Annotated in this window: 50 protein-coding genes and 1 pseudogene (2 of these 51 cut by a window edge); 11 read left to right on the top strand and 40 right to left on the bottom strand. The window is 67.1% G+C overall.

The window, feature by feature from the left end:
* Positions 1-394, top strand: partial view of an NAD-dependent malic enzyme gene (locus tag AAF430_12785; protein MEM7411104.1) — the 3' portion only. It extends 1,262 nt beyond the left edge of the window; the window shows 394 of its 1,656 coding nt (coding positions 1,263-1,656); its start codon lies off the left edge, out of view; it ends in the stop codon at positions 392-394.
* Positions 395-450: 56 nt separating this feature from the next.
* On the opposite strand, the gene AAF430_12790 is transcribed toward AAF430_12785, so the two are convergent.
* The 3 genes from AAF430_12790 to AAF430_12800 all read right to left on the bottom strand — a co-directional run bounded on the left by AAF430_12790 (position 451) and on the right by AAF430_12800 (position 4,355).
* On the bottom strand, positions 451-2,136 hold the full coding sequence (locus AAF430_12790) for an EAL domain-containing protein (GenBank protein ID MEM7411105.1): 1,686 nt from the start codon (positions 2,134-2,136) through the stop codon (positions 451-453).
* Positions 2,137-2,250: 114 nt separating this feature from the next.
* Positions 2,251-3,831: an FMN-binding glutamate synthase family protein gene (locus tag AAF430_12795; protein ID MEM7411106.1), complete on the bottom strand. Its 1,581-nt coding sequence runs from the start codon at positions 3,829-3,831 to the stop codon at positions 2,251-2,253.
* A gap of 281 nt (positions 3,832-4,112) precedes the next feature.
* Positions 4,113-4,355 carry a hypothetical protein gene (locus tag AAF430_12800; protein ID MEM7411107.1) on the bottom strand — a complete coding sequence of 81 codons (243 nt, stop codon included), beginning with the start codon at positions 4,353-4,355 and terminating at the stop codon, positions 4,113-4,115.
* 127 nt (positions 4,356-4,482) lie between these two features.
* Here AAF430_12800 and AAF430_12805 point away from each other — a divergent pair, with 127 nt between their 5' ends.
* Positions 4,483-5,577, top strand: a complete 1,095-nt coding sequence (locus AAF430_12805; GenBank protein ID MEM7411108.1) for an ATP-binding protein — start codon at positions 4,483-4,485, stop codon at positions 5,575-5,577.
* Here the strand turns inward: AAF430_12805 and AAF430_12810 are convergent.
* From AAF430_12810 to AAF430_12840, 7 genes are all read right to left on the bottom strand, one after another.
* On the bottom strand, positions 5,574-6,254 hold the full coding sequence (locus AAF430_12810) for a hypothetical protein (protein MEM7411109.1): 681 nt from the start codon (positions 6,252-6,254) through the stop codon (positions 5,574-5,576). The two genes, AAF430_12805 and AAF430_12810, sit on opposite strands and share 4 nt — an antisense overlap.
* 176 nt (positions 6,255-6,430) lie before the next feature.
* A complete protein-coding gene (locus AAF430_12815) occupies positions 6,431-8,053 on the bottom strand; it encodes an ATP-binding protein (protein ID MEM7411110.1) in 1,623 nt (540 codons plus the stop codon).
* Positions 8,043-10,616 carry an ATP-binding protein gene (locus AAF430_12820; protein MEM7411111.1) on the bottom strand — a complete coding sequence of 858 codons (2,574 nt, stop codon included), beginning with the start codon at positions 10,614-10,616 and terminating at the stop codon, positions 8,043-8,045. The genes AAF430_12815 and AAF430_12820 overlap by 11 nt, the downstream gene beginning before the upstream one ends.
* A gap of 255 nt (positions 10,617-10,871) precedes the next feature.
* Positions 10,872-13,010 (bottom strand): hypothetical protein, encoded by a 2,139-nt coding sequence (locus AAF430_12825; GenBank protein ID MEM7411112.1) that lies wholly within the window; start codon positions 13,008-13,010, stop codon positions 10,872-10,874.
* A gap of 89 nt (positions 13,011-13,099) precedes the next feature.
* A complete protein-coding gene (locus AAF430_12830) occupies positions 13,100-13,750 on the bottom strand; it encodes a methyltransferase domain-containing protein (GenBank protein ID MEM7411113.1) in 651 nt (216 codons plus the stop codon).
* 1,732 nt (positions 13,751-15,482) lie between these two features.
* Positions 15,483-16,190: an outer membrane lipoprotein-sorting protein gene (locus AAF430_12835; protein MEM7411114.1), complete on the bottom strand. Its 708-nt coding sequence runs from the start codon at positions 16,188-16,190 to the stop codon at positions 15,483-15,485.
* Between the two features lie 83 nt (positions 16,191-16,273).
* On the bottom strand, positions 16,274-17,197 hold the full coding sequence (locus tag AAF430_12840) for a hypothetical protein (GenBank protein ID MEM7411115.1): 924 nt from the start codon (positions 17,195-17,197) through the stop codon (positions 16,274-16,276).
* A gap of 2,322 nt (positions 17,198-19,519) precedes the next feature.
* On the opposite strand from AAF430_12840, the gene AAF430_12845 reads away from it, so the two are divergent.
* From AAF430_12845 to AAF430_12855, 3 genes are read left to right on the top strand one after another with little or no spacing between them, the layout of a single operon-like run.
* Positions 19,520-20,527 carry a helix-turn-helix domain-containing protein gene (locus AAF430_12845; protein ID MEM7411116.1) on the top strand — a complete coding sequence of 336 codons (1,008 nt, stop codon included), beginning with the start codon at positions 19,520-19,522 and terminating at the stop codon, positions 20,525-20,527.
* 12 nt (positions 20,528-20,539) lie between these two features.
* Positions 20,540-21,121 (top strand): zinc ribbon domain-containing protein, encoded by a 582-nt coding sequence (locus AAF430_12850; protein ID MEM7411117.1) that lies wholly within the window; start codon positions 20,540-20,542, stop codon positions 21,119-21,121.
* 2 nt (positions 21,122-21,123) lie between these two features.
* Entirely contained in the window at positions 21,124-21,519 is a 396-nt protein-coding gene (locus AAF430_12855) for a hypothetical protein (protein ID MEM7411118.1), read from the top strand.
* Positions 21,520-21,571: 52 nt separating this feature from the next.
* Here AAF430_12855 and AAF430_12860 read toward each other — a convergent pair whose 3' ends face one another.
* Positions 21,572-24,754 (bottom strand): LamG-like jellyroll fold domain-containing protein, encoded by a 3,183-nt coding sequence (locus AAF430_12860; protein MEM7411119.1) that lies wholly within the window; start codon positions 24,752-24,754, stop codon positions 21,572-21,574.
* A gap of 213 nt (positions 24,755-24,967) precedes the next feature.
* Between AAF430_12860 and AAF430_12865 the strand changes: the two genes are divergently transcribed.
* Positions 24,968-25,918, top strand: coding sequence for a hypothetical protein (locus tag AAF430_12865; GenBank protein MEM7411120.1), 951 nt, complete (start codon positions 24,968-24,970; stop codon positions 25,916-25,918).
* Here AAF430_12865 and AAF430_12870 read toward each other — a convergent pair.
* From AAF430_12870 to AAF430_12880, 3 genes are all read right to left on the bottom strand, one after another.
* Complete coding sequence (locus tag AAF430_12870; protein ID MEM7411121.1) at positions 25,915-26,730, bottom strand: PEP-CTERM sorting domain-containing protein; 816 nt, start codon at positions 26,728-26,730, stop codon at positions 25,915-25,917. The two genes, AAF430_12865 and AAF430_12870, sit on opposite strands and share 4 nt — an antisense overlap.
* 172 nt (positions 26,731-26,902) lie before the next feature.
* Complete coding sequence (locus AAF430_12875) at positions 26,903-28,111, bottom strand: DUF3859 domain-containing protein (protein ID MEM7411122.1); 1,209 nt, start codon at positions 28,109-28,111, stop codon at positions 26,903-26,905.
* 8 nt (positions 28,112-28,119) lie between these two features.
* Positions 28,120-28,875 (bottom strand): SDR family oxidoreductase, encoded by a 756-nt coding sequence (locus AAF430_12880; GenBank protein MEM7411123.1) that lies wholly within the window; start codon positions 28,873-28,875, stop codon positions 28,120-28,122.
* 314 nt (positions 28,876-29,189) lie between these two features.
* Between AAF430_12880 and AAF430_12885 the strand changes: the two genes are divergently transcribed.
* Complete coding sequence (locus AAF430_12885; GenBank protein ID MEM7411124.1) at positions 29,190-29,606, top strand: thrombospondin type 3 repeat-containing protein; 417 nt, start codon at positions 29,190-29,192, stop codon at positions 29,604-29,606.
* Between the two features lie 98 nt (positions 29,607-29,704).
* Here the strand turns inward: AAF430_12885 and AAF430_12890 are convergent, their stop codons facing one another.
* The 3 genes from AAF430_12890 to AAF430_12900 form a co-directional block, all read right to left on the bottom strand.
* Positions 29,705-30,475, bottom strand: a complete 771-nt coding sequence (locus AAF430_12890) for a hypothetical protein (protein ID MEM7411125.1) — start codon at positions 30,473-30,475, stop codon at positions 29,705-29,707.
* Between the two features lie 220 nt (positions 30,476-30,695).
* On the bottom strand, positions 30,696-30,953 hold the full coding sequence (locus AAF430_12895) for a hypothetical protein (protein MEM7411126.1): 258 nt from the start codon (positions 30,951-30,953) through the stop codon (positions 30,696-30,698).
* A 41-nt stretch (positions 30,954-30,994) separates the two neighbouring features.
* A complete protein-coding gene (locus AAF430_12900) occupies positions 30,995-31,798 on the bottom strand; it encodes an SDR family oxidoreductase (GenBank protein MEM7411127.1) in 804 nt (267 codons plus the stop codon).
* Between the two features lie 155 nt (positions 31,799-31,953).
* On the opposite strand from AAF430_12900, the gene AAF430_12905 reads away from it, so the two are divergent.
* Together AAF430_12905 and AAF430_12910 are read left to right on the top strand one after the other, a co-directional pair.
* A complete protein-coding gene (locus AAF430_12905; protein MEM7411128.1) occupies positions 31,954-32,586 on the top strand; it encodes a PEP-CTERM sorting domain-containing protein in 633 nt (210 codons plus the stop codon).
* On the top strand, positions 32,583-33,209 hold the full coding sequence (locus AAF430_12910; GenBank protein MEM7411129.1) for a PEP-CTERM sorting domain-containing protein: 627 nt from the start codon (positions 32,583-32,585) through the stop codon (positions 33,207-33,209). Before AAF430_12905 ends, AAF430_12910 begins: the two co-directional genes overlap by 4 nt.
* A gap of 30 nt (positions 33,210-33,239) precedes the next feature.
* On the opposite strand, the gene AAF430_12915 is transcribed toward AAF430_12910, so the two are convergent.
* The 14 genes from AAF430_12915 to AAF430_12980 all read right to left on the bottom strand — a co-directional run bounded on the left by AAF430_12915 (position 33,240) and on the right by AAF430_12980 (position 45,711).
* Complete coding sequence (locus AAF430_12915) at positions 33,240-34,310, bottom strand: tetratricopeptide repeat protein (protein MEM7411130.1); 1,071 nt, start codon at positions 34,308-34,310, stop codon at positions 33,240-33,242.
* A gap of 3 nt (positions 34,311-34,313) precedes the next feature.
* On the bottom strand, positions 34,314-35,240 hold the full coding sequence (locus AAF430_12920; GenBank protein MEM7411131.1) for a type II secretion system F family protein: 927 nt from the start codon (positions 35,238-35,240) through the stop codon (positions 34,314-34,316).
* A gap of 4 nt (positions 35,241-35,244) precedes the next feature.
* Complete coding sequence (locus AAF430_12925; GenBank protein MEM7411132.1) at positions 35,245-36,216, bottom strand: type II secretion system F family protein; 972 nt, start codon at positions 36,214-36,216, stop codon at positions 35,245-35,247.
* A 10-nt stretch (positions 36,217-36,226) separates the two neighbouring features.
* On the bottom strand, positions 36,227-37,600 hold the full coding sequence (locus tag AAF430_12930) for a CpaF family protein (GenBank protein ID MEM7411133.1): 1,374 nt from the start codon (positions 37,598-37,600) through the stop codon (positions 36,227-36,229).
* Entirely contained in the window at positions 37,600-38,781 is a 1,182-nt protein-coding gene (locus AAF430_12935; protein ID MEM7411134.1) for a cellulose synthase operon protein YhjQ/BcsQ, read from the bottom strand. The genes AAF430_12930 and AAF430_12935 overlap by 1 nt, the downstream gene beginning before the upstream one ends.
* A 2-nt stretch (positions 38,782-38,783) precedes the next feature.
* Entirely contained in the window at positions 38,784-40,082 is a 1,299-nt protein-coding gene (locus AAF430_12940) for a TadG family pilus assembly protein (protein MEM7411135.1), read from the bottom strand.
* An 8-nt stretch (positions 40,083-40,090) separates the two neighbouring features.
* Positions 40,091-40,348, bottom strand: a complete 258-nt coding sequence (locus tag AAF430_12945) for a hypothetical protein (GenBank protein ID MEM7411136.1) — start codon at positions 40,346-40,348, stop codon at positions 40,091-40,093.
* A complete protein-coding gene (locus AAF430_12950) occupies positions 40,348-41,904 on the bottom strand; it encodes a type II and III secretion system protein family protein (GenBank protein ID MEM7411137.1) in 1,557 nt (518 codons plus the stop codon). The genes AAF430_12945 and AAF430_12950 overlap by 1 nt, the downstream gene beginning before the upstream one ends.
* A 57-nt stretch (positions 41,905-41,961) precedes the next feature.
* On the bottom strand, positions 41,962-42,795 hold the full coding sequence (gene cpaB / locus AAF430_12955; protein MEM7411138.1) for a Flp pilus assembly protein CpaB: 834 nt from the start codon (positions 42,793-42,795) through the stop codon (positions 41,962-41,964).
* A gap of 26 nt (positions 42,796-42,821) precedes the next feature.
* The gene (locus tag AAF430_12960; GenBank protein MEM7411139.1) at positions 42,822-43,235 is read right to left on the bottom strand and encodes a TadE family protein; all 414 of its coding nucleotides are present in this window, start codon (positions 43,233-43,235) and stop codon (positions 42,822-42,824) included.
* A 53-nt stretch (positions 43,236-43,288) separates the two neighbouring features.
* Positions 43,289-43,936: a prepilin peptidase gene (locus AAF430_12965; protein MEM7411140.1), complete on the bottom strand. Its 648-nt coding sequence runs from the start codon at positions 43,934-43,936 to the stop codon at positions 43,289-43,291.
* A 42-nt stretch (positions 43,937-43,978) separates the two neighbouring features.
* Positions 43,979-44,176, bottom strand: coding sequence for a hypothetical protein (locus tag AAF430_12970; protein MEM7411141.1), 198 nt, complete (start codon positions 44,174-44,176; stop codon positions 43,979-43,981).
* Between the two features lie 427 nt (positions 44,177-44,603).
* Entirely contained in the window at positions 44,604-44,987 is a 384-nt protein-coding gene (locus tag AAF430_12975) for a nuclear transport factor 2 family protein (protein MEM7411142.1), read from the bottom strand.
* On the bottom strand, positions 44,974-45,711 hold the full coding sequence (locus AAF430_12980; GenBank protein MEM7411143.1) for a lysophospholipid acyltransferase family protein: 738 nt from the start codon (positions 45,709-45,711) through the stop codon (positions 44,974-44,976). Before AAF430_12980 ends, AAF430_12975 begins: the two co-directional genes overlap by 14 nt.
* Positions 45,712-45,888: 177 nt before the next feature.
* Here AAF430_12980 and AAF430_12985 point away from each other — a divergent pair, with 177 nt between their 5' ends.
* Together AAF430_12985 and AAF430_12990 are read left to right on the top strand one after the other, a co-directional pair.
* A complete protein-coding gene (locus AAF430_12985; GenBank protein MEM7411144.1) occupies positions 45,889-47,532 on the top strand; it encodes a thiamine pyrophosphate-binding protein in 1,644 nt (547 codons plus the stop codon).
* Positions 47,533-47,669: 137 nt separating this feature from the next.
* Entirely contained in the window at positions 47,670-48,878 is a 1,209-nt protein-coding gene (locus AAF430_12990; GenBank protein MEM7411145.1) for a CoA transferase, read from the top strand.
* A 19-nt stretch (positions 48,879-48,897) separates the two neighbouring features.
* Here AAF430_12990 and AAF430_12995 read toward each other — a convergent pair whose 3' ends face one another.
* The 9 genes and pseudogenes from AAF430_12995 to AAF430_13035 all read right to left on the bottom strand — a co-directional run.
* On the bottom strand, positions 48,898-49,695 hold the full coding sequence (locus AAF430_12995; protein MEM7411146.1) for an SDR family NAD(P)-dependent oxidoreductase: 798 nt from the start codon (positions 49,693-49,695) through the stop codon (positions 48,898-48,900).
* Between the two features lie 504 nt (positions 49,696-50,199).
* Positions 50,200-51,201 (bottom strand): annotated as a pseudogene (gene hpnH / locus AAF430_13000) (adenosyl-hopene transferase HpnH).
* A gap of 9 nt (positions 51,202-51,210) precedes the next feature.
* Positions 51,211-51,840 (bottom strand): 1-hydroxy-2-methyl-2-butenyl 4-diphosphate reductase, encoded by a 630-nt coding sequence (locus tag AAF430_13005; protein ID MEM7411147.1) that lies wholly within the window; start codon positions 51,838-51,840, stop codon positions 51,211-51,213.
* Complete coding sequence (shc, locus tag AAF430_13010; protein ID MEM7411148.1) at positions 51,837-53,717, bottom strand: squalene--hopene cyclase; 1,881 nt, start codon at positions 53,715-53,717, stop codon at positions 51,837-51,839. The genes AAF430_13005 and shc overlap by 4 nt, the downstream gene beginning before the upstream one ends.
* A complete protein-coding gene (gene hpnE, locus AAF430_13015) occupies positions 53,714-55,057 on the bottom strand; it encodes a hydroxysqualene dehydroxylase HpnE (GenBank protein ID MEM7411149.1) in 1,344 nt (447 codons plus the stop codon). Before hpnE ends, shc begins: the two co-directional genes overlap by 4 nt.
* Positions 55,054-55,944 (bottom strand): squalene/phytoene synthase family protein, encoded by an 891-nt coding sequence (locus AAF430_13020; GenBank protein MEM7411150.1) that lies wholly within the window; start codon positions 55,942-55,944, stop codon positions 55,054-55,056. The genes hpnE and AAF430_13020 overlap by 4 nt, the downstream gene beginning before the upstream one ends.
* Entirely contained in the window at positions 55,937-56,596 is a 660-nt protein-coding gene (locus tag AAF430_13025; GenBank protein ID MEM7411151.1) for a TetR/AcrR family transcriptional regulator, read from the bottom strand. The genes AAF430_13020 and AAF430_13025 overlap by 8 nt, the downstream gene beginning before the upstream one ends.
* A 1-nt stretch (position 56,597) precedes the next feature.
* A complete protein-coding gene (gene fni, locus AAF430_13030; protein ID MEM7411152.1) occupies positions 56,598-57,656 on the bottom strand; it encodes a type 2 isopentenyl-diphosphate Delta-isomerase in 1,059 nt (352 codons plus the stop codon).
* A gap of 5 nt (positions 57,657-57,661) precedes the next feature.
* A protein-coding gene (locus AAF430_13035; GenBank protein MEM7411153.1) for a squalene/phytoene synthase family protein crosses the window boundary here: on the bottom strand, positions 57,662-57,671 show its 3' portion. The gene runs 935 nt beyond the window's last position; the window shows 10 of its 945 coding nt (coding positions 936-945); its start codon lies beyond the right edge, outside the window; the stop codon is at positions 57,662-57,664.

The following is a 57,671-nucleotide window of genomic DNA, read 5'->3' on the forward strand; positions in this document are numbered from 1 at the left end:
ACAGGCCTTCGCCTGGAGCGGCGGGCGAGCGGTGTTCGCGAGCGGCAGCCCGTTCCCGAGCCTGGCGCTCAAGGACGGCGCGGAGTGGCGCCCTTCCCAGGCCAACAACGCCTACATCTTCCCTGGCATCGGGCTCGGCGCCCTCGCCGCCGAGGCGCAGCGTCTCAGTGACCCGATGTTCCTCGCGGCCGCGGCGGCGCTCGCCGGCGAGGTCTCCCCCGAGGAGATCTCCAACGGGTCGCTCTACCCCGACCTCCCGCGGATCCGTGAGGTTTCCGTCTCGATTGCGCGGGCCGTCGCGGAACAGGCCCACCGGGACGAGCTCGCTTCGGCTCCCGCCGAGCGCTGGAGCCCCGATGCGCTTCGCCAGCGCATGTACGACCCGACCTACTGACCCGCGCACGGACCTCGCACCTCGATGCGCCACAGGCCAGTCGAGGGACGCCGGCCTCAGCCGCTGAAGAGCGCGTCTTCCGACAGGGGCTTCGAGAAGAAGAAGCCCTGCATCCAGTGGCAGCCGTTCCGCAACAAGAACGCGCGCTGCGCCTGGGTCTCGACGCCCTCGGCCACCACTTCGAGACCGAGCCCGTGGCCGAGCCCGATGATGGAGCGTGCCGTCATCGCGCCCTTGTCGTCGCGGGTCGCCGCGACCACGAAGCTGCGATCCACCTTCAGCTCATCCAGAGGGAGCTGCGGGAGCAGACTCAGGTTGCAGAAGCCGGTCCCGAAGTCATCGACGGCCACTCGCACCCCCCGGTCGCGGAGGCGACCCAGGATGCGGCGGCTCGTCTCGATCTCGCGCACCAGCGAGCTCTCGGTGATCTCCACCAACAGCTCCGACCCGGGCAGGCCGGCCTCCTCGAGGGCGTCGACCACCAGACGGTCGAAGTCTCCGTGGCAGAGCTGGCGCGGCGCGACGTTGATCGACACCGGGCCGAACGACTTCCCGCTCTCGATCCAGCGCGCCTGGGCCAACAGGGCGTGCCGAAGCACCCAAGCACCCATCTCGTCGATCAACCCACTCTGCTCGGCGACCGGAATGAAGTCTCCGGGTGGAACCAGGCCGCGCCGGGGGTGGTGCCAACGCAGCAACGCCTCGACGCCGATCTTGGATCCGGTCCGGCCATCGACGCGAGGCTGGTAGTGGAGCACGAACTCGTCGCGCTCGAGGGCACGGCGCAGGCCGGCCTCCAGGTCGGCGCGATGCCGCGTCTCTTCCTGCAGCTCGCGCGTGTAGTAGCAGCAGGCTTCGCCGGTGGACTTCGCGCGGTACATCGCGGCGTCGGCATTGGCGAGGAGCATCTCGGCGTCGGTCCCGTTGTCGGGGAACAGAGCGATCCCGATCGAGGCACCCACTGCGATGTCGCGCTCGGTGTCCGCAAAGCGCATCGGCTCCGAGAGTCGGTTGGCCAGCTTCGATGCGACCAGGAACGCGTCGCGCGGATGCCGAATGTTCGACAACAGCACCACGAACTCGTCGCCACCAATGCGGGCGGAGGTGTCCGACTCCCGCAACTCGGCCTTCAGGCGCTTCGCGACCTCGACGAGCACGGCGTCACCGATGCGATGCCCCGCCGAGTCGTTGATCAGCTTGAAGCCATCGAGGTCGATGAACAGCACCGCTATCGGCGCACCGCGACGCGCTGCGCCCTTCAACGCATGCTCCAGCCGATCCATCAGCAGATACCGGTTCGGGAGCTCGGTGAGTCCGCAGTGGGTCGCGAGGAAGTGGACGCGCTCGTTCGCCAGCAAGAGGTTCTGTGCGAGGGCGTGGCGCTCCACCGCGTGGCGCAGGGCCTTCGCGAGAACCCGCGGCTCGTACATCCCCTTCGCGAGGTACTCCTGCGCACCGGCCTGAACGGCAGCGAGCGCCATCTCCTCGTCGTCGTGCCCCGTCAGCACCACGACCGGAGGCGGGCTGCCCGCTTCCCCCAGGAACGTCTCGAGCGTCTCCAAGCCCGTGCTATCGGAGAGATTCAGGTCCATGACGACGACGTCGGGCTCGCTCGTCTCGAGGACGGCGAGGCCTTCGCGCAGGGATCGGGCCTCGTGGACGGACGCATCCACGCCGCTCGCAAGCCGTTTGCGAAACAGCAGCGCATCGGCCTCGTCGTCTTCGATCAGTAGGACGTCCACCTCATCTCCATCGAGCCGCGCATCCGCTTCCTTGAAGAGATTCGCGTGTCAATTAAACCCAGGAGATGGGCTCCGTACTTCCTCGAGCGCGCCAGGCGCCGATGCTGGGCGGGATCAGTCCGCCTGGACGGCCGCATCCGACACCGTCGGGAACAGATCTTCCGCGGAGCGCGGTAGCTGCCCTTCTGCCCGCCAGACCGCGTGATGACGGCGGAACTCGGTGGGCGACTTCAAACCAGCCGCCGCCGCAAGCGCAGCGATCGAGGCCCGAAGGGTCGTCACGTAGTTCAGTACGCGGAACTGCTTCTCGTCCACGACCAGAGCCTCGATGAGCTTCTCGTCCGTGGTGGCCACGCCCACGGGGCACGTGTTCGAATGGCAACGCTGGGTTTGGATACAGCCCACCGAGATCATCATGCCGCGCGCGACATTGACGGCATCCGCGCCGAAGCAGAGCGCCAGCGCGATCCGATCGGCCGAGAAGAGCTTCCCGGAGGCGATGATCTTCACGCGATCGCGCACGCCCGCCCGCCGGAGCGCGTCATCGGCCTCGATGATCGCCGCGCGCGAGGGCATCCCCACGCTATCGGCCATCTCGCGATAGGTCGCTCCGGAGCCGCCTTCTCCGCCGTCTACGGTGATCCAATCCGGACCATCGCCCCGCTGGGCCATCGCCAGGGCCAGCTCGTCGACCGAGCCCGGCCCGCCCACGACGATCTTGATGCCGACGGGCTTCCCGCCCTCCTGACGCAGCCGCGCGATCCACTCGAAGAGATCGTCGACGTCCGAGATCATCGGGAAGCGGTTGGGCGAGTTGATCGTCTGCCAGGCAGGAACGCCGCGGATCTCGGCGATCTCCGGGGTGACCTTCTCGCCCTCCAGGTGTCCGCCGCGAATCTTGGCACCCTGGTGGAGCTTGAGCTCGAACCCGACCACAGCGTCGAGAGCGGCCTTCTTGCGGAACTCGGACCAGTCGAAACCGCCGTCTGCATCGCGCACCCCGTGCAGCCCCGGCCCGATCTGCACGACGATCGGCGCGCCACCCTTCAGGTGATGCGGCGACAGCCCGCCCTCGCCGGTGTTCATCCAGGACGAGCCGGCCATCGCCAGGCCAGAGCTCAGCGCCTCGATCGCGGTCCGACCGAGCGCGCCATAGGACATTCCGCCCATTCCGATCATTCCGCGCAGGACCCACGGATGCGGCAGGTCTTCTCCCATGCGAAGCGCGAAGTCTTCCGTGAGCGTCCAGGATGCGACGTCCACCTTTTCGACGTGCTCTCGGCGATGGAAGATGCCGTCGTGGTCCATCACGTAGCGCTGCGTCTCGATCGACGGCTTGTCGTCGATGCCCATCTCCTCCCGCAAGCTCGGGAGCAACGCGTTGCGGAGGTACCAGCCGGGCTCTTCGTAGTCGCGCTTGGAGCCGAACGACACCAGCGTATTGAGGTACTTCGACGCCATGACCATCGAGAGATAGTCCTCGCGCGAGAAGGGCTTCCCGGTACGATCGCCGTCGAACAAGTACTGCCGGAGCTCGGGTCCGAGGTGCTCGAGCACGTAGCGCATGCGTCCGAGGAGCGGGAAGTTCCGCAGCAGCGCGTGCTGCGACTGATTCCGCGCGCGCACGGAGAAGTAGAAGCCAGCGAAGAGAACGGCGAGGACGACGAAGATCCCCCCCGCCATCAGCCAATCCAAGATCTCACTCCAGCCCATCACGGCCGCACCGCCCCCCTCACAAGGCATTCCGCCCCATTCCCACTGCTCTTCGTCCGTTCATGGAACAGTCACGAGAGCTTCGGCCGGGGCGCGGGCGCACGGCGGACACCGATCGGGTGCAAGCCGATCGGTCGACGGCTTCTACGGAATCGCGGTTGGGCGTTTCACGGGTGTGCCGGCGAGAACGCGGCGGGCGCCCCGCCAAGGCCGGGCACTTCGATCCGCGTCAGGCGTTCCGATCCGGAACGCAGGGCTTGGAGTCAGTCGGACGGACGGCGGCTACGACGCTCGCGATCGACTTCGCGCGCCGCGTCGACCATGCGGCGGCGGGCCGCCACGCTGGGCGGAAAGGTCTCGCCGGCCAGTTCACGACCGGCGACCTCCATGAACGCGGCGAGGGATACCCCCGCGCGCGCACAGAAATCGCGCCAGCCGGCCGCGGCTTCCGGAGAGACCCGCGCGGAGAGCACTTCGCGGGCCCCCTTCTCGTCGCTAGCGCTCATCCTATCTCCTGCTATCATCAGCTTGCATCAGTGAGCTTGACCGACATTTCTAGCACACCTTCGATCCCGCGGGGCTGAATCCCTCCTTTCCCGCCTGCGCTCGGATCCGCTCAAGGAGGAGCGGCACATGAGCGAGTCGCACTTACGGCTTCCGCGTGCCTTCCACCTGGGAGACGCGTTGGCAGCCGTGATGGACTCCATTCCGGCCCTCGTCTTTCTCAAAGACGCCAACAACCAGATCCTCTACGCCAACCACGCTGTCGCCGAGGCCATGGCCACCACGCCCGAGGCCATGGTCGGCACCGCGTCGGAACGCTGGTATCCCGCCGAGCACGCGGAGCGCTATTTCGCGGACGACCTCGAGGTCATGCGCTCGGGCCGCCCGCAGCTCGGCATCGAGGAACCGAAGCGCACGCATTCCGGCGAGATCCGGCTGCAGACCGACAAGTTCCCGGTCTTCGATGACGCCGACAATCCGGTGGGCATCCTGGTGATCGCGCGCGACACCACCCACGAGAGCCAAGACCCGGGCCAATCGGCGCGCTTGGCGACGGTGGGTCGCCTGGCGGCGGGTGTGGCGCACAACGTCAACAACGCGCTCACCCTCCTGCTCGGCCAGATCGACGTCGCCGAGCAGGCGCTCCAAAGCGACGACGACCCGACCGCCGCGCTCGAGCTGGCCCGCAATGCCATCCGCAAGACCACCGCCTCTACTCGGAAGCTGATGTCGATTGCGCAGCCACACCCGGTCGCGCCGACCTGGCAAGCGCCCAACGAGATCCTCCGCGAAGTCGCCGCGCTGCTCGGCGGCGCGCTCTCCAACGTGGAGCTCCGCGTCTCGCTCGACAACGACGTGCCCCCGCTGTGCGTCGACGCCGACGGCTTGCTCGAGGTGTTCGTGAACCTCGCGCTCAACGCGCGCGACGCCATGCCCGAGGGAGGCACGCTTCAGTTCTTGTCTCGCCTGCTCCCCGCCACAGCGAGCGAACCGGCGCGGGTGCGCCTGTCGGTGGCCGACACGGGAACCGGGATCCCCGAAGCGCTACGCCCGACCCTCTTCGAACCCTTCGTGAAGGGTTCGGGCTCTCACGGCCACGGTCTCGGATTGGCGAGCGCTCGTGCCCTGGTCGAGGATCAGGGCGGCGAACTCAGCTTCGAGACGCAGACGGGCCGGGGCACCACCTTCCACGTCACGCTCCCGGTGCCAACCGAGGACGGCTAGGACTCGGGCACCTCGGTGTCGACCTGCGCCGCGTTCGTGGTGGCGCCGTTCTGGTAGACCGCTTTCTCGAGCGCTTCCAGTCGGTCGACGAGGTCTCGCAGCAGAGCCGCATCGGCGCGCACGCCGGCCGCGGCCGGGTCGGGCGCAGGCGCGCCGGCCCGCATGGGCGGCGCCTGGGCCTGCACATAGAGCGCGACGCGATCCACGATCTCGTCGAGCTTGGGAATGATGTCGCCCACCGTGCCGCTCTGAATGAAGATGCGACGAGCGGCCGCGGCTTCGGCCTCGCTCGCCAGCACCGGCACGCAATGGATGTCGAGGCTGGCCCCGTCCCCGAACTGGGTGAAGGAGCCGAAGATCACGTAGTCGGCGCCCCGGGTTCGGCCCTGATCGAGGGCCTTAGAGAGCTCGGTGGTGCCCGCACTGGCGTCGTGCAGGCGGAGCGTCTGGGCGGTGCCGTCCTGCTCGAGACGCGAAGAGATCATGTCGGAGATGCCGCGGCTCACGTAGCTGGCATCGGGTGCGGCGCTGTGGACGACGATCGGCAGGATCACCAACCGGACGGAGCCGCCGGCCAGTGCCGGCCCCGCCAACAGGAGGGCGGCGAGCCCGGCCAGGAACGCCCCCAGCAGGCGGCGATGCGCGCCCACAGGCGAATGGGAGTCTTGGGGCTGCACGGTCGCGTCTCTCCTTGCTTCGAAAACCCAGGCGACGATGTCCGCGCCTCGTGCCGCAGTGCCCCCGAAGGGCTGATGCGGCGGGTGGCCTGCCCCCACAAACCCGCACGGGCCCGTGGGCTGCTGGCCGTCCCCTCCCCGGACGAGCGGGAGGAGCTTAGCTCAGCCGAGCCGGCTCAGGCGCCAGCGGTGTCCCCTACCGGCAGCCGCACCACGAATCGGGACCCTCGGCCCTCCCCGTCTTGCACCTCCAGCGTGCCACCGTGCTCGGTGACGATCCGCTGGCAGACCAGCAGACCGAGCCCGGCGTTCGCGTCGGCATCTTCTCCCGCCAGGAACGGGTCGAAGATCTGCTCGAGCTGTTCCGCCGCCAGGCCAGGGCCCGTATCGGTCACGGACAACTCGACGCCGCTCTCGTCGTAGGCGGCACGCGTGCGCACCGAGATTTCGCCGCCTTCCGGCGTGACAGCCAGTGCGTTCAGCACGAGGTTGAGCACCACCTGGTGGAGCTGGTCGCGTACGGCCACCAGCTTCGGCATGTCGGGTTCGCCCGTCCATCGCAGCATGATGCGGCCGAGATGGGCCTCCCGCTGCAACATGGAGACGACTTCGCCCACGACGTCGCCGAGGCTCACGGCTTCGCGGCTGGTGCCCGCCGCGCCGCGCCCCACGCGCTGCATGGTGTCGACCAAGCGCTCGATCTTCGAAAGATCAGCCTGTGCCTGGGTCTTCTCTTCGCCCGACTTGCTCGTCTGCTCGACGAAGGTACGCAGCGACGTCAGCGGCTCTTCGATCTCTTGCGCGAGCCCGGAGGCCAACGTGCCGAGCCGGTCGGCCCGGCGCATCTGCTCACGGGAGCGACGCAGGTCTTCGACGAGACGGGCGTTCTCGACCGCAACCGAAGCCTGGCTGGCCAGCCCCTCGATCATGGTGACGTCGTCGGCGCTGAAGCGCGCCCCGCCACTGCGGTTGTCGACGGTGATGGCGCCGAGCAGGCCTTCCTTGCCGTAGAGCGGGGTGACGAGGATCTCGTCGGCCGCCACCTCGGTTACCCAGGTGCGCACCGCGCCGCGATACTCGAGGCCGCGGTCGCCCTTCAGTGTGAGCGACATGCCATCTTCGAGCTTGGTCAGGAAGTCGCCGGCGTTCTCGTGCGTGAAGGACAGGCCCTCGAGGCGCACATCGATCTCGTCGCGGGCGGTCGACGGCCGCGCCCAACTGAGGCTGCCGTTGCGGCGGTCGCGCAGCAGCACGCTCGCGCCGTCGAAGCTCATGTCTTCGCGCAAGGTGCGGATCAACAGGTCGAGCAGGCGCTCGATTTCGAGCTCGCGGTTCATCGCCGCCGAGACGCGGCTCAGGATCTGCAGCTCGTTGAGGAGCTGGGCACGCTCGCGGTCGAGGGCATAGGCCTCGATGCCGCGCATGAGCGTGGCTCGCACGTCAGCCGGCTCCCAGGGCTTGGGAATGAAGCGGTAGATGGCGCCGCGGTTGATGGCTTCTTGCAGCGTGGCCACGTCGCCGTAGGCGGTGACCATGATCCGCACCGTGGCCGGGTCGAGCTCGGCAGCGCGCACCAGGAACTCGGTGCCGGTCATGCCGGGCATGCGGTGATCCGAGAGCACGAGCGCCACGGGCTTCGTGGCGAGGATCTCGAGACCTTCATCGCCGCTCGTGGCGGTGTAGATGGCGAACTCGCGGCGGAACGTGAGCTCGAAGATCCGTAGGTTGTCGGGCTCGTCGTCGACGTAGAGGATCGGGTATTCGCGGAAGTCGACGAGCGAATCGGGCTTAGGCTGCATGGCGGCCCGCCCCGACCACCGGCAGACGCAAGCGCGCGGTGGTGCCCTCGCCTTCCGTAGAAACGAGTTCGAGCGAGCCGCCGTGCTCTTCCGCGATGCGACGGCAGATGGACAGCCCGAGACCCGAACCCGCAGCGCCCTTCGAAGTGTGGAAAGGCTCGAACACGCGCTCCAGCATTGCCGGCGCGATGCCGGGACCGTTGTCGCGGACCTCCACCACCACCTCGCTCTCCTCTGTACCGGCTTCGACCCAGATCGAGCCACTCCGGCCTTCGAACGCTTCGGCGGCATTCTTCAGGAGGTTGAGGAAAACCTGATTGAGGGCGCGGGCATCGCCCGCCACTTGCGGAAGCCCCTCGGGGAGATCCGAGGTCACCTCGACCCCCTGGCTGACGAAGGTGTGGCCCACCAGCCGCAGCGTCATCCGGACCCCGCGCACGACGTCCACAGAGCCCCGCTCACGGGCCCCAGGGGCCGCAAAGTCGCGGAGATCGCCCACCAGGCCGGCCGTGCGCTCGAGGCCGTCGGTCACGATGCCGGCGAGCTCACCCAGGGTGTCGGCCGTCTCGTCGAAGTGGATGCGCTCCCGAAGCACCTCGAGCTGCTGCACCTGATCGGCCAGGTGCTCGGGCCCGGCCTTCCCCAGGGCGGCCATCTGCTCGGCCACCTCGCGCACCTCGTCGAGCGTGAGCTGCAGGGTGCGGGCCGCGTTCATGGCGAAGTTGACCGGGTTGTTGATCTCGTGGGCCACGCCGGCGGCGAGCTCGCCCACGGCCGAGAGCCGCTCGGCGTGCACCAGCTGAGCGCCCGCCTGCTTCAGCTCTTCCATGGTCTGCTCGAGCTCGAAATTGGTCGTGGTGAGCAGATCGTTCTGGGCGGCCAGGGCTTCCTGGGCCAGCCGCAGCTCGACTAGCGACCGCACCCGGGCCAACAGCTCACGGGGGTGGAAGGGCTTGGTGACGTAGTCGTCGGCGCCCAGCTCGAGGCCTTCGATCTTCATCTCGCGCTCGGCCTTCGAGGTGACCAGCACCACGGGCACATCGCGCAGCTCGGGCTCGCCCTTGATGGCGGCGCAGAGCTCAGTGCCCGACATCTCGGGCATCATCACGTCGGTGAGCACCACGTGGGGCAGCCGATCGCGCACGGCCTCGAGCCCCTCACGACCATTGCTGGCCGTGCGCACCCGGAACTCCTGGCCCAGCAGATGGGCCAACAGCCGGCGCATGTCGGTGTTGTCCTCGACCACGAGCACTTCGGGCGTGTCCGGGCGGTGGGGCGCGGCCTGGGCCGGCGCCGTGCTTCCCGTGCCCTCGACCCGCTCGACGTGGCGCTGCATCTCGGCCAGGCGCAGGCCTTCGCCGAACTCTTCGCCGTCGTCGTCGTGGGTGCTCAGGTCGGCACCCAGGCCTCCGAGCGCCCGCTGCAGCGATTCGCCCTGCCCCGCTTCCTCGGCCAGGGCTTCCGCAACCGCGTCGCGGGTTTCTTCGTCGCTCTCACCCACGGGCAGCACCACGTGCATCTGCGCGCCGTGGCCCAGGCCCTCACTCTCGGCCCAGATTCGCCCGCCGTGCAGCTTCACCAGCTCTTGCACGAGTGAAAGCCCAATGCCGGTGCCTTCGTGCTTGCGGGTATTCGAGCCATCGACCTGGGCGAAGCGGTCGAAGATGCGGCCGAGCTGGTCGGCCTCCAACCCCTCGCCCGTGTCGGTGACCACCAGGTGCACGCCGGGGGCGTCGCCCTGGGCCTCTTCCCACCCTTTGACCCAGATCTCGCCTTCCGCGTCGGTGAACTTCAACGCGTTGCCCAGGAGGTTGACGAGGATCTTCTCGAAGGCCTCCGAGTCCGCGTGAACGACGGGGAGAGCCGAGAAGCCCTCGTGGTCGAGCAGGACTCCCTTGCGCTCGGCCAGCGGGCGCGCGCCAGAAACGATGTTGTCGACGAGATCGTGCAGCTGCACGGGGCGCCGACTGATGGTGAGCTGCTCGCCCTCGATCTTGGCGAGGTCGAGGAGGTTGTTGATGAGCTTGAGGAGCCGGAGCCCGTTGCTCTGAATGGTCTTCAGGTAGCCGCGCTGGAGCTCGGAAATCTCGCCGAAGTCGCCCGCAAGCATCGCTTCTACAGGAGCCAGGGTGAGCGTGAGCGGCGTACGGAGCTCGTGGTGGACGTTCGCGGTGAAACGGGTCTTGGCCGAGTCGAGTTTGCGGAGTTCGTCGCGCGTCTCGCGAATCTCTTCGCGCCGCAGGAAGTCAGAGAACCGCATCCGATCGAGCAGCGCCGTCGCAACAATCGACTCGATGCCAGCGGCCACTGGAAACGCCAAACCCAGCCAGTAAGAACGGCCTCCGAACTCCCCGGCCGAGAATGCTGGTAGCGCGGCAAGCCCAAGCGATAGAACCACCACCACTAGCGCTGCCTGGCGCGCCGTCATCGGCAGAAGCACGGGCATCCCGAGGAAGAGCAGCATCAGCCCGGGCGCGTACTCACTACCCACGCCGCCAGCCACCCGGATGACATCCAGCAGCATCACCCCCGCACAAAGCGCGCCTGCGACGCAAGTCGCCACGGGTCGCGCGCTCCCTACACCGCACGCGATTAGCACCATCGCCGCAACGCACGCAAGCCTGACCGCGAGAAGCCGCTCGAAGCTCTCCGGGAAGACGACCCAGTCCAGCCCTAGGAAAGACGCCGTCAGCGCGGCAACGATCAGAGCGCCTATCCTATTCGACCGAGGAAGGCGTTCCTGCTCTAGTTCCGATCGATACAGCGAGTACGATTCCAGCGCCACGCCGACCGCCTTCGACCGAACGACTTTGCGCCTTTAGTTCGACCGCGCCCGACGGTCAACACCGACCGCCAAACGGAACAGGCGGGGCATCGCGATCCAATCCGCGAGGAAACAGAGCAGCGAACCTAGCGCCAAGAGCCAACCGAAGTTCCGCGTTAGCGCGAAATCTGAGGTAGCTATCGCACCGAAGCCCGCGACCAGAACGCAGGTCGTGAGCGCCAGGATCGGCAGAACGGAAATGCGCCCACGCGGGGAGCTGTGTAGGCCTCGAAGCTCATCTGCGATATGGACCGTGTCATCAACCGCAATCCCAAGAGCTACGGCCCCAATCATTACGGTGGCAGCATCCAACGGAATCCCGAGAAACGCCATAGCGCCATATACCGCCGCCACCGGAACAACATTGGGTAGCAAAGCCATCCCTCCCAAACGCAGTGAACCAAGACGCAGCGCCAGCAGCCCCCCAACAATGAAGATCGCGAGCCCCAAGCCACCAACCTGACCGTCTCGAATGGCCTCCTGCGTCCGCGCGAACTCATACATCGTTCCCGTCACTGCAATCGACGACTGAGACATCGCGTTCGCATTCCACCAACGAGCGCCTGCGCTACCTAGATCAACTATCTCCTTGGACTCATTCACGTTCATCAAAACGCGAACCACAGTCCTCTCACGGCTAGGAGTCACGAGGTCGCGCACGGAGCCCGATGACCCGACGAGCGCGAGAAGCTGCTCACCCATAGCCACCGAGCTCGGAACCCTATCCTGATCACCGAGGACGCGGTTGGCGTCTCTGAGCACCTCGGCGATCGAATCGACCCGACCTACTCGCGGATCCCTCAAGAGCTCCTCACGGAAGCTCTCCAAGTCACTAAGGGCTACAGGATCCAGCGCCCCTCCGGCTCCGTCAAACGCAACAGAGAATGCCACCGGCGTTATCCCAAAGAACCGCTCTCGGATCGAGTCGTAGTCTCTCCTCTCTACGGAGTCGTCAGAGAACCAACGAATGATGTTGGTGTCTGTTTCCACCCACCAACCCGACACACCTCCAAGAACGATGGCCGCGAGAACTGTTGCTCCACCCCAGCTAGCAACACGAGTATTGGCTACTGCATCGAGAACGCCGTGAACTCTCACCTCGTACTGGAGTAGCGCCTCGGCCACACGATTGCGGCACACGAGGGAGGTCAGCGCAGGCACGACCGTCAGCGCCGAAAACCCTGCCAGAAGAGCCGAGAGCATTCCAACGAGAGCGAACTCACGAACCGCCGGGACAGGAACGACCGCCATCGACCCGAAGCCTACGGCTGTCGTCAATATGGAAAGCCCGAGAGCCGAGCGCCGGGGGCGCTTTCCCACCTCGCCTTCTAGCGGGCGCCGGAACGTCCGAAAAAGACTGTGCGTGCCATAGATCGCACCGAGCGCTAGCGCGATAGTTGGGAGCGTCACCGTGGTTAGGGACAGCGAAACGCTCAACCATCCCATCAATCCGATGGTCGCGGCACTGACGAGCACCGCTGGAACTACAACAAAGGCGACTCCCGCGATGGTCCGAAGCGCGTAAAGCAGAACCACAACCACAAGTGCCGCTGACAATGGAAGCAGGCGTTGTAGCTCCCCGAAGGTTCTCGCGTTGACGGCCGCCCTAAAGATCGGAACACCAGTCACACTCGCACCATATGACCTCGCAATCTCTGCGACGGAGGCCGCTATGGGACCCGCATCCGCGCCTAGTTCCCGATCGAGCACCACGCGAACAGCGCTGGATCGACCATCGCTCGACAACAAGAAGCCCTGCGCCACGCGCGAATCGCGCACCGCGGCTGGCTCAAACGCACTGACTTCTCCGTCCTCGAAACCGACTATGGCTCCGAGCCGAACTTCTCCGTATCCCCCTGTCCGGGGCACAGGAAACGTTGAGAGAGAATCCACACGTCTAACGCCAGCCAGGCCCGCAATCTCCTCTGAGAGCCTCGCCAGTTCCCCGAGGCGCACGCCCAACCGCGCCAGATCAGCGGGCAGGTCGACCACAAGAACGAGCGCCTCGTCGCCACCGAATTCGCTCACAAAGTCGGAGTAGCGAGACCACGAATCCCCGTCCCGCTGGAGGAAACCGTCGGCGTACCCATCGACCTCGAGCCATCTCACCCCTCCAACCACAGCGAGATTCAAGGAAAGCCAGAGGCACAGCACTGCTAGTGCTCGAAGCTTCCTGGAAAACGATCTCTCAGCCGACTCCCTAGCGGGCGAAGGCAATGCAACTAGCTCCGAACTGCAAGAGCAATGACAGCCTGTGAGGGGTCGCCAAATGCGTCCTCTGTATGAACCAGCGAAAACCCACCGTGATCGAGAAGGTCCCCGAGCTCATCTCGCTCCCAGAACCGAAAGACTCCCTTGTCTCCCAACGAGAGCAGCCGCGCTCCATCATTAAGAAAGCTCTGGCCAGACTCGAGCAACCGGCCCGACTCCAGATCATCACGCCGGGAAACCGCTGCCTCCATGACTCCGTCACGCCACATAGAGGACACGTCTGCGTCCGGACGCATAGTCGAGATCACGAGCCGCGCTCCGCCTCGCAGCACTCGAGCCATCTCCTGGATGAGAAGCTCGGGTTCCTCCACGTAGCTCAGGAGAAGTGAAGCCATCGCGCCATCGAGCGATGCGTCGGCAATAGGAAGCGCGGCACCAGCCGTCAGGCTCAGCTGCGCCTGACAGGCCAACCGTTCATGCCCCCCTGGTCGCGAACGCCACTGACAAAGAGCATCTCGCACGAGATCGAGACCGATGACCCTTGAACCCGCAATGCGCGGGCGTCCACCCGACAGCGCTGTAATGAACCCGCCGTTGCCACAGCCGATATCTGCAATCCGGCCACCGGCATCCGGCTGCAAGAGCTCAACCTGACGCTGCATAAACTGCTTATAGGCTGCCCCAGACTGAAGATGCGAGAATCCACCCGCCCCGTCTCTTCCTAGGAGGTAGTCGCGCCAGAACCCCGCTCCCCGAGCAACCTCCGGCCGTACCCTGCGCGACTCGAACCGCGCCTGTCGCCCTGAGACCGTCCCAGGCAACGCGGACCGACACCGGGCCCCTGCAGCCAACCGAACGACCTCTCTCCCAATCTCGTGGAACACCTGGACGGCCGCGCCACTTGCTCGCAAGCTGTGCCCGGCATCAACTTCGGCGACGCGAACCTCACGCTGCAGAGAGTACGAGAGCAGGTCCGCGACATCGCGCGTGCTGACCCAAGCATCGTCTCGTCCGCAAAACCACAAGGTTGGACACTGCACACGCTGAACATCCCTACGAGCGTTCTCGTCACCGCTCATCTCTGAACGAATGGCCTCACTACCAACCCTACCGATGTCGGTCTTCACGCCGACGAGCTCCACATCGCCGACCGGCATCCCCCGACTGATCGACGCGTGGTAGTCAACGCCCCCAGATATGCTCTTCACGGCACGACGCAGCTCCGGCATCCCAACGAGCGATACCCATCCGCAGATACCGTCCACAACGCTCGCACCGAGCAGCCAACGCGCTTCTACAGCGGAGAGGCTTGGCGACACCACGATCGTCCTCGGGGCACCCGTACCTTCTTGCGCGAAACGGATCGCGGCACGAAGATCATTCGCCGCCGCGCGGAAGCTAAAGCCAAGGCTCTCCTGTCCCTCAACTCGGTGTGCCGGTGCCACATACGACTCGCCCTCGCGGGCGGTCCCGTCATAGCGAAGAACCCTTACGGGCACTGCATTGCGCGCGCAGGAAGCCCTAATCTGAGTTGCTAGGGGGAGGAGCACTTCTTTCGTTTTCCCCCAAGCTGGTGCGACCACAACTGACACCGCGCCCCGCTGCGGCCCATATGTGTCCAGCAGCCCCGAGATCCGCCCCCCTCCTGCGCCACGAAAGTGAACAACCGACTCTTCGGGACGACCCCTGGGTGCCACGATCCTGGAGAGCCTCGTCGCAATCCAAGCGCCAACGCCGCCATTCACGCGCCGCTCCGCGAACCGCTCCATCGGAACACCCGCGTGGCTTGGATAGCGACTGACACTCAAGCCAATACGATGACGAAACGCGTCCTGCTGCGTTCGATTCCTTACTGTCGCGTAGCCCAGACCGCTCGCAGCGTTCGTTGCGAGACTGACCTGCGCTCCGACTTCAAGCCGCGCCTCCCGATCGACGAGCAGGCCCACCCCTCCGGAAGACTGATCAAACTGGCTTGCACGCACTGTTCGAGTACCACGATGAAGGGTGACATCATTCGCAGAAGGCAACCGAGGCTCAGCACGCCTTTCCACACTGGAGATGAGGTCAGGCATGGACAACTCGGCAACTGGCGAGTCCGCGGAGAGGACCTGTGCATGAGCCAGGAACTGCAACCCAGCCCTTGATCCCGACAACACAAGATGCTCGCCTTCGCTGAGATGCCTTTCCGCGCTAACGACGATCGATGCGGACTTGAGGCCCGCAATCGAGATAGTCCCCTTGCCACCGATACCCTCAGCCAGATCCACTGGACCATCCGCAATCAGCTCCGTGAGAAACTCCCGCACGGCCGCTCCGGCCGCTATCACTCTTACGCCGGCGCCCTCAAGAGCGGATCCCGAACGCCGATCTAGCACCTGGCCAAACGAAGGCGAGCTAGCGCTCATTAGGCGACCCCACGTCTCGAACGAGCTTCCTATCCCGCCGAGCACTTCCTCGATCCAGGTTGCTCACACCGAACAGAGCGACGCCAGGCGCTTTGATCGACCGGCTCTCAAGCAGCTCCAGCTCACTCACAACCCGCCCCTGGTCCGCCACGACGCGGACGCTGGAAACGGAACGCCGATTCTCCTCGTCGTAGCTCACAACCAAACGCTTCTTGCCAGCACCAGCAACGACATCAATCCACTGAATTCGCGAAACCGAATGATCAACGCAAACGTCAAACTTGCTGTACGAGAGCTGACTAGACTGACTTGGCAACAGAATGAAGACCTCGCAATCGCCTGCCTCGCCCCTGTCAATCAAGGTGAAGTCCGAAGCGCGCTTCGGGAGGAGATCTTGATACGAGAAATCGCTGCCGAAAAACGCATCTCGCATCTGCCCAACCGAAACGCGCCTCGATCGTCGTAACGCCGGCAAGTAAACATACAGAGTGGAGTGCTCGAGGAGGAGAACACCTGTGCCCTTCAGCGCCGATGGGGAAGTAAAGCGGATCAACATATCGCCCCGACGCCCGCCTTCCCCAAAGACCACCTGCATCTCCCGCCTCAAGGATCCGCCAGAACCATCGAACGTCGTCAGCGCCACTTGCTGCAACACGCTGGTCGGATACAAGGCGGCGAACCCGTCCGACAAGCTCATGTGATGCGTTGCAGCCTCGCGAGCGCCCACCACCAGCGGGGACGCGACCAGCAGCCCCGCCAAACAAACCAGTGCCCCGAACCTCAAAGCCTTTCCCTTAGCTCATCGATGGAAGCCAGAAGCGGCACCATGCCACAGGCTGCGGCAAGCTCCTCGGCCGTGTCGAGGTCTCGGAGGGGCTCCCCCTGTCGCCGCGCACACAAGGTTGAGGCAAGCCCGAAATGGCTGTAGGCGAGGGCCGGGAGAGCACCGACGCGAGTATTGATCGCGATCGCGGCTCGATAGTGGCGCGCCGCGACGTCGGGCTCTCCAGCGGCGAACGCCGCAGTCGCGATGAACCTATCGCTGCTGCCCCAGCAGTAGCTTCCGAAACCCACAACGCACAGCTGCCCTGAGAACCGGACGAACCGCCCAAAGATCGCCCGTGCATCTACTACGGATCCGTACGCCCCAACCGTCAGGGACATTGCGCAGGCAGTGCCGAACCACGCGTTGCGTCTCGGTCGATCCAAGAGAGCGGCGTCGTTGCACGACTTCCACAGGAGTGTGGCTTCCGCTTTTCTCCCGATCTCGTGAAGGAGGTAGCAGAACCCTGCCCTCCACCCATCAACCCGGGGGAACGAGTCTGACATGATCCTGACCGAACCGGTTGACTTCTGGAGGTCGCCCGTATCCAGCGATGCCATCGCGCTCTGCAAAGCGAAGCTATGCGATGCGTTCACATCACCGACAGAGGTGCCCAAATCGAGGAGCGCCTGCCTCATCTCGGACGCGAAACCGAAGTCTCCGCGAAGGAGCGAGACGCAACCGCGAAACATGGGGACGTACCATGCAGCTGAGTCCGCACCTGCGCCGGCGACAGTCTTCTCGAAAGCATCGATTGCGTACTCGGCGCTTGAAACTTCGCCCGTTTGCAGGAGGCCCGTGATCTCCAACACCCGATCCGAAAGGCATATACCGGTGCTGGCGATTCGCGTCTGCGGCGAACCGAGGTCGAAGGAAGCCATCCGCGAAGCAGAACGCACGTAGCAGCGAGCTTCTTTTCCGGCTTTCGCCGCCTCGCGTCGCGCTTGACTAAGGAGACCCGGAATCTCCCGAAATCGATCTTCAGACCAATGGAGCGCGACTGCCAAGCGCGCATAGAGCCGTGCGCGATGATCGTGATGCGCCCGAAGAGGCACAAGGCTAGATACCGCCTCTTCGAGCAAAGCCACGAGAGATGGGTCAAAGACACCGGTCTCTATCGCGAGAAGGTCAGCACTCGATTCGAGTGCTGCCTCCGCCAAGAGATCTGGACGGGAGCATCGCCTAGCGAACACGATCGCGGCATCGAGAAACGCCTCCGACTCCTTCCGGCGCCCCATCGTCCGACTGAGCCTTCCTAAGCGGATCAGGATTTCAGAACGAATCTCATCGCAACCCAGGAACGACCCATCGAGCACCGCCTGAGCTCGTCGCAAGCAGTCGAGAGCTGCGGGAAGATCCCGACAAGATACAGCCCACTCTGACGCTCGAACGAAATGATCAATCGAGGTCTCAAGATCCCGCTCACCGCCTGCGTCTCGATGGTGCTCTGCGATGCGCTCGCTAAAGGGTCCAGGGATCGCCCCACAACGGGCCTGCATCTCTATCGCGAGCCCACGGTGCAGTGCCTGTCGAGTTGCGAGGGGAGCGGACCGGTAGACCGCCTTGCGCAACGTCGAGTTCGCGAACCTGAACCGTGGCGACAGATCTGCCATAACCACACCCGCTTCTTGAGCGTGCCAGATCGCTCCGTCCACGTCGGCGGTGGACTCAACCATCGACCGCAGCAATGCCAAGTCGAAGGTCTCCCCGATCACGCTGGCCGCTACCAGAACATCTCGAACATGCTTCGGACAACCATCCAACCGGCGGCGATAGTGTCCCTCGAGAGTCGCGGCAATTGGAGCCTGCCGCACGAGCTTCTCTACATCGTTGCCTGACGAACTACGCAGGTGATCCTTGATCGCTTCGTAGAGAAAAAGCGGGCTCCCGGCCGTTCGTTGCGCGAGATGGGCAGCCGAATCCGTCGAAATTCGGAGCCCGAACCTCGCCCTAAGGAAACGCTGTGTTTCTCGCCCACCGAATCGAGGCAGCCGCACAAGGGAGGCGCTGGAGTCTCCCGCGGCGGCGAGCAAGTCCTTGGAGCGTGCAGACAGCGTTCCGGCAGATACGGAGCACGCGGTAGCACATACAACGATTGGAACATCAGATATGCGCTCAAGCAAGTGGACCAAGTACTGAAACCGATGCCCCGGTAGAGCCTCGATATCATCGAGCAACAGAGCGTGGGGCTTGTCCCGGCAGCGTTGACGAACCCGCTGCACCCAGGCTTCGGAACTCACGGTAGCGTGCGGCCCGACACCAGACCGGCTTCTTGGCACCCCCCAGTCTCCCACGTCCCGGTCACGGGGCGCCGGGCCGACCTCGGAAGCGCCCCCGACAATGCTTAGAGCCTCCTCATCGCAGCGTTCAGCGGACACAACGAATGCGGCCGCCGTAGCGCGATCAGCGAACTGAGACAGCGTCGTGCTTCGGCCACTGCCGGGCTCTCCTGCCAAGAGAAGGAGCCTTCCCTCCCCATAGCTCGCCGTCGACAACGCGAGACTGAACGCGCGCAGGACCCCCTCTCGCGAGATGAACTCTCCCAAAGAGGATTCGACATCGCCCACGAACTGATAGCCGGCCCGTGGAATCGTGCGGATCCACTCACGGTCATCTCCTGCCGCTCTAAGTGAGCGGCGAAGGGAGTGCACCGCGAATCGCACAGCCTCGGGACTGACATGCTCTGCGCACCACACATCCCGCACCAGCTCCTCGCGGGAGACGACTCGAGATCGGTTCTCTACCAGGAACATCAACAGCTCGAACGGTTTCGGCGAGAGATCCAGGCTTCGTCCTTTGTAGCTGACGATCCGCGCCCCAACGGATACGCGAAAATCACCGAACGCGAAGTCAGAGTCGAAGTCGATCGGTCCCACAGAATCATTATCACCCCGCGGGCCAAACGATCCGCCCCCGCGGGGAGCCTCATTCGAGAATCCAACGCGAACCAAACAACAAAGCTCGCGCCCACCACATAGCCTTGCGACGACGCCTGATCCCTTGGAGACGCCGTGAGTCAACCTTGTGCGCTAATTGCCCACCCGAACACCCGGAGAGCCCGGTTCGCAGCCACCCTCGCCGAACGAGCCGGGTACTCACCCCGAATCGTCGAGGCCCCCGCGGCCCCTCTGCTTCGGTCCCTGCCCGAAGTGGCTGTCGTGTTCGCTAGGCATTCGCCGCCTTCGATCGACGCCGTTTCTCTGATGAGAGAATCCCGGCGTCGTTCGGCCTCCTACTTCATCGTCGAAGTCGCTAGTCGCGACATCGATGGGGCGGTACTCGCGACGAGGGTTGGCGCTGACCGAGTTGTGACGCCGCAAGAGCGATCGATCCCCTTTCCTTCTCCTTCGGAAACCGAGGAGCAGCGAGCGAGCTCTCTCCAGCTGCATGGGACGAGCGCATCCTCTGGACTTCTCCGAGCGCGATTGTCGGCGCTTGCGACCCACACTACGCCCGTGATCTTCGCGGGCGAAACTGGCAGCGGTCGCTTCCACGCCGCTAGGTGGCTCAGCGAGGAAGCTCGCTTTGCGACATCGGGCACAACCGTTATCCGACCGGGGGCCACCAGGCCAACGCGGAGCCTCTCCAAGCGTGTGGTTATTCTCCGCGATCTCGATCAGTACTCGAGGACGGATAAGGCGTACTGGGCGAGCGTGATCGCGGCGTCTGCCCTGCATTCGGAGCATGCACCGGCTCGCGCCATCGCAACGATCGGGTCCGACAAGAAATGGGGCCTGACCGAGCTTGCACCAGAACTCGCGCAGTTTGCAGTTCACGTAGCTCCCCTGCGAGAGCGCACTGAAGACGTCAAACCCTTGGCCGATTTCTTCGCAAGTACTTTCTCTCAAGCAATCGAACGCAGACGACCAGTGATAGACGAATCAGCTTACGCCTGCCTCCAGAAACAAGACTGGCCGAGGAATCTTGCCCAACTCAAATCAGTCATAGAGAGGACTGTTGCCCTTACCTACGGAGATGTGATTTGTTCAATTGATGTCGAGAATGCCCTCGTCGATTCACCCTTCAGCGTGGGCATACTCCGAGACATGAGAAGGGATGATCAGAAACGCGAACTGACGGAGCTGCTTGAGTCAACCGGTGGAAACATCGCCGAAGCCGCTCGCCGACTCGGCCTGAGCCGAGGTGCGGTGATCTACCGCGCCCAGAAGTTCGGTCTGATGCCGAGTCGAGCGCGATCGCGAAGCCTATAGGCATCAGGAAAGTTGAGCTTCCCTACCCCGTTCAAGGTCTGCCCCAGCTGCCGCGAAGAGTTCCAACGCACGGTCGAGTTTTGTTCGGACTGCGACGTCCCGCTCGTATTCCCGGGCGAAGAACCCGCGGAGGAAGCCGCTTCGCAGGAGCCCCTCGAGCTACTGACCAAGGGCGGGCCTTGGCAGCTCGAGGCGCTCGCCGAGCACCTCGCGCAGCGCGGCATCCCCTGTCACATCGACACCGACCCGCCTCAGGCGGCCATTCAGGGCCCGCAGTCCTACCGGCGCACGGGTTTCCAGGGACGGGCTACGGAGTTGGCCCTGTACGTCGCCACCTCGGACCTGGGCGATGCACGAGGCCTGGCGGAAGAACACCTGCGAAGCCGGCTGCCCGATGGGGGCGAAGAGATCGCCGAGGGCGAGATCCTCGACGCATGTCCCGCCTGTGAAACGCCCCTGACCCCAGGCGCCGACGCCTGCGGCGAATGCGGGCTCCCATTCGCGGTACAGACGATCCAGTGCCTGAGCTGCGGCCAGGAGGCGAACTCGGACGAAGCCGCGTGCCCGCACTGCGGCGCGCGCTGGGACGCCTAGCCTTGCAGCTCGAGCTGGGCGACGGCCGCACCTGCGACGACCCCACGCCGGACCAGGTCAGCACGGCCCTGCGCCATCTCGGCGACCTCGACGACGCGTTCGCCATCCTGTCGCGCAGCGAGCTGCACTACGTACAAACCGCAGGAGACCCCGACTCGGGCTACCTGCTCGAGTACCAGCTCGGCTCGACCGACCGACACTTCCGCTCGGTGAACCACGAAGTCACGCTCGACACCACGGAAGGTGTCTTTCTCGCCTACCTGGCGGGCGACGAAGGCTGGGCGGACCCTATCGAATGGGAGCCGGAGACCCTCGCGGGCTCGGGCAGCTCGCTGGGCGCCGCCTTCGTAATCGCCGTCACGCTCGTGTTGGGCTTGCTGTGGTGGGCCTCACGCTAAGAGCGACGAACACCCGCTCGGGGGCGTCAGCTTCCCCGACGCCCATCGACAACTATGGCTTCGCGAGTTCATTGATCTCTTCCGGTAGAAGCACCCGGTCGTAGATCCGAAAGTCTGCGATGGCCCCATTGAAACTGGGCCCGCCGGCCGTGTCGTTGCCGATGACGGTCTTGTCGTTCAGTCCGTAGAGAGCGTCCAACGATGCCTGGGCCATGATGTCGTCCACGCCCTTGAGCACGCCGTCAGCGTAGAACTGGAAGCGCCGGAACGTGGTGTTCTGGTTGTCGGGATCCGCCGTCACCACGATGTGCTGCCACACGCCAGCCTCGAGCAGTCCATCCAACTCACCCATGACAGGTCCCCCAGCCTCGAGGGTCACTATCAGTTTCTGGTCCACCTGCTCGATTCTGCTACCGGGATCACCGGTGAGACCCGCAGCCAGCGGAGTCGCCGTTCCACTAGACACGGAGTTGGGGCGCACCCACATGGCCACCGTCATTCCCCTCGAGAACCCGGCCCCGTTGTTCCCTGCCTCCACTCCCGCATTGTTCACCCCGTTGAACGCCAGCGCGTGCCCGCCCTTCGACGCAGGGATCCACGCGGACGCGCGAGGAGGCGATGTCGCCAACCCGGTCAGGGTCGCCGGGCGACACACGTCCCCGTTGCAAGCTACGTCTTCGGCCTTAAGCCCCCGGGCCTCTTCCAACGGCCATGCGCCGGTCGAGTTCGGAATCGCCCCCGAGACGAAGACGTCATCCACCCAGACCTCGCCTCCGCTTCCGTTGGCGCCAACCACCGAGAAGTTGTTGAGGTTGCGAAGCTTCGAGAACACGAAGCACTTGCGCGCGATCCGCTGAAGGTTTGCCCTATACGCGTGCCATTGCCCATCGTGTGGGCTCGGGGTCGCCGCTGGATCCAGCACGACCAACGCAGATGCGAGCGGCTCGATCATGGCGCTCTGACCATTCAGGCATTGGGTCGACGCCGCAGTACCTTCGAAACGAATGGTGACCGGAACCACGGTTCCATTTTGGCCACCGGCTTCGATATCTACGTTCCACCGAAACTGGTGGGGCTGACCCGAGCGGCCCTTCCAGCGAACGATCGTCCCAAACTGATCGTGGTAGGGCACGTCGTTCTGGCTGGTCCCGCTGAGTTCGCAGTCGGGGCCCGTGATCTTGATCGATTCTCGACCTGTCTTGGCATCGTTCGCCTCGAGGGCTGCGCAACCGTTGTTCCCGCTCCCATCGAACCAGTGGTCGACGTTTCCTTCGCCGTCGGAGATCTCCATCTCCGCCGTGTTCTCCAGTGCGCCGCGCTCGCGGCCATCCGCCACCATCCGAGGCACTCCATAGAGGTCGTACTCGGCCGGGCCCAGGAAGATCGGCACCTCGACACCGTCGTTGATTCCCGGCAGAGACGTTTCCGGCAGAACCGGAGCGCGGAGGCGGTATAGCAGCGACGGATCGCCCGCAGGCTCTCCGAAGAACGCGTCAGAGCGCGTCTCGCCAGACCCTTCGCCGTACATGGTGACTAGCGGTGGGACGTGCCCCGGATAGGAAACGGACGCGAAATCACCCGCGAAGTCGGCCTGGTCCACACAGGTGTGCACCCCGCTGAACGCTCCCTCTGCGCTGAAGCAACTCTCGCGGTCTGTCGTGATCGGAACCCCTTCGACTTGGACCGTCTGCGTGTACTCGACCAGGTTGTGGCCGATGATCAGCCCGTAGTTGTTGTCGCAGGGCTGCAGCTGATTCTGCGGCAGTTTGCACTGGCCGACTTGCCGTTCGTAGTAGTTGCGGGGTGCGATGTTGTCCCGGAACACGTTGTTCGAGACGCGGTTGTCTTCGCTCTGGATCTCCCGGTTGGGATCGTTCCCTCGTCCTTTGTCGAAACCGACGAGCGCGTCGAACCTCGGCGAGTAAGGCTCATCGAGGATTTCGGAGTTCACCACGACGTTGTTGATGACGGATGAGTGATGGGCTCCTGCGAAGGTGAAGATCACCGCTCCTCGAACGTTGTCCACGATGTTGTTGCGCACAGTCACCAGCCCAGCGATCGGTGTATCGAACGCGTGAGCGAACCGACTGTTCCCCCCAATACTGATCGCGCCGAATCGGTGCTCGAGATCGAACAAGCGGTTGCCCTCGACCACAACCAGCAAGGACTTGTTCTTGACCAGAATCCCGGTCCCGGCGAACCCGTTCGGGGTATTGGGCTCGTCGCGCACTGGGAAATTGTCATGGATGGCACAGTTCCGAACCGCCCAGAAATCGCCTCCGGTGATGTCGATGCCGTCTTCCCCGTGGTTGTAGATGTTGCAGTTCTCGAGGAGTCCCACCTCGCTGTCGAAAGCCGGTTGTGAGGGCTTCGCCAGGTCAGCGCTAACCTTGAAGGCATCCTCGAACGAACCGCGAAGCGTCAAACCTCGCCCTTCGAAGTAGTCGCCCTCAACGAAGATGGGGTAGTTGGCGTTCTCTAGAGTGATGTCCTCGACCACGACGTAGTTCACGTCTGGGTTGACCTTAAAGAGGTCACTCACCACGGAGAGTTCGACAACCCCAGCTTCAGTCGGCGGGTCGTACCGCTCACCGCCCGGCCGGACGAAGATTTCGGGCGCACCGGGGTTCCCAGGAGCGATCTGGCACCCGCCGCCCGCGTCGCGCCGTCGCGTCCATTGGCGCGCGTCAGTGAGATGATTCGGGTCTCCGTTGTAGAAATCGTCATTCCCCGGGCTCGGATTGCTGTCCTCCAGCGCGATGTGCGACTCGGCCAATGTCAACGACTCGGAATCGATGTAGACATTGTTTACACAGTGGCTGTTCGGGCCCGTGTATTCCCAGACGTATCCCTCGAGCGCCGGGTCGAATCCCGGCTGGTTGGCGGGCGTGACCATCCGCCAATAGCTGGAATCATTCGCCTCGTATGCACCGGAGATCACTACCGGCTCCCCGTTCGGGCCGGGCACGCCCCGGACCGTGATCTTGCCGCCGCTTACGCTACCCGAGGGGAAGGTGACTTCGGTGAGTTGGCGATAGGGATCAGCGTGCCCCTTGATCACGAGTGTGTCACCAGGCGCAAGCGCCGGCTGACCATTCGCGCCCTCGACCGCTGCACCGATGACATTGGGGCCGCTTGACCACTCCAGTTCTATCTCTGCGGCCTGCAACGCCCAAGGAAACAAGAAGAGAACCAGAAGCGGAACGATACGGATCCGACGAACGACAGAATGCACGGGAGCCCCTCCGTAAGAACCGGCGCGTCACCACCGGCTTGGTCCGAGCGCAGCTTCCCACGGCCCACGAGAGGCCGTCCAGCAGATCTGTTGGACTTCACGGACTTATCACAGGATCCGTGTGGAACAAGACACGCAAGACTGATTGTCACGAGCTCAAGCAACCCCGGCGAGCGGACGATTCCTCCTCGGTTGAATCGGGGAGACACCGAAATGCGGAACCAGAGAACCCACCGGCGCGAATCGGGCTACGCCATCGTGTGGGTCTTGATCATGGCAGCGCTGGCCGCGATGGGCTTTCTCGCCCTCGCCGCCTCGAACCCGCAAACCGACGTGCCCGCCGCCGGCTTCGCGGGCGCCTTCCTGGTGGTGGCCATCGGGATCGCCATCGAATACCGCTACGACGCGTTCGACTGCCTGAAGAACACGAGCTTCCTGGCGTCGATCGTCGCCGTGATCTTCGGGTCGTGCGCCCTCTTCCTACCCGAGCCGAGCCTGACCACCCAGGCCACCGCGGTGGTCAGCACCCTGCTGGCCGTGGTCTCGGGCGTCAGCGCCTACCGGCTCGCCCAGGTCGAAGAGATCCTGCCGAACCCGCTGCTCGCCGACTTCGAGAAGACCACCCTGCGCGAGCTCAACGGCGTCCAGTTCGCCGTCACCCACAGCGACCTCGCCGTGCAGGCCGGGGGCGAGGTGCTGGTGCACGTGAGCGCACAGAACGGCATGAGCGAGCCCCGGAGCTTCGAGCTGCGGCTTCGGCCCCGCGCCCTGGGCAAGGCCAGCCAGCTCGGGTTCGACAAGAATGCGGTCCTCCAGCTGCCGCCGGGCGCTGCAGGCACCCTCTCGGTACCCGTCACCATCCACCCCAAGGCCCGCGGCACGTTTCCGATCGGCGTGGAGCCCAAGGTGCACGGCAGTGGCGGCGTGCGCTGGCGCGTTCATCGGGCCCGCGCCTTCAGCCAGCGCGTGAGCGGCGCGTTCCAGATTCTGGCGCTCTTCGGTGGCGTCTTCGTCTGGGGCGGGGGCATCACCCTGAACCTGAAGGTGCGCAAGCTGAAGAACTGGAAAGAGCTGCCCGTCGAGGAACCGGCTCCCAGCCAGAGCCAGCTCACCTACGAGCCCGACGACGCTCTGAAGGCCGAGCTGGGCTTCAGGGCGGGCTAGCGGGCGCGTCGCCGTCCGCGCGAGGCGCACAGAGCCGCGAGCCCCAGTGAAACCAGGGGGAGTGACGCGGGTTCCGGAACGAACTCAAGCACGCCGATCGGGTCGGCCCCGGCCTCCAGCGTGCCTACGAACTGAGTGCCCCCAGTCGTGGGGTCGACGGTCAAGAGCTCGTTCGTGAACGGGTTGACCCCGAAGAGCGTTCCGTCCTGAGGGTCGAACGTCAGACCACGCAGTTCCGATTGCCCGTGAATCCCAATGACCGTGTCCACACCCGTGGTCGGATCGATCGCGACCAGCGCCTGATTTAACCAATCCGTCCCGATCAGCAGGCCTGTACTCTCGTCGAACACGAGGCTCCGAATCTGACGAGAAGGGATAGTGGCAATCGCGGTCCCGGCTCCGGTAGCGGGGTCGACCTGGATCAGCTGGCTTGTGGTGCTTGAGAACACATCCGTCGAAAGGTCGATGGAGTAGAGCACCTCGCCGACGGGGTCGAAGGCGAGGCCCACCGGAACGAACGACGAGAACTGCCCCACGAGAGTGACGTCACCTGTTTGCGGATCGATTTCCGTGAGGCCGCCGAGAGCCAGGTTCATCCCGAACAGACGATCGCTTCCGACGTCATACGCCAACCCGGCCAAGCCGAACGTCGTGGCCGGCCCCCGAGGAATGGGGACGGTGTCACCCGTCGTCGGATCGACCTCGAAGAGGTTGCCTTGCCAGCCCGCTCCTAGCAGCCTCGCTGCGCTAGCGGAAACAGGCTGGAGCACGAGGACGGCGAGCAGGCTCGCTAGCAGGGTCCGAAATGACACGTGGGACTTCTCCGCGTGGTCAGCCGCTTCGAGGTCGAGCCCACCACGGATCTGGCGCTCAGCTGCCAGCGGACTCGCCGCCGACGGCCGAGCGGACCGGTCCAGTATGCCAGAAGCGAGATCTGGAGTTTGCGAGAACCAGGCGAGTGCACCGCGGTGTGATCCGCGAGCGCTAGGGCAGCGGGCACCCACTGCGCTGGGCGAGCTTCGCCAACGAGAAGACGCCCGACTGGCGGCTGCCGTCGGGGAACTGCCAGGTCGGGTAGGCCGTGACGCCGCGGCACGCGCGGTTCTTGATGCGCGTGATCCACTGCTCGCACTCGACGTAGGGCAGCGCGTCGACATCGGCACCGAACAGCGCCTTCTGCTTCTTGCAGGCCGAGCACCAGTGGGCGCCGTAGAAGACGGCGCCCGAGTCCGTGAGGCACTGGGCCAGCGAGCCGCCCACCAGCGCCGGCGTCTTCGGCCCGCTCGCCTTCGATCCGCGCACCACCGACACCCCCGCCCCCGAACCCCGGTTCGCCCGCGGCGGAATCGGCCGCACCACGCGGAAGGTGGTGCTCGAGAGCACGTTCCCCTGGTGGCGGATCTCGACGGTCCAATCACCGGCCACCAGCGTCCAGGGCGCGTGGAAGCGGTACCCCACCACCGCCTCCTGGTCGCGCGGCACGCGCACGAGCGTGCTCGGGATGGTCTGGGGCTCACCGTCCGGGTCGATCAGCTCGGGCGTGGTCCACGCGATCTCGAGCTCCACGCTCCGGGGCGCCGCGATCGGGCGGTACACCACCCCGAACTGCATACCCACCTCGGCGGGAATGCTCGTGGTGCGGTAGTCGACTCCACAGGCCTCGCCCGAGTGGAACGCTCCGCTCGGGGCCGCCGTGCCCGGCGCGCCACAGGCCGACAACACGCCCACCCCGATCACTTCCACCGCCCGCTCGGCCAGCACCCGCTCGATCACTTCGAAGCGGTGCTCCAGCGCACGCGTCTCGAAGGTGTCGAGGCGCGCAAAGCGCGCGGCCGCCCCTTCCTGGTTGGCGCAGTCCAGGAGATCCGCGCTCTCCACGGCGCAGACGAGCGCGAGGTCGCCGAAGGCGCCGCCGTTCTGGCAGTCGCCGAGCCCCAGCTCCACGGTCAACTCCGAGGCGGTCTGGCGCACGGTGCCGGCCGTCAGGCAGGTGGTGGCGACGTTCCGCGTGCGTCGCTTCGTGAAATGCGCGAGCGCACGCACCTCGTCTCCCGCGATGCACAGCGAGAACCAGTTGGGCGACTGGTGGCTGAAGCAGCCCGCCACGGGCTCCACTTCCACGGGCTCCGGCTTCGCACACGCCACCCCGACCGCTGCCACCAGCAGCAGCCCCAACAAGCGAAGGAAAGACAAGGGGCGCCCTACCCCATGTGGGCCTGACCGCCGTCGATGGCGATCGATTGGCCGTTCACGTAGCGCGCGCCATCCGAGCAGAGCAGCGCGACGAAGGCACCGATGTCCTCTTCGCACTCGCCCACCCGCTTCATGGGGATGCTGGCGATGAACTCGGCGGCTTCTTCCGGGTTGTTGTCGATCCACCAGGCCAGGCCCGGCGACTTCGCGTGGGGCAGGATCACGTTCGTGCGGATCCCCTCCTCGGCCCATTCGCAGGCGGCCGCCCGGGTGAGCGAGCGAATCGCCTCTTTGGTGGCGGCATAGGCGCCGTAGTTCGCCATGTCCCAGCGCTTCGCGGCCGTGGACGCGAGGTTGACGATGCTGCCACCGCCCTTCAGGTGGGGCCGACACAGCTTCATGAGCCGGAACGTCGCGAGCGGCCCCGATTCGAGCCCGGCTACGAAGCGCTCATCGGTCACGTGGTCGAGCGATCCCAACGGCACTTCCTGGGCGTTGTTCACGAGGATGTCGATGGTGCCGAAGCGGGCCACCACTTCGTCCACCAGTGTCGCCAGACCATCGGCCGACTTCACATCGCACGGAAAGGGGTGCGCTTCGGTTCCGGACTCCGCGAGCAGTTTGCACGTCGCGTCGAGTTTCGAAGCCGTCCGACCCGACACCGCGATCTTCGCGCCTTCCTTCGCCAGCGCGAGTGCGATCCCCTGCCCCACACCCTGACCCGCGCCCGTAATCAGCGCCACCTTGCCGTCCACCAGGCCCATGCGTCTTTCCTCCGTGCGCCGCCCCCCGGCGGCCGCGCCCCAACGGTCCCTCAACCGAGCGCCTGTGGCCACTTCCTCCCGCAACGGGCGCTCGAGCGGTCGCCCCAGCGCATTTCACGCGGCCCCCACGGCCTGGAACGAGACGTGCCGTTTCGGTTCGTGAATCGCCCGCTGCCGTCATGCGCGGCTGATCTTTTCTTGCGCTCTCCCCACCAAACGTGCCTACACTGAGGTCGGTACGGTGCGGAAGGGTGGACCTGACACGCAGCGGCTCCCAAGCGGGCCCGCCGCGCAACACCCAGGAGCACTGATCCATGAAGCTTCGTGCATCCGCGACGATCTGCTTCGCCCTCTGGTTCGCCCTTCCGTTCGCGTCGACGGCCGGGCTGGCTCCCGACGCCGATAGCGACGGTGTCCCCGACGTTCTCGACAACTGTTCCACCACGCCCAACGCCGCACCCTTCGACTGCGACACGGACAAGGACGGCTACGGCAACGCCTGCGATGGCGACTTCGACCAGGACTTCGACGTCGACGGCGTGGACTTCAATCCCGGCTTCCTGAGCGTCTTCACGGGCAGCGGTCTGCCCTCACCGACCGGCACCGACATGGACTGCGACGGCGATGTCGACGGCAGCGATTTCAACCCGGTCTTCCTCAACCAGTTCACCGGCTCTGGAGCGCCCGGGCCCTCGGGCCTCAACTGCGCCGGCCAGCCCGGCTGCTGCTGACACCCACCCACCGTCCGCCCTCGCGTGCGGGGGACGGTGCGTGAAAGAACGCGCTGCTGCAGGGAGTCCCGGGCGCCTGCCCGGGGCTCCTTTGCGCTCTAGGAGCGGCGGCGGAGCGCGACGAGTAGCAGGGCCAGGCCCCCCGCCAGCGGCGCCAGGCCGAGCGGCTCGGGCATGAAGCGCACGGTCATCGTCGCAAACACCGGCGTCTCGCTGATCGGGCTGCTCGCCACGAGCGTCTGGATACTCCCAGGCGTCACCAGCTGAATCGTGCCGCCCGAGAACGCCGTGCCGTTGGCGAAGGGCGCCATCACCGAACCCGAGCGCGTGCTCATGGCGCCCATGAAGGTCGAGACCACCGCGCTTCCGGCGGTCCAGTCGTTGCCGGCGAGGCGCAACTCCTGGCCCGAGAAGGCGCCGTCGACCGTGATCGGCGGCCCGCCAATGCCGAGGCCCTGGGAGGTCCCGGTGAAGGGGACGAGCCAATCGAAGGGGGTGCCCAACGTCGAGCGGTGGTAGGACGCCAGGCCCAGCACGGGCATGACGCCGCCGAGGGCGCCGCCCCCGGTCGTGAAGTTGGCGCTGCCGTTGGCGGCGACGATGGTCAGCCGTGACGTGGTTCCCGTCGCGAAGGTGCGGATCACCGTGGTGTCCACCAGGCTCGACGCGAGCGTGAGGGCGGTGACCGGCCCGCCGCCCTGGCCTCCCGTGACCGAGACCATCACCGGCGGTGACGTGAAGTTCACGGGTCCGCCGCGGAAGCCTTCGAGGCTGAAGTCGATCTCGGCCGGGACGAGCGCAGCGCTGGCTGCGACGGGAGCCAGAACGAGCGCGAGGATCAGCGCGGCCGTGCGGGAGAGATGCAGCATGTCAGGTGGTTTCCGCCTCCGGGCCGCAGTGTGCGGCGGGTGGGGGGCCCCGTCCGCCCCCGGACGGCTTCGGAGCCGTCCATCCAGCATCGTAGGTTGCCGTTGGGCTGCCGCACGTGACGCGCGTGTCCCCACGGGGCGTCGCTCGGCCTAGACGGCCACGTCCGCCGAGCCGCCGTCGATCCGCAGATTCGCCGGAGCCGTTCGAGGGCGTCCCGAATCATCGCCCACGATCGGCCTCGAGCTGCTCGGCGAGCGCGCGGCACCTTTCCCTGGCCCACTCCGCGTACCGATCGTCCTTGCTCAGGACGTCCGCGTCGGCGCGAAAGTGAGACAGCTCGTGCCAAACGGCTGCGAGCGCGTTGTCGCACTCGTCCACCTCCCGGGGCCAGGATTCCATCGCGCGCTTCGTATCGATCTCGCCCCGACCAATCTGCTTCAGAAGCCCGACGACCACCTCGACATCTCGTGTGTTCATGGCTTCGTTCCTCGCTCCGGCAGCGATTCCATCCGCCTCGCCTAGACGGCCACGTCCGCCGAGCCCCCGTCGATCCGCAGGTTCGCGCCGTTGATGTAGCCGGCCTGGCTGCCCGCCAGGAAGGCCACCAGCGCCCCGACCTCCTCGACGCGGCCCGCCCGGGCGCTCGGGTTGGGGAGGAACTCGGCCACGGCCCGCGCCTCGATGGCGTCCCAGTCGTCGCCCCAGCCGCGCTTCTCGGCCTGGCGGAGGAAGTGGGCCTTCACCTCGGCGGTGGCCAGGATCCCGGGGCTCACCGTGTTGACCGTGATGCCCGTGCCCGTGAGCTCCTTCGCGAGGCCGACGCTCAGGTTGGGAAGGGTCGCCTTCGCCGCGTAGTAGTGCGGCGTGCGGTTGCCCGGCCGCACCGAGCCCACCGTCCCCACGAAGATCACCCGGCCGAAGCCCCGCTCGCGCATGCCCGGCACCAGGTGCTGCACCAGGCGAACCCCGGACAGCACGTTGCGCTGGTAGCTCTCGATCCAGTCTTCGCTGTTTCCCTCGAACCAGCCCGGACCGGCTGCGACACCGTAGTTGTTCACGAGGATGTCGACGCCCGCGCCGTTCGCGGTGACTGCACGCGCAACGTCGTCCGTGCCCGACTCGCTGACGATGTCGCCGACCACCGGGTGGACGTCCAGGCCGGCGTCGCGCAGCACCCCGGCCTCGCGCTCGGTGACATCGGCCTCGAAGCCGTGGAGCCAGACCCTCGCGCCTTCTTTGGCGAGCACTTCGGCGATGGCCCGCCCGGTGCCCCGGTAGGACCCCGTGACCAGCGCCACCCGTTCCTGCAGTCCCAGATCCATCCCGAGGCTCCTTCTCTCCCCCGTCGGACGCGCCAACGGCCCCGCGCACGCTAGCAAGGAAGCCTGCACGCTCTCCTGCTCCGCGTGGACTTGTCAGAGAATCCGTCGCTGTGTCACCATGCGCCCCGGGAAGGGAAAGGATCTCGAGGTGCGCCATGCGTGCTCGATCCGTCCTGCTGTTCGCTTTCGCTGTCTGCCTGCCGTTTTCCGCCGGAGCCGCCTCGATCGGCATCAGCTCGGACAAGCTGTTCGTGATGCCGGGCGAAACCTTCACGATATCCGTCGTCGGAGACACTGCGGGCGAGACGACGTTGAACGTCGTGGCGTTCTTCGAGTTCCAGGGCACCGTCTTCGCGCCCACCGGGATCGTGGGCCCGTCGGTACGGGAACCGGATGAAGTGGGAGCCGGCAATCCGAGCGCAGAGCGGCTCACTTCGCTCGACGGCGCGCTCGGCTGGAACCGGGCCGGACTGGAAGGGCAATGCAACGGAGACGCCGGCAATCCCTTCGTGTGCCGCGCCTTCGACCAGTTCCCGTCCTTGCCACCCGTTCCCGCCGCAGACGACATCACCGTAACGGCCACGTTCGAGTTCGAAGCGATCGGCCTCCCGGGCCAGAGCGGCGTCTTCGCGTTCACGGTCGCGAACTGGTTCGACCAGGCAGGCATCCCCCAGCCCGGAGTCACCGTGACAATCGTCCCCGAGCCGGGCACGGCGGCATTGCTCGGCTTGGGGCTCGCGGGTCTCGCGCGACGCCGGCGCTCCTCCGACTCTGGAACGGACTCGTGAAGGGCTCTCACGTGGCCCACGGGCTCGTCGCGATCGCAGCTCTCATTCTGGTTCCACTCGCCTCGCACGGCTCCTCACTCGGCATCACCACCGACAAGCTCACGGTGGTGCCCGGCGAACGGTTCACGATCTCGGTGAGGCTCGTCTCGGATGGAGAGGCGCCAAATCCTCAGATCAATGCCAGCGCCGCGGTCATTCGATTCCGCTACGACGCGCTGCTCGCCGACCCCACCGGCGTCATCGGGCCGTCGACGCGCGACCCGGACGAGGTCAATGCGGGCGCGCCCAGCGCCGATCGCCTCACGTCGTTCAACGGTCAGTTCGGCTGGCTTCGCGCGTCCCTCGAGGGCACCTGCGATGGCGCCACCTGCAGCGCCTTCGACCAGATCACGGCCACTGTCGTGCCCGCCGATGTGTTCACGGCACTTGCCACGATCGAGTTCGAAGCCATTGGGGTCCCGGGTGACGTCGCAAGCTTCGACTTCTCCCTCAGGTCCTTCAACGGCCTGCGGCTCGAGAGCATCCCCGGCGAGTTCCGCGCCGACGTGACGATCGTCCCCGAGCCGGGTACGGCGGCGCTGGTCGCACTGGGCCTGACGGCGCTCGCGCGGAGACGGCGCTAGGGGAAGAGGCGAAAGCCGCCCGGGGCGCGCTCAGCGCGCGTCGCGGGGCTCGGGCAGGTTTTCGAGGGCGCTGCCCACCACCGGGAGGGTCACTGCGCCGGCCAGCGGCGTCTCCGACACGGGCGAAGCGTCGCCGCGAGCCACGCGCATGGCACGTGCCGCCTCGAGGTTCTTCAGGACCTGAAGGTCGGCGTCCCCACCCGCCATCAGCGCCGCTTCGTAGTGGGTGACGGCGGCGTCGTAGTTGCCCTGCAGCTGGTACAGGTAGGCCAGGTTGTTCTGGGCGCCCTGCTCGTTCCCCGACACGCGGAATGCCTCGAGTGCGTCTTCGAAGCGGCCCTGCATCCCGAGCGCCATGCCCAGGTTGTTCGAGCGCAGCACTTCGTCGGCGCGGTCGAGCCGCAGCGCCTCGCGCAGCACGCGCTCGGACTTCACGGGCTTGCCGACGCGCAGGTAGGCGACACCCAGGTTGTTCAGGACCCGTCCGTCGCGGGGATCGAGCTGACGCGCCTTCTCGAGATGCACGATCGCGGCCTCGTGATCGCCGCGCTGATCGAGGGCGACCCCCAGCGCCGCCTGGGCGTCGACGGATTCGGCGTCGAGGGCGACCGCACGTTCGAGTTCCGCGATACCCGCCTCGAGTTCGCCGGCGGAGAGCATGGCCAGCCCGAGGCCGACGCGCGCGCTGGCCAGCTCGGCGTCGAGCGCGATCGCGCTCTCGAAGAACGGTCGCGCTCGCTCGGGGTCGTGCCGCAAGTGGATGAAGCCCAGGCGCACCTGGGGTCGCGGGTCGTCGGGGGCGCGGCGATACGCGGACGCGTAGTCCCAGAGCGCGCCGGCCAGGTTGCCCGTGGCCAGGGCCTGGTCGCCCCGCTCGAGCTTCTCGTCGATCGTGAGCGGGTTCTCGGCACGCTCGGCCACGGCCGCGGCTTCGGCCTCGGCCAGCCGGCGTTCTTCGGCTTCGCGGCGTTCTTCGGGCGTGGGGCCGGCGAACCAACTCGACGCGGTCGCACAGCCGAGCCCGGGGCTCACGGCAAGGGCCAGCACCCAGACACCGCCCATGCGGCGTCCGTGAGCGAGAGCGGCGCGCAAGACTCTCACGAACTACCTCCCAGCGCCGGCAAAGTACTGCGCCAGCTGCAAGAAACCAGGCCCGACGACGATGATGATCATCGCCACGAAGATGAAGGCCGTGGGGAAGACCATCTTGAGCGGCGCCTTGTTGGCCTGCTCTTCGGCCGACTGGATCCGGCGCGTGCGCATTGCGTCCGCGTGCACCCGCAGCGTGTCGGCGAGACCGGTACCGAAGCGCTCGGTCTGGATCAGCATGGAGACCAGCGAGTTCATCTCGCCCACGCCGGTGCGCTCGGCCAGGCCGCGCAGGGCGTCGGTGGTGCTCTTCCCCGCGCGCGTCTCGAAGACGGCCAGGTCGAACTCAGAGGCCAGGATCGGGTAGCTCGGCCGGAAGTCGCGCGCGACGCGCGCCAGGCTGGCGCTCACGCCGAGGCCCGCTTCGACACACACGACCATCAGGTCGAGCGCATCGGGCAGCGCCAGGATGATCGCCTTCTGTCGCGCCTCGACCTGGCGGTCGAGCCAGATGCGCGGCGCCAACACGCCGATGCACGCCGCCAGACACAGGACGCCCACGAGCTGGAACTGGGAGAGCCCCCAGGCACCCGGGATCAGCAGGATCAGCAGCGGCAAGGCCAGCGCCAAAGCGACCCGGCCGCCCATGTAGTTGGCGAGCGCGGAGTCCTGGCGGAACCCGGCGTGCACGAGCGAGCGACGGAGCGGGTCGGTGACCCCCGCACGACGCCGCGTCAGGTCGCCAGCGAAGGGAGCGAGGAGCCGTGCGAGCAGGCTCTTGTCCTGGCTCGTGAGGACGCCCTCTTCGTCTTCGATGTCCGTCGCGCTCTCGGGTGCGGCGAGCTGGGCGAGGCGCTTCTGCTCGGCGGTCTGGCCCAGGCTCGAGACCGCGAGCCCCAGGAAGAGCACGGATCCGAAGACGAGCGCGAGGATCAACCACATACGCCTAGACCTCGATTTGCGCCATGCGGCGGCTGATCACGAACCCCATCACGACCAATGCGAAGGCGATCGAGGCCATGATCAGGCCGGCTGTGGTCCCGAACAAGGGCTGGACGTAGGCGCGACCGCCCTCGCCGCCGCAAGTCACGAGCATCGCGACCATCACGAAGGGCATGCTGGCCAGCAGATTCGCCGAGGCGCGCCCGATCGAGGTGAGCGCCCGCACCTTCCCGTAGAGCGAGAAGCGCTCGCGGATCAGGTAGCCGAGCTTCTCGAGCACCTCGGCGAGGTTGCCGCCCGTCTCACGCTGGATCGAGATCGCGGTGATGAAGAACGGCAGATCGCCGGCCTCGGTGCGGTAGGTGAGGTTTTCGAGCGCGATGCGCAGCTCCTGACCGAGCTTCACCTCTTCGGCCACCTGCGCGAACTCGGAGCCGATCGGGTCGGCGAGCTCGTCGCCCACCATCTGAAAGGCGAAGGTCAGCGAGTGGCCCGAGCGCATGGCGCGGGTCATGAGCTCTAGGGCCTCGGGGAACTGCTCCTCGAACTTCGCCGTGCGCCGCATTCGCAGCTGGCGGATGCGCACCAGCGGAATCAGACCGGCGGCCAGGCCAGGCAGCGCCACGGTGGGGCTCGCGGTGAGCAGCGTCAGCAGCACCCACATCCCGAAGCTCAGCAGGATGCAGAGGAAGACGAAGCGTCCCGGCGCGATCGTCATGCCAGCCTGGTAGAGGCGGCGCTCGAGGCGTGTGGTCCAGGGCAGGCGCCCCAGCATCGAGAGGCGACTCTCGCCGCCCCCGCGGAGGATCGAATCCTCGTCCTCGACCTCGGGGCTCTGGATGCCCATCGCCATCTTCTGCAAGCGCTTGCGTGCGGTGGCGCGATTGCCCGAGCGTCGCTCCTGGAGCAAGAGCGCCACGCCTTCCACCGCCAGGAAGGCGGCGAGGAAGATCAACACGTAGAGCATGGGAGGCATGGCGGTCTCCTCACCAACTCTCGCGGGGCGGTCGCTCGAACATCTCCGGCGGCAGCTCGACGCCACTCGCCCGCAGCTGGTCGGCGAAGTGCGGGCGGATCCCCGTCGACACGATCTCGGCCTGGAGCACGCCGTCGCTGTCGAGGCCACGCTTTTCGAGCGTGAAGATCTCCTGCATGCTGATCATGTCGCCTTCGAGGCCGGTGATCTCGCAGAGGCTCACCAGCCGGCGGCGACCGTCGGCCAGGCGCGCGAGCTGTACGACCACGTGGATGGCCGACGAGATCTGGCTGCGGATCGCCCGCTGCGGAATGTCGAGGCCGGTCATCGCCACCATGTTCTCGATCCGCGACAGGGCGTCGCGCGGCGAGTTGGCGTGGATCGTGGTGAGCGAGCCGTCGTGGCCCGTGTTCATGGCCTGGAGCATGTCGAAGGCTTCCGAGCCACGGACCTCACCCAGGATGATGCGGTCGGGACGCATCCGCAGGGCGTTGATCACCAGCTGGCGCTGGGTGACCTCGCCCTTCCCTTCGATGCTCGCCGGCCGCGTTTCCAGCCGACCGACGTGGGCCTGGTGCATCTGGAGTTCGGCCGAGTCCTCGATCGTGATGATGCGCTCGTTCGGATTGATGAAGCTCGAGAGCACATTGAGCATCGTCGTCTTACCGGCGCCCGTACCGCCGGAAACGAGGACGTTGAGTCGCGAGCCGATCACTCCGCGGAAGAGCTCGACGATGGCCGGCGTGATGGTGCCGAGCTCGACGAGATCTTCGGCGCCGAGCGGGTCGGCGGGGAAGCGACGAATCGAGAGCAGCGGGCCGTCGAGGGCCAGCGGCGGGATGATCGCGTTCACACGCGAGCCGTCGGCGAGACGCGCGTCGACCATCGGGTTGAGTTCGTCGACGCGGCGGCCGACGCTCGACACGATCTTCTCGATGATGCGCATCAGGTGGAGGTCGTCCTTGAAGCGCGCCACCGTGCGCTCCAGGCGTCCCATGCGCTCCACGTAGATCATCGCGTGACCATTCACGAGGATGTCGGACACGGTCGGGTCGGCCAGCAGCGGCTCGAGCGGACCCAGGCCGAAGACCTCGTCCTGGATCTCCTTGACGACCCGCTCGCGCTCCTCGAGGGTGAAGAGCACGCGCTGCTCTTCGAGGATGCGGCGGGTGGCGAGTGCGACGTCCTGACGCACGCGCTCTTCCGAGGCCTTGCCCAGACGCGCCAGGTCGATGAGTTCGAAGAGGCGGTTGTGGACCCGGCTCTTGAGCTCTTGATAGGCGGTTTCCGGCCCGGGCTCATCGCCGCGCGGCCGCCGCGGCGATTTCTCGAGGGCCTTCGGGGCCTCGGGAACGTCGCTGCGGAGTCGGTCACGGAGCGCCATCACGAGCTCCGGAAGATGTTACGGACCGCGCGGCCCAGGGCGCTTCCGCCCTCTTCGGCGACCTGCAGGCCGCACCATTCATGGAGGGCTTCGCTCAGCTGGGTGTAGGCGGTCGCCAGCGCGCTGCGCGGCGCGACGTCGCTGACGCAGGCGCCCTGATTCACGCAGGCGAGCGCCGTGCGATAGGCGTTGGGGATCCGGAAGTCGAGGCCGCGGTCGAGGAACTCGTCGAGATCGCGGTCGGTGACCGAATCGTTCTTCGAGTAGCGGTTGGCCACCAGCCGGACGCGCTCGCCGGCATGCCCGAGCCGCTCGAGCAGGTCGAGGTGCTGGCGCGTGTGGTGCAGGGTGGGCACGTCCATCAGCGTGACGAGCAGGATCTGATCGGCGAGATCGAGCGCGCGAACCGTGGTGTCGCTCCAGGCACGACTCACGTCGAGCACCACCCAGTCGAAGTCTTCGCGGAGCAGGGTCAGCACTTGCTCGACGTGCTGGCCACGTACCAGCTCGGCCTCTTCGGCCCGCGCCGGAGCCGCGAGGATCTGTACGCCCTCGGCCGGCCCGTGGAGAAGCGTCCGCAAGTAGGTCGGGTCGAGCCGCTCACTCTCGCGGGCGATGTTCGCCACGCTGTAGGCGGGCTGGATGTCGAAGTGGAGCGTGACGTCGCCGAGCGGCAGGTTGAGGTCGATCAGCGCCACCCGGCCCCCGGTGCGTCGCAGGGCGCGGGCCAGCTGGCTCGCCACCGTCGTCGCACCACAGCCGCCCTTCGCGCCCATCACCGCAATGGCCTTCGCCGGCGGGTCGGCGGCGGCTGCCGCTTCGAGATCGGCCGTCACCTCTTCGACGGCCCGGCGCAGCTCGCCCTCGTTGGGCGGTGAATCGATGTACTCGCGCACGCCCATGCGCATGGCCCGCAGAATCGGACCACTCCGGTCCTGAGGCCCGGTCACGATCAGCCGCGGGCGCGGCGTCGGCAGCTTGTCGAGCAGGTCGAGCACGGCATCGGGCATCGAGCCGAGATCAGCGAGCACCAGATCGGGGCGGTGGTCGCGCACGGCTTCGAGCAGCTCGTTCGGAGCCGCCACGCTCGCCGCGAGGTGAACCACCCCGTCTTCGGAGAGCTTCTCACTCAGGTCCCGGAGCGGAGCACTCGCGGTATAGACAACGCAACTTCGAGCCATGACTACTGCACCAACACCGCGCGGCTTGCGCGCAGACCGAAATTACAGCCACCGGGGCCAGCATTCAGGGCTTCCGCATCGTCGTCGGTCGGAAAGATCGAGCAGTACTCCTGAAAACGGGCGCGAATGATCGGGTCGGGTGACGTCGGGCAGAGAAACCGACCCTTGATCGAGAAGGGATCCGGGAACGCGGTCACTTCGCGAATCTCGAAACACACAGCGCCGAGCACGCGGGCGGTACCACTGCAGAAATCCGTGTCCTGGTTCTCGATCACCGGTAGCCTCACGACCCACGAGTCTTCCGCGACGCCGAGGTAGCGATCTTCTGCCTGCGGCCCCACCGAGACCCAGAACGGATCGTTGATGCCGTAGAAGGCGTCGCGGAGTTCCTGCTCCGCGAAGTCCGAGTGGAGCACTGCCGGGAAGCCGACCTGGGCCACGTCGACACTGTCGCCCGCCTGGAGGGGGTCGGGGTTTCCTTGGCCACGGATGCGGTTGCGCAGGGTGAGCACATCCACCGAATCGCCGTTCAGAGACGTCCAACACGCGTTGTGGTTGATGCTGGTGTTGAAGGCGAGACAGGTCACGTTGCCCGGCGTATCGCCACCCTGCGGATTGTCCAGGGAGCACGCATTCGGGGCCGGAATGATGCTCTCGCAATAGTCGACGCCACAGCCATCGCTGTCACTGCTCAGCTCGCCCGCATCGATGGCGATTGGCAATTCGAGTTCGCGCTCGCCGAAATCACCGGGGAAGCCCAGATAGGCGATCGCCTGGTTTCGCACCGTGATCGTGGGGGCCTGAGTCGGCGCGGACTGGTCCTCAGGATCTCTCGGCACCCCGCCGAGGTCGAGGGCATTGGCCAGGAAGAGCGGCGGCGGCGGGTTGTCGGATCCGTCCTGGCGTAGCTCGACGCGAATCGCCGTCACGAGATCGGGATCGGTCAAGACTCCGGACTGAGTGAACACGCCCGTCTCCGGGTCCCAGTTTCCCGCGCGGAAGTCGGCGTCGTTGAGCTGGAGCTGGAGGTCGCGCACCGAAATGTTGTTCTGCGCCACTTGCTTCCCGGCCACGCGTGCCGCCTCGAAGGTGACGAACTCTCCGGTGCCGGAAATCAGGTTCGCGGCGGCAGCCATTGCCGCCCCGTCCACCGCTCCCTGACCTTGCGTGCGGCCGGCCCACACGAACCCCACGTCGATCGCCAGCGCCGCAAGCAGCATCAGGGTGATCGCAGTGCCCGCAACGAGCACCATCACCGTACCGCCTTCGCGCTTGCGATCTTTGCAGGGGGGTCGCGTCATGCTTCGCTCTAGTCGATGTCCACGTTGATGATCGACTTCGATTCGTCTTCCGGAGTGGTCCGTTCCTGCTTCCGGTACTTGTACATCGCGTTCGTGGTGCTCGCGGCGTCGAGCTCCGGCGAGTCCTCGCCCCCAGCTTCCGGATTCTCGATTGAACGCTCGACGTAGTCGGAGTGCGATCGCGAGTACGCGCGATCCAGGGGGGTCTGGCAGCCGGCCCACACCAGGACCAGAAACGCCAGCGCTGCGATCGTCATCCGCGCCATCAGTTGCCTCCGTTCTCGGGCGTGGCGGGCAGCCGGTAACCCGCTTCCCCGATCAGGCCCGCCTCGGGCGGCCCCTCGGATTCTTCGGGCCGCAGGTCGTCGAAGCCCTCGACCCGCCCCAGCAGATAGAACTCGAACGGGTTCGCTTCATCGAGATAGTCGGTGGGGAGCGGCGGCAGTTCGTCACCAATCGGCTTCACGAGGCGCGGCCGCACCAACAACACGAGCTCCGTAGTCGTCTTCTCCCAAGTCGAGCTACGCACCAGTGAGCCCAGGATCGGGATCGACTTCAGCAGCGGGTAGCCCGAGCTCCGTGCCGACAGGTCTTCGCTGAGCAGGCCCGCAATGGCGAGGGTCTGGCCGTCCCCGATGTCTACGCCGGTGGAGGCGCGTCGCGTCCGGAAACCCGGCGTCGTGAAGCCTGCCAAGGTCGTCGACAGGGTGAAGTCGGGCTCGCTCACCTCGGTCTCGACGACGAGGTGGATGCGTTCGTCGTGGATCACCGTGGGTGTGAAAGCGACCCCGATCCCGAATTCCTTGAACTCGATCGTGATCGAGTTGTTGTTGCCGGCCTGGGCAATCGGAATCGGCACCTCCCCGCCTGCCAAGAAGCGCGCCGTCTCACCAGTCCGTGCGACGAGGGTTGGCTCGGCAAGCACCTTGCCGAGCCCCGTCTCGGCCAGGGCATTCACGTAGAACTGATAGACGCCGGTGCCGATCGGAAACGCGGAACCGATGAAGTTGACCTGGTCCGAGAACTCGACGATCTCTTGAAGTGCTCCGCCGACCTCGACCTGATCGGGCCTCGCCAGACCATCGATGGAATTGAACACATCAAAGGTGCGCTCTCCGTTCTGGACGATGCTCGCGGCGAAGTTCGTGCCAATCGTGCGCGTGAGCGAGCGCGACATCTCGGAGACGGTCACCTCGATCATCACCTGCTGGTTGCCGCCCACCGTGAGCAGGTTGATGACCTCGCCTTCTTCCTTCTCGTCCTTCTTCTTGAAGTAGGCAGACGCCACGGCGAGCACGCGCTCGACCGTCGCCGCATCGGGGACCGAGCCGGTCAGGACGATCGACTCGCCCGCCGAGTCGACGCGCACGTCGCCGACGTCGACGACGCGGCGGATCTCGCGCTCGATCCAGGAGAAGGCCCGGCCGACGTGGACGTCGATCGCCGCCTCGATCTGGCCCGACGTGCTCCAGATCACCACGTTGGTGCTGCCCACGGTCTTCGGGACGAACTGAAGCTCGGTGGACTGCAGGGGCACGACGTCGGCCACGGACGGGTCGCCTACGGACACGCGGCGCACGGGATAGGCGGTGCGGATGAACACCGACTTCCCCTTCTCCATATAGAGCTCACGCAGGGTGTCGTCGGCGCTTCCGGGCGCCTCGAGATAGATGGTGGCGCGCGCGCCGGTCGGGACGAGCTCGCGCCGCGACTGGGTCGCCGCAGACGCAGCGCTCGCCAGGAAGGCGAGCGACAGCAGGAGACTTCCCCACCAGAGGGCGAACGACGGGCCCGCGTCGGGCCTGGCAGCCGGGTTCTGCATCATTCGCTCCGGTGTGTGCGAGAGAGTTGCGGGTCGGTGACAGAGAAGCGCACGGAACTAGAAGCTCTCGACCGACACTTCGGCGCCCTTCACGACCTCGACGTTGGTCTTGGGACGGGGTCGCGGCCGCGGCTTTTGCACCACGACCGGCTTCGGCGGAAGCACGATGGCGACATCGCCCAACACATCGCCCACCGTCACGCTGGGCGTGTTGACCACTTCGTCCGACTTCGGGTGACGCAGCGCCAACTGCAGCTTCCCCTCGTGGACCGCGTAGGTCAGCAACTCGGCCTGCTCGGTGTTCACCTCGAGAGTCACCACCTGGGCCGGCTCGGGGTCGCGGCTGCCGAACGCCTCGACCTTTTGGTCGATGGCCAGCACCTTCACGTTCTGCAGGATGACCTTGCTGTAGGGCATCGGGTTGTCGCGATCCAAGCGGCGCAGCGTCGTGATCACGTCGACGCGAGAGCCCGGCACCACGAAACCGGCCACGCCGACGACCGGGTCGACCTTCACCGAGATGGCGCGCAGGGACGGATCGATCATCGACACCAGGCCACCCGGCGAGCCCTTCGGCAACAGGGCCGATTCGAGCACCGGCTCGCCACTGGCGAGTGCGCGCCGGAGCACCCGGCCTTCGAGCCGATCCAGGGAGTCGAAGGTGCCCTGAGGCACAAAGCCCAGGGGCCAGTCCACCGTGATCAAGTCCGCAGCAGCCAGCACACTCCCGGCAGGCACGTCATTGCGCATCGCCACCACCGGGGTGGCCGTGCGAGCGTAGGTGGGAGACTGCTGGGTCTGACTCTCGAGCCAGTTGCGCGCCATGAAGGCGGCGCCAAGGCCGAGAACCACAGCCAGTACCAGGAAAAGGACAGCGCGGCGATTTTGCACGGGGGGTTGGACTCAGGTGAGGGGGTCTACTCGTTCCGCATGACTGCAGAGTGACCGACGTTGAGGGAACCGGGCAGGATGCCGGGACTGCGCAGCGCGCCGAGCCCGGGGATATAGAGGAAGGGAAAATCGATGCTGGCGCGCACCAAGACCTGGGTGCCGCTGCCTGCGCACACGTTGTCGGCGATCTCGTTGTTGCTGAACGCGACCGCCACGTCATTGCGCTGAATCGCACCGGCTTCCGCGAAGTCGAGCACCCGATTGGTGATCTCGGTCTTCACGATGCCTGCGACACAGTTGTCGCGATAGACGATGGCGTGGCGGGCGCCTTCGCGGGCGGCGTTGCTCAGCGTCAACCAGCGGTTGAAGAGCAGGCCCATCTCCGCGATCGCGAACATCACCAGCAATAGGATGGGAAGGATGATGGCCATCTCGACCATCGCCATTCCCCCGCGGGCACGGGTGCGCGAACGAACTCGCTCGAGCCATCGCGCTACATCCATGCGGACCCCCACAACTGGTAACAACAAGCCCCGATGCCAATCGCGAGGGCGAAGGGCAGCCCTCCGCTCGCAACCGATCCTGGAGCCGGTGGGAAGTAGGTGGCCTGACGCGACAAGAATGTTACCCGCAGGCTGTCGACCCAGCGACTCACCAGGTTGGGTAATTCGCCCCGGAGGGCGATCCAGGAGAGGCCGAGGACACCCCCGGACACGACTACCCAGAAGAGCACGCCCAGGATGTGGCTGGAACCCCAGAGCGCACCCAACGCCATCATCGCCTTGACGTCGCCGGCGCCGAGCCAGCGAACGTGAAAGGGAAGGAAGAGCACGGCGAGCGCAAGCCCTGCCCCGCCAAGGGCTTCCCAGAACGCAGAAAGGCCCATCACCCCGGCGAAGACCAGAGCGGCACCCAGAGCGCCGAAGGTCAGCCAGTTGGGGATGCGCAGGGCGTAGACGTCATAGGCGACGGCCACGAATAGGAACGCCGCTGCCCACTCGATGGCGGGCAGCGGCGTGTCCCGTGCAGTCCAGAGAAACCCGGCAGCCGTGACCAGGGCCAGGAGACAAGACAGCCCAAGCGTCGTACTCGCACCCGCCTGCGAGACGTCGCGCGTCGGCAGGGCGATTTCTTGTCGCATGGCTCGGCCGGAGGCGCCAGACCTCCTAGGCGACGCTACGAATCAGTTTCCTCCGCCACCACCGCAGTTGCCGGTGGAGACGCAGGTCCCGATGTTCTGCAGGGCCGTCTGGATGTTCGTATTGAGCGTCGACCAGAGCAGCGCGCCCGCCAGGGCGAACACCACGCCAACGATCGACCACTCGACCATTTCCATGCCGTCATCCTCGCGGACGAGGCGCTTCAGCGAACGAACGAGCATGATCTCTCCAAATTGCTGGGGGGTACGCGCGGGACGCCACACCCAAGTTTTGCAGCACGGCTACACGCCCACGCCGCTGGCAGGTATGTGCCACCTGCGACCGGATGGGTCACGCGGGTTTCGCCGCGGAAAGTAGCCTGAGCCTTGCCAATGCCGGCGTCAAGCCAGGAACGAGGCCCCACGCGAAAAAATTCGCGTGAAGAATCAAGGTGTTGGGCCCTCACCGCGCCACTTCTCCTGCGCGGTGACCAGCACACGAACGAGGTTTCAAAACAAATTCAAGGAGATCGCGTACAACCTGCAAGTCGATTATATGCCCCGCGGGACACGCCGAAATCTCCTGCCTCGGCCTCACATCGCTGGCTCCGAGCGGATCGCGTCCGGTTGCACACGCGTGAGTGGCAGCCCGCAGGCCCGGCAGCCCCGATCAGCGCGGCAGCACGTCGGGGGTCCAGCGGCCCTCGGTCGCCATGGCGGGCAACCAGGTCTCGACCAGCTTGCCCTCGGCCCAGCGGAAGGTCTGGACCCAGTCCCACTGCATCTCGCCGTTGATCTTCCACGTGCCGATCGCGGTGACGAAATGGCCCTCGGCCATCAGGAAATAGTGGAAGTCGGAGATGACCCAACGACTACAGCTCGCAGTGATCTGATCCCGATACTCCTCGGCCGTCACCGTGCGATCCCCGACGACGTCGTGGCGCGTGTACTCGGGCCCCGCCAGCTCGGGAACGAGGGCGAAGTTCTTCGGCCCCCACATCTCGTCGTACCAGCGACGCAGCAGCGCCTTCCCTTCGGCCTCAGGCGACGACACGTTCCTTCTCCTCCGGCGGCGGCGTACCGCGCCAGCGCGCGAGCGTCGACTCGATCTCGTGGCGTGCGTCTGCGAGCAGCACGCGCCGGTCCTCATCGGGCTTGCGCGCCACGGGCGCCCCGATGCGGACCCGAACTCTCGTCCCAAAGCGCACCGGGAACAGGTTGAACTGCAGGAGCCGCCACGACTCGTCGATCGTCACGGTGACGATCGGGACGTCCGGCGCTTCGTCGAAGAGGGCCAGCGCGCCGGCGGGACGGAACTTCCCGAGTGCCCCCCGCCGCGCCCGGGTGCCTTCGGGATAGATCACGGCCGAGACGCCGCGCTCCTTCACCTGGGCGGCGAGCTCACGGATCGCGCGCGTCGCACCGGCCCGATCGTCACGATCGATCAGGGCGTGCCCGCCGACCCGCAGGTTGTAGGAGATGCTGGGGATGCCCTTGGCGAGCTCCCGCTTCGAGATGTACTTCGGTCGGTTCGAGAAGAGCAGCGCGCCGAAGATCGGAATGTCGAACATGCTCTGGTGGTTCGCGACGATCAGGTAGGGCTCGCCGGGCAGGATGCGCTCGTCGCGCTCCACCTGCAGGGTGGTGCCCGCCACCTTCCACACCTGGATGAGCCAGCGCTGCAGGATGCCGGCGACCCATTCTTGCGGCGCGCGCCCGAAGCGGTAGGCGACACGCTGCAGCACGTCGAAGAAGAGCAACGACCCGCCGAACGTCACCCAAAAGCCAGGAGTGGCCAGCCAGTCGCGAAGCCGCGGCTGCTCGCGAGACCTGGATCGATTCGAGCGTTCCCCCATCCCGCGGACGTTACCGAGCCCACTAGCCCGCTGACCAGGGGCCTCGGTCTCGCGTGATAGGATGCGCCCGCCCCCGCGCGGGCGCGGGAGGGAAGGCGCATGAGCGAAGCCAACGGAGGCCAGCTGGCGGCCCGCCAGCTCAAGGCCGCAGGGATCGACACGATCTTCACTGTCGTCGCCGGGCCCATGATCGAAGTGCTCTCGGGGGCGGTCGAAGCGGGCATCCGCGTCGTCAACTGCCGTCACGAGGTATCCGCCGGGTTGATGGCACAGGCCTGGGGCTGGGCGAAGCGAAAGCCCGGCGTCTGTGTGGTCGGCTCGGGCCCGGGCATGACCAACGCCATCACGCCCATGCACGTCGCCACCGAGAGCGCGATGCCCCTGGTAGTCCTGGGCGGCTCCACCTACGGACCCACCCGCGGCCTCGGCGGGTTCCAGGAGGCGGACCAGCGCGCGCTCGCGCGCCCGGCCTGCAAATGGACCCTCGAGGTCGACAGCACCCCGCGCATCCCCGAGCTGGTCCACCTGGCCCTCGGCAAGGCGTCCAGCGACCGGCCCGGCGCGGTTTACCTCGACTTCCCGGGCCACTGGGTGGCCCACCGTGTGAGCGAAGACAGCGTGCGCATGCGCAGCCGCGCTCCCGAGATCGCCCTGCCCCACCCGGACCCGAACGCCATCGACCGCATCGCCGACGCCCTGCGCAACGCCGAGCGGCCGCTGCTCGCGATCGGCAAGGGCGCCGCCTGGTCCGGCGCCGGAGCGGCCCTGGCGAAGCTGGCCGACCGCGGCCTCCCCTACGTCACGTCGCCGATGGCGCGCGGAACCATCCCCGACGACCACCCGGGTTTCGCGAACAGCGCGCGCTCCCTCGCGCTCAAGGAAGCCGACGTGGTGGTGATGATCGGCGGCCGCTTCAACTGGATCTTCGGGTTCGGGCAGCGCTTCGCGCCGGGAACCCAGCTCTTCCAGATCGACGTCGAGTCGGCGGAGTTCTACAGCGGAGCCGACCTCGACGCAGGCCTGGTCGCCGACGCGCGAATCGCCGCCGAGGCCCTCGACGCCGCCCTCGGTGACGCCCCGCTCGCCTGCACGAAGGGCGGCTGGGCCGCGCGCCTCGCGATCGCACGCGACGAGAACGAGGCCCGCCTGCGGCCTTCGCTCGAGTCCGACGCCCGTCCCATCGACCCCCATCGGCTGGTCGCCGAGGTGCGGGCCGTCGCCCCGCGCGACGCCAGCCTCTCGGCAGACGGCGAGACGATCATGGGGATCGCGCGTCAGGTGCTCCCGGCCTATGGCGAGCGCAAGCTCTTCAACGCCGGCACCACGGGCTGCATGGGCACGGGCGTCCCGTCCGCGCTCGGCGCCAAGCTTGCCTGGCCCGAGGCTCCCTCGATCGCCGTGCTCGGGGACTATGCCTTCGGGGCCGCCGCGCTCGAGGTGGAGACGTCGGTGCGCGTCGGCGCGCCGGTGGTGTTCGTCGTGGCGAACAACGAAGGCATCGCCGGCCACATGATCCAGGACGGCATGTTTCCGGCCGGCGCACCCCGGGTCGCGTCGCTCCTGCCCGCCCACTACGAGAAGTTCGCCGAGCTCGTGGACGGCCACGCCGAGCGGGTCGAGGCGCCGGAGGACATCCGCCCGGCCCTCGAGCGGGCCCTCGCGAGCGGCCAGACCTCGGTGGTGCACGTCCAGGTCGACCCGAAGGCCACGCGCCTCTCGGGCGGCAACTACCTCGTCCCCTGATTCCCTGCCCCTGACCCCTTGTCGACCCCAGCCCCCGTTGACCCCACCGGGTCGCGCGCGCTTGAATGGCGTCGACGTCCTGGAGCCGCGTCCAGTCTCGGAACCGGAGCCCGGAGCGACGTCTCGGAGGAATGGCCATGCCGATGCCCCTCGAAGGCCTGCGAGTGATCGATTGGACGATCTGGCAGCAAGGTCCCGTTGCGAGCGCCATGCTCGGCGATCTCGGTGCCGAGGTGATCAAGATCGAGAGCCGCGACGGGGGCGACCCCGGCCGCGGAATCGTGGCCATGGCGGGCACGGAATCGGACCGGCCCAACTTCTACTTCGAGGCCAACAACCGCAACAAGCAGAGCCTCACTCTCGATCTCAAGCAGCCCGAGGCGCGCGAGATCGTGTACCAGCTCGCCGAGAAGTCCGACGTCTTCGTCCAGAACTTCCGCAAGGGCGTCGCCGATCGGCTCGGGCTCGGCGCCGACGCGCTCCGCGCCCGCAACCCGCAGCTGATCTACGCGAACGCGACAGGCTACGGACCCGAAGGGCCCGAGAGCGGCGACCCCTCCTTCGACCAGCTCGGCCTGGCGCGCTCGGGGATCATGTTCGCCGCGGGCGAACCCGACATGCCGCCGCTGCCGATCGGCGGCGGCATCGCCGACCAGATGGGTGCCATCCTCCTCGCCTACGGGGTGATGGCGGCTCTGATCGCGCGCGAGCGCTTCGGGATGGGCCAGGTCGTCGACGCCTCGCACCTGGGCAGCATGAGCTTCCTGCAGGGCCTGTCGCTGCACTCGCGGCTCATCAACGGCGCGGCCTTCCCGCGCGTGCCGCGTGCCGGCGCCTTCAACCCGCTCTGGAACCACTACCTGTGCGGCGACGGTCTCTGGATCGCACTCGGCATGCTCCAGCCCGATCGCTACTGGAAGGACTTCTGTCACACGATCGAGCGCCCGGAACTCGCCGACGACGAGCGCTTCGAAACGATGGGCCCGCGCGGCGTGAACCGCGAGGCCTGCGTGGCCGAGCTCGACGCCACCTTCGCGAAGCGGCCCCGCGCCGAGTGGTTGCAGATGCTGCGCGACGGCGGCGACTTCATCTTCACAATCGTCAACAGCGTGGACGATCTGCCCGAGGACCCGCAGATGCGCGCGAACGACTACGTGGTCGATTTCGACCACCCGAGCCACGGCACCACCCAGTACGTGGGCGTGCCGGTCCGCCTGTCGGAAACGCCGGGCAGCGTGCGCAGCGCGGCGCCCGAACACGGCCAGCACACCGAGCTGCTGCTGACCGAGCTGCTCGACTACAGCTGGGACGACGTCGCGAAGCTGCGCGAACAGGGCGTCATCTGACGCCCACGATCGAGCCCGGCTAGGTCGCCGGGCCGCCCTTCAACAGCCGCCCGGCCGAGTGGCCGCCGTCGATCACGAAGTCGCCGCCGGTGCAGGACAGGCTCTCGTCCGAGGCCAGGAAGATCGCCAGGTGGGCGATGTCTCCGAGTCGCTCTTGAATCGTGCGATCGCGGTTCGACGCCAGGATCGGCCACTGGAACGACATCGCGAGTTCCGGGTCGACGCCCTCGGGCAGGTACGGCCGCACCATCTCGGGCCCGCCCGCCTCGGGGCAGATCGTGTTGACGCGCACGCCGTACTTCCCGAACTCGACCGCGGCGACCTTCGAGAGCCCGCGCAGCCCCCACTTCGTCGACGCGTATGCCGACACCCCGTTCTTGACGCTCACGCCGTCCACCGAGCACAGATTGATGATCGACCCGGCGCCGTGCCCCTGCATGGCGGGAAAGACCGCCTGCATGCCGAGGAAGGGTCCGAGCTGATTCACCTTCATCAGCGCCTCGAAGTCGGCACCGCTGGTCTCGACGAACGACGCTAGACGCAGGATCGCGGCGTTGTTCACCAGCACGTGCAGTCCGCCGTCGCGTGCGGTGACCGCCGCGACCGCCTCCTGCCAGGCTGCCTCCGAGGTGACGTCGAGCGCGACGAAGCGCGCCGCCTCGCCGAGCTCGTCGGCGATCCGTTGCCCCTCGTCCTCGAGGACGTCGGCGATCCACACCCGGGCGCCCTCGCGGACGAATGCGCGCGCCATCTCGGCGCCCGTACCGCGGGCCGCTCCGGTGATGACGGCCACCTTGCCCTTCAGCCGATCGGCCATGCCCGCTCCTCCATGCCCCCTCCTAACGAATGGGTCGCGCGCGACCGGGTGTCGCGCTGCGCCCAACGGGTAGCGAACCTCGCCGAGCCGGCCGCGGATGATCAGGCCGAGCTGAGGAGCGGAAGACGTGCCCGGGTCCGCCCCTGCACGCCCGGGCCATGCACGTCAGGGAGCGCTGGGCACCTCGGCGATGGGCTGCCACTTCACCGGATCGCGGCCGGAGAGCGCGACGTGGCGAATCCGCTCGCGCGGAATGCGGGTGAGCGCGGTCTGTCCCTTCTCGTAGACGCGCACCTCCGCGTCTCCGTTGGCGACCAGATAGCCCACGCGCTCACTGCCGTCGTCGAGGGTGAGGGTCGCGTCGCCCCGGTAGTCGAAGGCCTCGCGCAGCGCTTCGGCGCTGGCGGGCGCTTCCCAGCCGCGCAGCGATTCCGGGACCGGGAGCGACGGCGGTGCCGCCGCCGGCGCCGGCGTCGTCGGCGCCTGGACCTGGGGCCCGAAGAGCAGCGCCCGCACCATCTGGAACATGCCCTTCGGCGAACCAAAGGCCGCTTCCACCGCGCTCGCCTCGAAGCCGCTGTGCATCATGCAGTTCTGGCAGGCCGGGTTATCGCTGGCGTGGCCGTAGTTCTCCCACTGCGTCTCTTCGACGAGCTCCTGGAAGCTCTCGGCGTAGCCGTCCTGGATCAGATAGCAGGGCTTCTGCCAGCCGAAGACCGAGTACGCCGGCATCCCCCACGGCGTGCACTCGTAGTCGTGGGCTCCCGCCAGGAACTCGAGGAAGAGCGGCGACTGGTTGAAGCGCCAGCGCTTCGCCCCCTTGCGATTCAAGAGGTCGCGGAAGAACGCCTTCGTGCGCTTCCGGCCGATCCAATGCTCCTGGTCGGGTGCCTTCGCGTAGGCGTAGCCTGGCGACACCATCATGCCCTCGACCCCGAGGTCCATGGCCATGTCGAAGAACTCGGCCGTGCGATCGGCGTCGCTGCCATCGAAGAGCGTCGTGTTCGTGGTCACCCGGAAGCCGCGATCGAGCGCGGCTCGGATCGCGGACACCGCCTTGTCGAAGATGCCGTCCCGGCAGACGGCCGCGTCGTGCTCTTCGCGCAGGCCGTCCAGGTGGACGCTGAAGCTCAGGTACTTGCTCGGCTCGAAGAGATCGAGCTTCTCCTCGAGCAGGATCGCGTTCGTGCACAGGTAGATGTACTTCTTGCGCTCGACGAGTCCGCGCACGATCGCATCGATCTCGGGGTGGAGCAGCGGTTCGCCGCCGGGGATGCTCACCATCGGCGCCGGACACTCGTCCACCGCGGCCATGCACTCCTCGACGGACAGCTGGCGCCGGAGGACGTGGCCCGGGTACTGGATCTTGCCGCACCCCGCGCACGCGAGGTTGCAGCGGTACAGCGGCTCCAGCATCAGGACGAGCGGGTAGCGCTCGACTCCCTGGAGCTTCTGCTTGAACAGGTAGGTGGCGACGGTCGCCATTTGAGAGATCGGAACACCCATCGGATCGCGTTACCTCACGGCGGGAAGAGGAGTGACGGGCAGCGCGTGGCTTCCCATCCAGTTGGAGATCAAGGGGGCGAGGCGGCGCAGTGTGGAGAGACCGCGCCATGCGCGAAGCGGAAAGCCCGCTTCGCGGAGCTCCTGATCCGGCGCATCGACGACCACGCGCACCACCGCGAGGTCGCGGTCGCCGGCGTGCTGGGCCAGCCAGGCCGATTCCATGTCGACCGCCCGAACACCTGCGGCGTGGAAGGCAGCCCGCTCGGAACCGCGGACCACGTGATCGGCACTCGCGAGGAGCCCCTCGGCGAACGCGAAGCCCGCGTCGGCCAGGGCCGCCCGCAGCGACGCAGCGGACAGCCGACGGTCGCCGCCCCCGGGCAAGCGCACGGCGTCGGGCACGAAGACGTCGCCGGCCCGGAGGCGCGGATCCGTGGCGCCACAGAGGCCGAGCACCAGCCAGGCCCCCGGTTGCGACGCGCGCGCACGCGCGGCCGCCTCGGCGCGCGCCGGGCCCAGGCCGCAGCGCACGACCGGCAGCCCGGGAGCGCCGAGCCGCAACGCCCAGGCCTCGAGGCGCAGCGGCGCCCAGACGATTCCGCTCGCCCAGACGATCCCGCTCGACGCGGGGGCGCTCACGCCGAATGTCCTTCGGGTCGCAGCCCGAGATAGCGGCCCAGCGCCATCATCGGGAAGCTCAACCGATACAGGTGGTATCGGATGTAGAAGTCACCGGGAAACCCGGTTCCGGTGAACTGGGGCTCGTTCCAGTCCCCGTCCCCGCGCTGAGTGTCGACGAGCCAGGCGATCCCGCGATCGATCGCGGCACCGCGCTCGCCCGCTGCCAGCAGAGCGAGCAGGGCCCAGGCCGTTTGCGACGCCGTCGAGTCGCCGAGGCCCGGCTCTCCTTCATCGGTATAGGAGCGCAGGTCCTCGCCCCAGCCCCCGTCGTCGTTCTGCACGCGGTAGAGCCAGCGCACGGACCGGCGGATCGCCTCGTGGTCGGTCGGCAGCCCCGCCGCCACCAGAGCCGGTACGACGGCGCCCGTACCGTAGAGGTGGTTCGCGCCCCAGCGTCCGAACCAGCTGCCGTCGTCTTCCTGGTTCGCGAGCAGCCAACGCACCCCGCCCTGGACGCGCGGGTCGTCGCCCTTCCCCTCTTCGGCCAGCATCTCGACCACGTGGGCCGTGACATCGGCCGACGGCGGGTCGATCACCTCACCGAAGTCACAGAAGGGAAGCTCGCGACAGATCGCCCGGGTGTTGTCGACGTCGAACGCGCCCCACCCCTCGTCCGCCGACTGCATACCGAAGGTCCAGCGCACGCCGCGAGCGATCGCCGCTTCGAGCGCGTCCGGGTCGCCGGTCTGGACCGCGCGCAGCGCCAGGATCACCTCGGCGGTGTCATCGGTGTCGGGATAGCGGTCGTTGTCGAACTCGAAGGCCCAGCCGCCCGGCGGGAGATTCGGACGCCGCACCGACCAGTCGCCGGGGATACGGATCTCCTCCTGCAGCAGCCAGTCGGCGCCGAGCTGCATCGCCGGATGGTCCGGCGCCACGCCGGCATCGCGAAGCGCGACCATCGCCAGTGCCGTGTCCCAGACCGGTGACTGACACGCTTCGAGACGCCGCTCGTCACCCTCTTCGATCAAGAAACCGTCGAGTCCGGACAGGCCCTTGCGAATCACCGGGTGATCCATCGGGTAGCCGAGCAGGTGCAGCGCCAGAATCGAGTAGACCCAGGGCGGCTGGATCCCGCCCCAGGAGCCGTCGGCTTCCTGCCGCGCGATGATCCACTCGGCACCGAGCCGCATGGCGTGCTCGCGCAGTTTGCGCAGGGGCCGCTTCTCGTAGAGCTGCAGCGCGCGGTCGAGCCGCTGCAAGCGTCCCTTCCAGGTCGAGAACGGATGCTGCTCCTCGACCCGCGCCCCCGCCCGGAGCTCCGACAGCGAGAACGGCAGGGGCCGCACCGGGCGGTGCGCCCCGACGATGGTGAGCGGGACGATCGTCTGCCGTGCCCAGCAGGCGAAGTCGTAGATGTTGAGCGGGAACCACGACGGCAGCAGCATCACTTCCGGCGGCAGCGCCGGCAGATCGTCCCAACGCCACTCGCCGAAGAGCGCGAGCCAGATGCGCGTGAAGACACGCGAGTGCTCGATGCCTCCCAGGCCGAGGACGACCTCGCGCGCCCGCTTCATGTGTTCGGCCTCGGGCGGATCCTCGGCCAGGCGCAGCGCCGCGTAGGCCTCGATCGTCGTCGAGAGGTCCGGCGGGCCGCCAAAGAAGGTGGCCCAGCTACCGTCCGCCCGCTGCTGCGAGCGGATCCAGTTCGCCGCGAGCGCCGTCTCCTCGCGCGTGCGGATCCCGAGGAACTCCCGCATCAGGAGATCCTCGGCGTCCATCGTGACGTTCGTCTCGAGCTCGGCTTTCCACCAGCCCGCTTCGTTCTGGCGCTCGAGCAGGTGATCGCGCGCGCGCTCGAGCGCGGCTCGGGCGTTCGCCTGTAGATCCGTCATACCGAGGTCTCCCAGGTTCCGAGTCGACGCAGGAGTCCCTGGGCCGCGTCCTCTCCACTCCGCACTGCGCTCTCCATCGTGGCCGGCCAACCAGTGTCGGTCCAATTCCCCGCGAGCCAGAGCCGCGGATGTTTCGTCGCATTCTTCGGTCGCCACGACCGGCAGCCCGGCGCCTGGCGGAAGGTCGCGGCGGGCTCGTTGACCGCGAAGAATTCGAGCAGCTTCGCCTCGCGCGAAGCGGGCAGCAGCGCGTGCAAGGCCGGCAGGAAGATCTCGCGCAGCGCCGCGTTGCTCTTACCCAGCCATTCGTCGCCCGCCGAGAGCGACACCGTGAGCACCTGGCCGCGGTCGACGTCGGCGGCGCGCGTGCGGTCGAAGATCCACTGCAGCGGCGTGTTCCAGCCCGCCAGGAAGGGAACGTCCAGCACCGGGCGGTCGAACCACAGGTGGAGGTTCACGATCGCCGAACGTCCGAGCTGCGCGAGGCCGTGTCGGTCGAGCCCCGCGACGTCCGGCGCCAGCTCCGCCGCCACCTCGGGCGGCGTGGCCAGCACCAGCGCGTCGGCCTCCACCTCGGCGCCCTGCACGCGAAGGCGCACGCCTTCGTCGTGACAATCGATCGCCGACACCGCAGCGCGGGTTTCGATCCGGGCCCCCGCGCGCTCCAGCGCCTGCCGCGCAGGGTCGGCGTGGAGGGCCTCGAAGGGCACGGCGGCGAATCCGATGTCGGCGGCGTCGGAGGTGTCCAGGAATCCGGTGCGCAGCACCTTCACCGCCAACGCCAGCGACGCTTCCTCGCCGGGGAGGTTCAGCGTCGGCCGGATCAAGAGATCCCAGAACGCGCGCTCGGCTTCGCTGCGCACACCCGCGTCGTGCAACCAGCTTCCGAAGGACACGCGGTCGAGTCGTTCGTCGTCGGGGTCGAGACGCGTGACGCGCAGGGCCGTCACACCGGCGCGCACGCGCTCCGCCGGTCGCAGGTAGGGAAAGCGCAGCAGGCTCGCGCCGAGATGGGCCGGCGCCGGAAACGACTGGCGCCGGATCCACGCGCGCGGTCCCCCCGGCGCGGCGACCGGCACCGCGAGGCGATCCTGGAGCCACGCCTGCTCGGCCACGCCAAGGCGGTCGAGGAAAGACCGGTACGCGGTGCAGCAGCGCATGAAGACGTGCTGTCCGTTGTCGACGACCAGCCCGCGCTTGCGCGTCGACCAGGTGGCTCCGCCCAGCCGCGCGCGCGCCTCGAACAAACGCACCTCGGCGCCCGCGTCGGTGCAGGTCACCGCAGCGCGAAGCCCGGCCAGGCCGCCACCCACCACGGCAACGCGCGGCGCTCCCGTCACGACGCCACCGCCATTCCGCGCCAGGCCTGCCAGGCCCGTCGCGCGAGACGGAGCTTTCGGGGTCGGACCGGCGCACGGTTGGGGTCGAAGCCGGCGGTGCGCAGGGCGTCGGCGGTCGCCCGCCCGCCGCCCACGAAGCCCGAAACGGCAAAACGGGCGGGACCCGAGAGACGCGCACACAGCGAGGCACCGCGGGCGAGGTCTCGCTCGGCGCGCACCACCAGTTGCTCCACGATCCGACACAGGGCTGCGGGGGCCGGGACCCGCTCCAGATCGGCGCGCGTGACGCCGGCTGCGCGACGCAGGTCGCCGGGCAGATAGCAGCGCCCGGCGGCGGCGTCCTCGGCCACGTCCTGACAGTGCTCCAATACCTGAAGGGCGGCGCAGACCCGATCGGAATCGCTCCGGTTTTCGTTCGTGCTGGCGCCGAAGACAGCGAGCACCAGCGCGCCTACCGGCGCCGCCGACAAGGCGCAATAGGCGTCGAGCTCGGCCTCGCTGGCGAGGTCGGGCGCGCGCTGGTCCCAGCGGTTCGCGTCGATCAGCGCCACGAAGGGCTCCCGCGTGAGTCCATGGGTCCGGGCGACCGGAGTCAGCCGCCGGAGGAGCGGATGCTGCGCTTCGCCGACCAGTGATGCGTCGACGTCGGTCTCGAGGGCGTCCAGGATCGCCAGGCGATCCCCGCTCGCTGCGTCACCCACCTGATCGATCAGGCGCGCGACGCCATAGACGCTGACCAGCGCCTCGCGGATCGCGGGCCGCAGTGCACGCAGCGCGACGGGAAAGTTCTCCCCCGCCATCCGGCCGAGAATCGCCTCGGGCGCCAGCGCGGGATCGTCGAGCCAGCCTTCGCGCACGGGCGGGGACGGAACGGCCGCGCTAGCCATCGTCGTCGGGCCCGAACACCCGGCTCGCGATGTGGCGAAGCCCTGCGCGACGCAGATCGCGGTTGGCCGCGGTGGGATCGAGCATGCCGAGGAGCAGGTTGCCGTCGAGCAGCGCGACCAGGGCCGCCGCCATCGCGCGCCCCTCCGCGTCGTTCTTTCCGTCGGCCACGAGGGCCGCGCGCACGTCGGCGATCAGACCGTCGTGCAGCGGAAACAGCGCATCCTGGAGCATCTTGCGCAAAGTCTCGCTCTCGAGCAGGAAGCGCACGATCGAACGGATCGTCGGCTCGTTCTCGTCGACGACCCGCTCGTACTTCGCCAGGATTTCCAGGACGCGATCGCGCGGAGGAACACCGCGGAGCCCGGCCTGGATCTCCGCGAAGAAGGGCCCGAGCATGCGCCGGAAGGCCTCGCGGAACAGGCCCTCCTTGTCGCCGAAGTGCCAGAAGACGGCCGAACGGCTGACGCCCGCCTGCTCGGCAATCGCCGCGATGCTGGTGCGCTCATAGCCGCCCGTCGCGAACAAGGACATCGCAGCGCTCACGATGCGGTCCTGGGTCTGGGCCTTCTGACCCGTCGCCTTCGATTCCCCGCTGCTCGAGGACTCATCGGACGCAGCGGCCACCAGGCGCGGTCGGGGGCGGGACTCCACGTCAGGCGCCCTCCCCGGCCGAGGCATCGACGGGACCGGCCGCCCAGCGCTCGAGCACGGGGCCGATGACGCGCGGCGCGCGCACGAGGTCCGCGGGCCGCGCGACTCCTGACAGCAAGCACAGCGAGCGCAGCCCTTCGATGAGCTCTTCGGCCGCACTCATCACGCCCGCGACACCGTTCCGCGTATAGGCGCGCAGGAACGGGAGGGCCAGCCCGGCCGCTTCCGCCCCCAGCGCCAGGGCGCGCGCCACATCGTGTGCGTTGCGGATGCCCCCGGACGCGAGCGTCCGATAGCCGGCCTGTCGCGCGTAGAGCACGCTGGCGGCCGTGGGGATCCCCCACTCGCGGAGGACCCCGCCCATCGCCGCCTGACGACTCGAACCGCGCAGGGCCTCGACCCCCGGCCAGCTCGTCCCGCCCGATCCGGAGGCGTCGATCCAGGCGACTCCGGTCTCCTGCAACGCGGCGAGCGTCGGCGGCGAGAAGCCGCAGCCGGTTTCCTTCGCGATGACCGGCACGGCCAGCCGGTCGACCAGCTCCGCCAGCGCGTTCAGACAGCCCCGGAAGTCGCGGTCTCCTTCGTCCTGAACCAACTCCTGGGCGACGTTCAGGTGGACACAGAACGCATCGGCGCGGACCGCTTCGGCCAATTCGACCACGGCGTCCGTACCGACGTCGCGCACCTGCACGGCCCCGAGATTCCCGAACAGCACCACGTCGGGGGCCACGTCACGAACGCGATAGCTGGCCGCGACTTCGGGGTCGGTCCACATCGGTCGCTGGGAGCCGAGCCCGAGGGCCAGGCCTGTCTTCTGGGCGGCGGCGGCGAGCGCGCGATTGATTTCGCCTGCGCGCTCGGTGCCTCCGGTCATGCCCGCGATGTAGATCGGGGCGGACCAGCGGCGGCCGAAGAGATCGACGGCGGTGTCCACCTGGGCCAGCGAGCGCTCGGGGAGCGCGTGGTGGAGCAGGTGCACCTCTTCGAGCAGCGTGCTGCCGCGGTACTCGACGTCCTCTTCGGCGCACAGGTCGAGGTGGGCCTGCTTCCGCGAAGCCATCTCCGTCACTTCTTG

This window comes from Myxococcota bacterium (assembly GCA_039030075.1).
In the GTDB taxonomy this organism is placed as follows: domain Bacteria; phylum Myxococcota_A; class UBA9160; order UBA9160; family SMWR01; genus JAHEJV01.

What these genes read in the sequence shown, in the direction of transcription:
- AAF430_12890 (MEM7411125.1), bottom strand. Translation starts at nt 30,475, where the DNA reads ATGCTGCATCTCTCCCGCACGGCCGCGCTGATCCTCGCGCTCGTTCTG.
- AAF430_12950 (MEM7411137.1), bottom strand. Translation starts at nt 41,904, where the DNA reads ATGCAGAACCCGGCTGCCAGGCCCGACGCGGGCCCGTCGTTCGCCCTC.
- AAF430_12940 (MEM7411135.1), bottom strand. Translation starts at nt 40,082, where the DNA reads ATGACGCGACCCCCCTGCAAAGATCGCAAGCGCGAAGGCGGTACGGTG.
- AAF430_12990 (MEM7411145.1), top strand. Translation starts at nt 47,670, where the DNA reads ATGCCGATGCCCCTCGAAGGCCTGCGAGTGATCGATTGGACGATCTGG.
- AAF430_12800 (MEM7411107.1), bottom strand. Translation starts at nt 4,355, where the DNA reads ATGAGCGCTAGCGACGAGAAGGGGGCCCGCGAAGTGCTCTCCGCGCGG.
- AAF430_13020 (MEM7411150.1), bottom strand. Translation starts at nt 55,944, where the DNA reads ATGGCTAGCGCGGCCGTTCCGTCCCCGCCCGTGCGCGAAGGCTGGCTC.
- AAF430_12865 (MEM7411120.1), top strand. Translation starts at nt 24,968, where the DNA reads ATGCGGAACCAGAGAACCCACCGGCGCGAATCGGGCTACGCCATCGTG.
- AAF430_12840 (MEM7411115.1), bottom strand. Translation starts at nt 17,197, where the DNA reads ATGGCTTCCTTCGACCTCGGTTCGCCGCAGACGCGAATCGCCAGCACC.
- fni (MEM7411152.1), bottom strand. Translation starts at nt 57,656, where the DNA reads ATGGCTTCGCGGAAGCAGGCCCACCTCGACCTGTGCGCCGAAGAGGAC.
- AAF430_12965 (MEM7411140.1), bottom strand. Translation starts at nt 43,936, where the DNA reads ATGCGACAAGAAATCGCCCTGCCGACGCGCGACGTCTCGCAGGCGGGT.
- AAF430_12935 (MEM7411134.1), bottom strand. Translation starts at nt 38,781, where the DNA reads ATGGCTCGAAGTTGCGTTGTCTATACCGCGAGTGCTCCGCTCCGGGAC.
- AAF430_12830 (MEM7411113.1), bottom strand. Translation starts at nt 13,750, where the DNA reads ATGCAGCGTCAGGTTGAGCTCTTGCAGCCGGATGCCGGTGGCCGGATT.
- AAF430_12805 (MEM7411108.1), top strand. Translation starts at nt 4,483, where the DNA reads ATGAGCGAGTCGCACTTACGGCTTCCGCGTGCCTTCCACCTGGGAGAC.
- AAF430_12960 (MEM7411139.1), bottom strand. Translation starts at nt 43,235, where the DNA reads ATGGTCGAGATGGCCATCATCCTTCCCATCCTATTGCTGGTGATGTTC.
- AAF430_12845 (MEM7411116.1), top strand. Translation starts at nt 19,520, where the DNA reads ATGAGAGAATCCCGGCGTCGTTCGGCCTCCTACTTCATCGTCGAAGTC.
- AAF430_12930 (MEM7411133.1), bottom strand. Translation starts at nt 37,600, where the DNA reads ATGGCGCTCCGTGACCGACTCCGCAGCGACGTTCCCGAGGCCCCGAAG.
- AAF430_12895 (MEM7411126.1), bottom strand. Translation starts at nt 30,953, where the DNA reads ATGAACACACGAGATGTCGAGGTGGTCGTCGGGCTTCTGAAGCAGATT.
- AAF430_12970 (MEM7411141.1), bottom strand. Translation starts at nt 44,176, where the DNA reads ATGCTCGTTCGTTCGCTGAAGCGCCTCGTCCGCGAGGATGACGGCATG.
- AAF430_12920 (MEM7411131.1), bottom strand. Translation starts at nt 35,240, where the DNA reads ATGTGGTTGATCCTCGCGCTCGTCTTCGGATCCGTGCTCTTCCTGGGG.
- AAF430_12925 (MEM7411132.1), bottom strand. Translation starts at nt 36,216, where the DNA reads ATGCCTCCCATGCTCTACGTGTTGATCTTCCTCGCCGCCTTCCTGGCG.
- AAF430_12815 (MEM7411110.1), bottom strand. Translation starts at nt 8,053, where the DNA reads ATGCAGCCTAAGCCCGATTCGCTCGTCGACTTCCGCGAATACCCGATC.
- AAF430_12905 (MEM7411128.1), top strand. Translation starts at nt 31,954, where the DNA reads ATGCGTGCTCGATCCGTCCTGCTGTTCGCTTTCGCTGTCTGCCTGCCG.
- AAF430_12995 (MEM7411146.1), bottom strand. Translation starts at nt 49,695, where the DNA reads ATGGCCGATCGGCTGAAGGGCAAGGTGGCCGTCATCACCGGAGCGGCC.
- AAF430_12880 (MEM7411123.1), bottom strand. Translation starts at nt 28,875, where the DNA reads ATGGGCCTGGTGGACGGCAAGGTGGCGCTGATTACGGGCGCGGGTCAG.
- AAF430_12945 (MEM7411136.1), bottom strand. Translation starts at nt 40,348, where the DNA reads ATGGCGCGGATGACGATCGCAGCGCTGGCGTTTCTGGTCCTGGTGTGG.
- AAF430_12985 (MEM7411144.1), top strand. Translation starts at nt 45,889, where the DNA reads ATGAGCGAAGCCAACGGAGGCCAGCTGGCGGCCCGCCAGCTCAAGGCC.
- AAF430_12835 (MEM7411114.1), bottom strand. Translation starts at nt 16,190, where the DNA reads ATGAGCTTGTCGGACGGGTTCGCCGCCTTGTATCCGACCAGCGTGTTG.
- AAF430_12885 (MEM7411124.1), top strand. Translation starts at nt 29,190, where the DNA reads ATGAAGCTTCGTGCATCCGCGACGATCTGCTTCGCCCTCTGGTTCGCC.
- shc (MEM7411148.1), bottom strand. Translation starts at nt 53,717, where the DNA reads ATGACGGATCTACAGGCGAACGCCCGAGCCGCGCTCGAGCGCGCGCGC.
- AAF430_12900 (MEM7411127.1), bottom strand. Translation starts at nt 31,798, where the DNA reads ATGGATCTGGGACTGCAGGAACGGGTGGCGCTGGTCACGGGGTCCTAC.